This is a genomic window from Paenibacillus swuensis, assembly GCF_001644605.1.
Lineage (GTDB): Bacteria > Bacillota > Bacilli > Paenibacillales > DY6 > Paenibacillus_N > Paenibacillus_N swuensis.
In genome coordinates, this window is record NZ_CP011388.1 from 4,230,032 (window position 1) to 4,287,702 (window position 57,671).

58 protein-coding genes and 1 pseudogene (2 of these 59 running past the window's edge) are annotated in these 57,671 nt (G+C 48.9%); 11 read left to right on the plus strand and 48 right to left on the minus strand.

Annotation, left to right across the window (positions count from 1 at the left end; genetic code table 11):
- Together SY83_RS19035 and lpdA are read right to left on the minus strand one after the other, a co-directional pair.
- Window positions 1-1,033 carry the 5' portion of a thiamine pyrophosphate-dependent dehydrogenase E1 component subunit alpha gene (locus tag SY83_RS19035; protein ID WP_082882623.1) on the minus strand. 23 nt of this gene lie to the left of the window's left edge, so only the first 1,033 of its 1,056 coding nucleotides appear in the window; its start codon is at window positions 1,031-1,033; the stop codon falls past the left edge of the window.
- A 136-nt stretch (window positions 1,034-1,169) separates the two neighbouring features.
- Window positions 1,170-2,591 carry a dihydrolipoyl dehydrogenase gene (gene lpdA / locus SY83_RS19040; protein WP_068609400.1) on the minus strand — a complete coding sequence of 474 codons (1,422 nt, stop codon included), beginning with the start codon at window positions 2,589-2,591 and terminating at the stop codon, window positions 1,170-1,172.
- 175 nt (window positions 2,592-2,766) lie between these two features.
- Between lpdA and SY83_RS19045 the strand changes: the two genes are divergently transcribed.
- Entirely contained in the window at window positions 2,767-3,048 is a 282-nt protein-coding gene (locus tag SY83_RS19045) for a DUF2627 domain-containing protein (RefSeq protein ID WP_068611212.1), read from the plus strand.
- A gap of 285 nt (window positions 3,049-3,333) precedes the next feature.
- Here SY83_RS19045 and helD read toward each other — a convergent pair whose 3' ends face one another.
- The 4 genes from helD to steA all read right to left on the minus strand — a co-directional run bounded on the left by helD (window position 3,334) and on the right by steA (window position 8,593).
- Window positions 3,334-5,748, minus strand: coding sequence for an RNA polymerase recycling motor HelD (helD, locus tag SY83_RS19050; RefSeq protein WP_068609401.1), 2,415 nt, complete (start codon window positions 5,746-5,748; stop codon window positions 3,334-3,336).
- Between the two features lie 163 nt (window positions 5,749-5,911).
- Window positions 5,912-6,580 (minus strand): MraY family glycosyltransferase, encoded by a 669-nt coding sequence (locus tag SY83_RS19055; protein ID WP_197479896.1) that lies wholly within the window; start codon window positions 6,578-6,580, stop codon window positions 5,912-5,914.
- A gap of 131 nt (window positions 6,581-6,711) precedes the next feature.
- Entirely contained in the window at window positions 6,712-7,419 is a 708-nt protein-coding gene (locus tag SY83_RS19060) for a glycosyltransferase family 2 protein (protein WP_068609406.1), read from the minus strand.
- Window positions 7,379-8,593 (minus strand): putative cytokinetic ring protein SteA, encoded by a 1,215-nt coding sequence (gene steA / locus SY83_RS19065; RefSeq protein ID WP_197479897.1) that lies wholly within the window; start codon window positions 8,591-8,593, stop codon window positions 7,379-7,381. Before steA ends, SY83_RS19060 begins: the two co-directional genes overlap by 41 nt.
- Before the next feature lie 232 nt (window positions 8,594-8,825).
- Between steA and SY83_RS19070 the strand changes: the two genes are divergently transcribed.
- Window positions 8,826-9,230: a YhjD family protein gene (locus SY83_RS19070; RefSeq protein WP_068609408.1), complete on the plus strand. Its 405-nt coding sequence runs from the start codon at window positions 8,826-8,828 to the stop codon at window positions 9,228-9,230.
- Between the two features lie 5 nt (window positions 9,231-9,235).
- On the opposite strand, the gene SY83_RS19075 is transcribed toward SY83_RS19070, so the two are convergent.
- Window positions 9,236-10,141 carry an ATP-dependent DNA ligase gene (locus SY83_RS19075; protein WP_068609414.1) on the minus strand — a complete coding sequence of 302 codons (906 nt, stop codon included), beginning with the start codon at window positions 10,139-10,141 and terminating at the stop codon, window positions 9,236-9,238.
- A gap of 140 nt (window positions 10,142-10,281) precedes the next feature.
- On the opposite strand from SY83_RS19075, the gene SY83_RS19080 reads away from it, so the two are divergent.
- Window positions 10,282-11,775 carry a copper amine oxidase N-terminal domain-containing protein gene (locus SY83_RS19080; RefSeq protein WP_068609415.1) on the plus strand — a complete coding sequence of 498 codons (1,494 nt, stop codon included), beginning with the start codon at window positions 10,282-10,284 and terminating at the stop codon, window positions 11,773-11,775.
- 74 nt (window positions 11,776-11,849) lie between these two features.
- Here SY83_RS19080 and SY83_RS23150 read toward each other — a convergent pair whose 3' ends face one another.
- A complete protein-coding gene (locus SY83_RS23150) occupies window positions 11,850-13,421 on the minus strand; it encodes a putative sodium/potassium/calcium exchanger (protein ID WP_068609417.1) in 1,572 nt (523 codons plus the stop codon).
- Between the two features lie 167 nt (window positions 13,422-13,588).
- Between SY83_RS23150 and SY83_RS19090 the strand changes: the two genes are divergently transcribed.
- The gene (locus tag SY83_RS19090) at window positions 13,589-14,863 is read left to right on the plus strand and encodes an ATP-binding protein (RefSeq protein ID WP_231891469.1); all 1,275 of its coding nucleotides are present in this window, start codon (window positions 13,589-13,591) and stop codon (window positions 14,861-14,863) included.
- A 45-nt stretch (window positions 14,864-14,908) separates the two neighbouring features.
- Here SY83_RS19090 and SY83_RS19095 read toward each other — a convergent pair whose 3' ends face one another.
- From SY83_RS19095 to SY83_RS19110, 4 genes are all read right to left on the minus strand, one after another.
- Window positions 14,909-15,649, minus strand: a complete 741-nt coding sequence (locus SY83_RS19095; RefSeq protein ID WP_068609422.1) for a class D sortase — start codon at window positions 15,647-15,649, stop codon at window positions 14,909-14,911.
- Between the two features lie 62 nt (window positions 15,650-15,711).
- Complete coding sequence (locus SY83_RS19100) at window positions 15,712-17,364, minus strand: LPXTG cell wall anchor domain-containing protein (RefSeq protein WP_068609430.1); 1,653 nt, start codon at window positions 17,362-17,364, stop codon at window positions 15,712-15,714.
- A 180-nt stretch (window positions 17,365-17,544) separates the two neighbouring features.
- Entirely contained in the window at window positions 17,545-18,918 is a 1,374-nt protein-coding gene (locus SY83_RS19105) for a glycoside hydrolase family protein (RefSeq protein WP_068609431.1), read from the minus strand.
- A 25-nt stretch (window positions 18,919-18,943) separates the two neighbouring features.
- Window positions 18,944-20,881: a DUF2264 domain-containing protein gene (locus SY83_RS19110; RefSeq protein ID WP_068609432.1), complete on the minus strand. Its 1,938-nt coding sequence runs from the start codon at window positions 20,879-20,881 to the stop codon at window positions 18,944-18,946.
- A gap of 166 nt (window positions 20,882-21,047) precedes the next feature.
- Here SY83_RS19110 and SY83_RS19115 point away from each other — a divergent pair, with 166 nt between their 5' ends.
- The gene (locus tag SY83_RS19115) at window positions 21,048-21,911 is read left to right on the plus strand and encodes an AraC family transcriptional regulator (protein ID WP_068609437.1); all 864 of its coding nucleotides are present in this window, start codon (window positions 21,048-21,050) and stop codon (window positions 21,909-21,911) included.
- A gap of 179 nt (window positions 21,912-22,090) precedes the next feature.
- Here SY83_RS19115 and spo0A read toward each other — a convergent pair whose 3' ends face one another.
- The 27 genes from spo0A to SY83_RS19250 form a co-directional block, all read right to left on the minus strand.
- Entirely contained in the window at window positions 22,091-22,909 is an 819-nt protein-coding gene (spo0A, locus tag SY83_RS19120; RefSeq protein ID WP_068609439.1) for a sporulation transcription factor Spo0A, read from the minus strand.
- Between the two features lie 242 nt (window positions 22,910-23,151).
- The gene (gene spoIVB, locus SY83_RS19125) at window positions 23,152-24,477 is read right to left on the minus strand and encodes a SpoIVB peptidase (protein WP_068609441.1); all 1,326 of its coding nucleotides are present in this window, start codon (window positions 24,475-24,477) and stop codon (window positions 23,152-23,154) included.
- Between the two features lie 120 nt (window positions 24,478-24,597).
- Complete coding sequence (gene recN / locus SY83_RS19130; protein WP_068609442.1) at window positions 24,598-26,328, minus strand: DNA repair protein RecN; 1,731 nt, start codon at window positions 26,326-26,328, stop codon at window positions 24,598-24,600.
- Window positions 26,329-26,365: 37 nt separating this feature from the next.
- On the minus strand, window positions 26,366-26,815 hold the full coding sequence (gene ahrC / locus SY83_RS19135) for a transcriptional regulator AhrC/ArgR (protein WP_068609444.1): 450 nt from the start codon (window positions 26,813-26,815) through the stop codon (window positions 26,366-26,368).
- Window positions 26,816-26,830: 15 nt separating this feature from the next.
- Window positions 26,831-27,286 (minus strand): hypothetical protein, encoded by a 456-nt coding sequence (locus SY83_RS19140; protein WP_068609446.1) that lies wholly within the window; start codon window positions 27,284-27,286, stop codon window positions 26,831-26,833.
- 100 nt (window positions 27,287-27,386) lie between these two features.
- Complete coding sequence (locus SY83_RS19145) at window positions 27,387-28,250, minus strand: TlyA family RNA methyltransferase (protein WP_068609448.1); 864 nt, start codon at window positions 28,248-28,250, stop codon at window positions 27,387-27,389.
- Window positions 28,251-28,307: 57 nt separating this feature from the next.
- A complete protein-coding gene (dxs, locus tag SY83_RS19150) occupies window positions 28,308-30,200 on the minus strand; it encodes a 1-deoxy-D-xylulose-5-phosphate synthase (RefSeq protein WP_068609450.1) in 1,893 nt (630 codons plus the stop codon).
- A complete protein-coding gene (locus SY83_RS19155; RefSeq protein WP_068609452.1) occupies window positions 30,181-30,810 on the minus strand; it encodes a hypothetical protein in 630 nt (209 codons plus the stop codon). Before SY83_RS19155 ends, dxs begins: the two co-directional genes overlap by 20 nt.
- 769 nt (window positions 30,811-31,579) lie before the next feature.
- Window positions 31,580-32,497 carry a polyprenyl synthetase family protein gene (locus tag SY83_RS19160; RefSeq protein ID WP_407944600.1) on the minus strand — a complete coding sequence of 306 codons (918 nt, stop codon included), beginning with the start codon at window positions 32,495-32,497 and terminating at the stop codon, window positions 31,580-31,582.
- Window positions 32,494-32,763, minus strand: coding sequence for an exodeoxyribonuclease VII small subunit (gene xseB / locus SY83_RS19165; protein WP_068609454.1), 270 nt, complete (start codon window positions 32,761-32,763; stop codon window positions 32,494-32,496). The genes SY83_RS19160 and xseB overlap by 4 nt, the downstream gene beginning before the upstream one ends.
- Entirely contained in the window at window positions 32,744-34,144 is a 1,401-nt protein-coding gene (gene xseA / locus SY83_RS19170) for an exodeoxyribonuclease VII large subunit (protein WP_068611214.1), read from the minus strand. The genes xseB and xseA overlap by 20 nt, the downstream gene beginning before the upstream one ends.
- 27 nt (window positions 34,145-34,171) lie before the next feature.
- Window positions 34,172-35,029 (minus strand): bifunctional methylenetetrahydrofolate dehydrogenase/methenyltetrahydrofolate cyclohydrolase FolD, encoded by an 858-nt coding sequence (gene folD / locus SY83_RS19175; protein WP_068611216.1) that lies wholly within the window; start codon window positions 35,027-35,029, stop codon window positions 34,172-34,174.
- A 43-nt stretch (window positions 35,030-35,072) separates the two neighbouring features.
- Window positions 35,073-35,525, minus strand: coding sequence for a transcription antitermination factor NusB (nusB, locus tag SY83_RS19180; protein WP_068609456.1), 453 nt, complete (start codon window positions 35,523-35,525; stop codon window positions 35,073-35,075).
- A 145-nt stretch (window positions 35,526-35,670) separates the two neighbouring features.
- Window positions 35,671-35,898, minus strand: a complete 228-nt coding sequence (locus tag SY83_RS19185; protein ID WP_068609458.1) for a DUF2273 domain-containing protein — start codon at window positions 35,896-35,898, stop codon at window positions 35,671-35,673.
- Between the two features lie 14 nt (window positions 35,899-35,912).
- Window positions 35,913-36,476 carry an alkaline shock response membrane anchor protein AmaP gene (gene amaP / locus SY83_RS19190; RefSeq protein WP_068609460.1) on the minus strand — a complete coding sequence of 188 codons (564 nt, stop codon included), beginning with the start codon at window positions 36,474-36,476 and terminating at the stop codon, window positions 35,913-35,915.
- A 90-nt stretch (window positions 36,477-36,566) separates the two neighbouring features.
- Window positions 36,567-36,974, minus strand: a complete 408-nt coding sequence (locus SY83_RS19195) for an Asp23/Gls24 family envelope stress response protein (protein ID WP_197479899.1) — start codon at window positions 36,972-36,974, stop codon at window positions 36,567-36,569.
- Window positions 36,975-37,074: 100 nt separating this feature from the next.
- Window positions 37,075-38,427 (minus strand): acetyl-CoA carboxylase biotin carboxylase subunit, encoded by a 1,353-nt coding sequence (gene accC / locus SY83_RS19200; protein ID WP_068609464.1) that lies wholly within the window; start codon window positions 38,425-38,427, stop codon window positions 37,075-37,077.
- Between the two features lie 16 nt (window positions 38,428-38,443).
- Window positions 38,444-38,953 carry an acetyl-CoA carboxylase biotin carboxyl carrier protein gene (gene accB / locus SY83_RS19205; RefSeq protein ID WP_068609467.1) on the minus strand — a complete coding sequence of 170 codons (510 nt, stop codon included), beginning with the start codon at window positions 38,951-38,953 and terminating at the stop codon, window positions 38,444-38,446.
- A gap of 138 nt (window positions 38,954-39,091) precedes the next feature.
- On the minus strand, window positions 39,092-39,829 hold the full coding sequence (locus SY83_RS19210) for a SpoIIIAH-like family protein (protein ID WP_068609477.1): 738 nt from the start codon (window positions 39,827-39,829) through the stop codon (window positions 39,092-39,094).
- 61 nt (window positions 39,830-39,890) lie between these two features.
- Window positions 39,891-40,523 carry a stage III sporulation protein AG gene (gene spoIIIAG / locus SY83_RS19215; protein ID WP_068609479.1) on the minus strand — a complete coding sequence of 211 codons (633 nt, stop codon included), beginning with the start codon at window positions 40,521-40,523 and terminating at the stop codon, window positions 39,891-39,893.
- A gap of 18 nt (window positions 40,524-40,541) precedes the next feature.
- On the minus strand, window positions 40,542-41,318 hold the full coding sequence (gene spoIIIAF / locus SY83_RS19220; protein ID WP_068609482.1) for a stage III sporulation protein AF: 777 nt from the start codon (window positions 41,316-41,318) through the stop codon (window positions 40,542-40,544).
- A 28-nt stretch (window positions 41,319-41,346) separates the two neighbouring features.
- Window positions 41,347-42,489: a stage III sporulation protein AE gene (gene spoIIIAE, locus SY83_RS19225; protein ID WP_231891470.1), complete on the minus strand. Its 1,143-nt coding sequence runs from the start codon at window positions 42,487-42,489 to the stop codon at window positions 41,347-41,349.
- Between the two features lie 76 nt (window positions 42,490-42,565).
- Window positions 42,566-42,955, minus strand: a complete 390-nt coding sequence (gene spoIIIAD, locus SY83_RS19230; RefSeq protein WP_068609486.1) for a stage III sporulation protein AD — start codon at window positions 42,953-42,955, stop codon at window positions 42,566-42,568.
- Between the two features lie 9 nt (window positions 42,956-42,964).
- Window positions 42,965-43,168: a stage III sporulation protein AC gene (gene spoIIIAC / locus SY83_RS19235; protein WP_068609488.1), complete on the minus strand. Its 204-nt coding sequence runs from the start codon at window positions 43,166-43,168 to the stop codon at window positions 42,965-42,967.
- A gap of 12 nt (window positions 43,169-43,180) precedes the next feature.
- Window positions 43,181-43,696 (minus strand): stage III sporulation protein SpoIIIAB, encoded by a 516-nt coding sequence (gene spoIIIAB / locus SY83_RS19240; RefSeq protein WP_068609490.1) that lies wholly within the window; start codon window positions 43,694-43,696, stop codon window positions 43,181-43,183.
- Window positions 43,693-44,697, minus strand: coding sequence for a stage III sporulation protein AA (gene spoIIIAA / locus SY83_RS19245; protein WP_068609491.1), 1,005 nt, complete (start codon window positions 44,695-44,697; stop codon window positions 43,693-43,695). Before spoIIIAA ends, spoIIIAB begins: the two co-directional genes overlap by 4 nt.
- A gap of 96 nt (window positions 44,698-44,793) precedes the next feature.
- Window positions 44,794-45,060 carry a YqhV family protein gene (locus SY83_RS19250; protein ID WP_068609492.1) on the minus strand — a complete coding sequence of 89 codons (267 nt, stop codon included), beginning with the start codon at window positions 45,058-45,060 and terminating at the stop codon, window positions 44,794-44,796.
- A gap of 170 nt (window positions 45,061-45,230) precedes the next feature.
- Between SY83_RS19250 and comA the strand changes: the two genes are divergently transcribed.
- The 3 genes from comA to SY83_RS19265 all read left to right on the plus strand — a co-directional run bounded on the left by comA (window position 45,231) and on the right by SY83_RS19265 (window position 47,410).
- A complete protein-coding gene (gene comA, locus SY83_RS19255) occupies window positions 45,231-46,046 on the plus strand; it encodes a phosphosulfolactate synthase (protein WP_068609495.1) in 816 nt (271 codons plus the stop codon).
- A 56-nt stretch (window positions 46,047-46,102) separates the two neighbouring features.
- Window positions 46,103-46,858 carry a 2-phosphosulfolactate phosphatase gene (locus SY83_RS19260; protein ID WP_068609497.1) on the plus strand — a complete coding sequence of 252 codons (756 nt, stop codon included), beginning with the start codon at window positions 46,103-46,105 and terminating at the stop codon, window positions 46,856-46,858.
- A gap of 87 nt (window positions 46,859-46,945) precedes the next feature.
- On the plus strand, window positions 46,946-47,410 hold the full coding sequence (locus SY83_RS19265) for a DUF441 domain-containing protein (RefSeq protein WP_068609499.1): 465 nt from the start codon (window positions 46,946-46,948) through the stop codon (window positions 47,408-47,410).
- A gap of 69 nt (window positions 47,411-47,479) precedes the next feature.
- Here the strand turns inward: SY83_RS19265 and SY83_RS19270 are convergent, their stop codons facing one another.
- From SY83_RS19270 to aroQ, 4 genes are all read right to left on the minus strand, one after another.
- Window positions 47,480-48,733, minus strand: a complete 1,254-nt coding sequence (locus SY83_RS19270) for an aspartate kinase (protein ID WP_068609500.1) — start codon at window positions 48,731-48,733, stop codon at window positions 47,480-47,482.
- Between the two features lie 189 nt (window positions 48,734-48,922).
- The gene (gene efp / locus SY83_RS19275) at window positions 48,923-49,480 is read right to left on the minus strand and encodes an elongation factor P (RefSeq protein ID WP_068609502.1); all 558 of its coding nucleotides are present in this window, start codon (window positions 49,478-49,480) and stop codon (window positions 48,923-48,925) included.
- A 40-nt stretch (window positions 49,481-49,520) separates the two neighbouring features.
- Window positions 49,521-50,591 carry a M24 family metallopeptidase gene (locus SY83_RS19280; RefSeq protein ID WP_068609504.1) on the minus strand — a complete coding sequence of 357 codons (1,071 nt, stop codon included), beginning with the start codon at window positions 50,589-50,591 and terminating at the stop codon, window positions 49,521-49,523.
- On the minus strand, window positions 50,572-51,039 hold the full coding sequence (gene aroQ / locus SY83_RS19285; RefSeq protein ID WP_068609505.1) for a type II 3-dehydroquinate dehydratase: 468 nt from the start codon (window positions 51,037-51,039) through the stop codon (window positions 50,572-50,574). Before aroQ ends, SY83_RS19280 begins: the two co-directional genes overlap by 20 nt.
- Window positions 51,040-51,233: 194 nt before the next feature.
- Here aroQ and SY83_RS19290 point away from each other — a divergent pair, with 194 nt between their 5' ends.
- Window positions 51,234-52,217, plus strand: a complete 984-nt coding sequence (locus tag SY83_RS19290) for a DUF1385 domain-containing protein (RefSeq protein ID WP_068609508.1) — start codon at window positions 51,234-51,236, stop codon at window positions 52,215-52,217.
- Between the two features lie 24 nt (window positions 52,218-52,241).
- Window positions 52,242-52,535 (plus strand): hypothetical protein, encoded by a 294-nt coding sequence (locus SY83_RS19295; RefSeq protein WP_068609510.1) that lies wholly within the window; start codon window positions 52,242-52,244, stop codon window positions 52,533-52,535.
- A 57-nt stretch (window positions 52,536-52,592) separates the two neighbouring features.
- Here the strand turns inward: SY83_RS19295 and SY83_RS19300 are convergent, their stop codons facing one another.
- Together SY83_RS19300 and mntR are read right to left on the minus strand one after the other, a co-directional pair.
- Entirely contained in the window at window positions 52,593-53,579 is a 987-nt protein-coding gene (locus SY83_RS19300; RefSeq protein ID WP_068609512.1) for a patatin-like phospholipase family protein, read from the minus strand.
- Window positions 53,580-53,724: 145 nt separating this feature from the next.
- Entirely contained in the window at window positions 53,725-54,147 is a 423-nt protein-coding gene (gene mntR / locus SY83_RS19305; RefSeq protein WP_068609514.1) for a transcriptional regulator MntR, read from the minus strand.
- 209 nt (window positions 54,148-54,356) lie between these two features.
- Here mntR and splB point away from each other — a divergent pair, with 209 nt between their 5' ends.
- The gene (gene splB, locus SY83_RS19310; RefSeq protein ID WP_231891471.1) at window positions 54,357-55,427 is read left to right on the plus strand and encodes a spore photoproduct lyase; all 1,071 of its coding nucleotides are present in this window, start codon (window positions 54,357-54,359) and stop codon (window positions 55,425-55,427) included.
- 63 nt (window positions 55,428-55,490) lie between these two features.
- On the opposite strand, the gene SY83_RS19315 is transcribed toward splB, so the two are convergent.
- From SY83_RS19315 to SY83_RS19325, 3 genes and pseudogenes are all read right to left on the minus strand, one after another.
- The gene (locus SY83_RS19315; RefSeq protein WP_068609516.1) at window positions 55,491-56,210 is read right to left on the minus strand and encodes a cytochrome c biogenesis CcdA family protein; all 720 of its coding nucleotides are present in this window, start codon (window positions 56,208-56,210) and stop codon (window positions 55,491-55,493) included.
- 21 nt (window positions 56,211-56,231) lie between these two features.
- Window positions 56,232-57,035 (minus strand): metal ABC transporter permease, encoded by an 804-nt coding sequence (locus SY83_RS19320; RefSeq protein ID WP_068611218.1) that lies wholly within the window; start codon window positions 57,033-57,035, stop codon window positions 56,232-56,234.
- Window positions 57,036-57,078: 43 nt separating this feature from the next.
- Window positions 57,079-57,671: pseudogene (locus SY83_RS19325) on the minus strand (metal ABC transporter ATP-binding protein); its annotated part runs 82 nt beyond the window's last position; the annotation flags it as partial.

Below are 57,671 nucleotides of genomic sequence, written 5' to 3' on the forward strand. Positions count from 1 at the left end.
CGTAAACATGCAGCAACGTGTCTTCCGGCTTCGGAAACGGCGCGTGATCTCCGAATTCCGTCGCTTCCTTCACTTCTTGTATCAGACGCGCGCTAAGCTCCGCATCCTGCTCTTCCGACCAGATTCCCGCTTCAATCAGATATTGTCTGTACCGCGGCAGACCATCCTTCTGCCGGTTCTCATCCACTTCTTCTTTCGTTCTGTACATCAAATCATTATCCGATGTGGAATGCGGAGACAAACGGTACATCATTGCTTCGATGAGCGTGGCTCCTTCGCCCCGGGCCGCGCGCTCACGGGCCTCCTTGACGACACGGTATACTTCCAGCGGATCATTGCCGTCGACCTGGATGCCGGGTATACCGTATCCCAATCCGCGGTCGGCTACCTTGCCGCCGAGCTGTTTATGTACAGGTACCGAGATGGCATACTGGTTATTTTCACACATGAAGATCACCGGCAACTTATGCACACCCGCGAAATTCAAGCCTTCATGAAAATCGCCCTGGTTGCTGGAGCCTTCGCCGAAGGTGACGAAACTGGCAAAGCCTTCGCCCTTCATCTTCGAAGCCAGCGCAAAGCCTACTGCATGGGGAACCTGAGTCGTTACGGGACTGGAGCCTGTAACAATACGGTGTTTCTTATGTGAAAAGTGGCCCGGCATTTGACGGCCGCCGCTGGCAGGATCATCCGCTTTGGCGAAGACCGACAGCATCAGATCTTGGACCGTCATGCCGACGGATAGAACGAAAGCGTAATCGCGGTAATACGGCAAGTAATAATCACGCTCGCGATCCAGCGCGAATGCCGCCCCTACCTGAGCTGCTTCCTGTCCGATGCCGGACACATGAAAATTAATTTTACCCGCGCGTTGAAGCAACAGACATCTCTCGTCGTATTTACGGGCGAGCAGCATCTTCTCATACATGGCAACGGCCTGTTCGTCCGTTAAGCCCAACGTTTCATGCTTCGCCTCTCGGCTTGCCGAATAGGTATGTTGATTCAGGGAGAAAACCTCCTTAAAAGTTCGCATAATACCCTATAATTACGGGATTAAACCTTAAATTATAACCAGGTCCTAAGACTTGACGCTATATCCATTATAATCGTTTTGATTCAAAAGGGAAATGCTTCTTCTCTGCCCGTACCAAGCTCTGTACAAGCTGGAATTACATCCCGATCGCCTTCCCGTCCACCGCCAACATCGCCTCGCCGATAATTTCAGATAAGGTCGGATGAGGGTGAATCGTGTTGCCGACCTCCCAAGGCGTGGCATCCAGCAGTTGAGCAAGGGCCGCTTCCGCAATATAATCCGTCACATGCGGTCCGATCATATGTACGCCAAGAATATCATTCGTTTCACTGTCCGCGATGACTTTCACGAAACCGTCCGTTTCCCCGTAAACCAACGCTTTGCCGATCGCGGAAAAAGGAAACTTCCCGACCTTGACGGCATGACCCTGTTCTTTGGCTTGCGCTTCGGTCCAGCCTACGGACGCGATTTCCGGTCGCGTATATATGCATCGCGGCACAAGATGAGAACTCATCGGATGCGTCTTATGGCCTGCGGCATGCTCTGCCGCCACCATACCCTCATGAGAAGCCGCATGCGCCAATTGAAGGCCCCCGATCACATCGCCGATCGCATAAATATGCGGCTCTGTAGTCTGCATCGAATCATTCACTTTAATCACACCGTTCACTGTCTTGATGTCCGTGTTCTCAATGCCTATGTTCTCAATGTTCGCTTGCCGTCCGACGGAAACAAGGAGTTTCTCCGCCTTCAACAATTTGGTTTCTCCGGCATGCTCAACGCTCACCGAAACGCCTGTATCGCCTTTAACCGTTTGGGATGCATCTAGAATAGCGCCTGTTAATACGGTAATCCCCCGCTTCTTCAACAACCGTTCCAACTCGCCGGAGATGTCCTCATCCTCCTGAGGGATTAAACGTCCGGACGCTTCCACAACAGTAACCTCAACGCCGAAATCGTTCAGCATGGAAGCCCACTCCACGCCGATTACACCGCCGCCGACGATGATCATGGATTGCGGGAGCTCGGTCATTTCCAACGCTTCTTCACTCGTAAGGATATAGCGTCCATCCGGCTCCAAACCCGGCAACGTTCGGGGTCGGGAACCCGTGGCAATGATGAGATGCGTCGGAACAATCGTTTCCATCTCGTCCTCTTCAAGTTCAACCGCAACCGCCCCGCTCTTCGGCGAGAAGATAGAAGGTCCGATGACACGGCCTTTGCCGCGGATGATGTCGATTTTATTTTTGCTCATCAAATATTGAACGCCTTTATGTAATTGATTTACGATCCCTTCCTTACGCTCCTGCACTCTGGCAAAATCAAGCTCCGCCCCGGTCACTTTCACCCCGTACTCATTCCCTTTACGGACTGTGGCATACACTTCGGCGCTTCGGAGTAAAGCCTTGCTGGGAATACAACCCCTATGTAAACACGTCCCGCCCAGCTTGTCCTTTTCAACAATGGCAACCGTCTTTCCCAATTGAGCCGCGCGAATCGCCGCAACATAGCCCCCTGTACCGCCGCCCAAAATAACGAGATCATACGTCTTAGTCATGATTCTACCTCCGGTTTTCTTCTTTATGCGTCTATTGTACTCCTTTTGCATGCGAGGAATAAAGTCTCTTCATGCAAATAGACAGTGCCAGGGGTAACGAGGTATGATGAAAGGACAACTCTGCTTCATTCCCAAAAAGTCCGAAGGATGCCGGCACGAAAGGATCATGTACCCGATGAAATTAAAGATTGCTCGATTTATTGCTATTCTCATTCTTGTCATTCCGGGCGTTCTTGCTACGTTTGGCTTTCTTCATATGAAAGATGCCGTATTTCTGTTCTTCTCCCAATTCGGTGAGAGCGGTGCAGAGCCCTCCTTCCGTTGGGGAAAATTTATGCTCGGTTTCGTTGAGTTTGCCGCAGGTGTCGGCTTTATCGGCGGCTGGATCTTCTTCCGCGATCGCAAGCGCAACTATGTAGCGCCTCGCTTCAAGGTGAAGAAAAAGCGCCCCCAATAACACAACAAAATCCCCCTCCGCTACGTCCGTAGAGAGGGGGATTTTGTTGTGCGCTTGGGCACATTCGTGTACCTAGGCTCACTATTTATCCGATTGTCTGCCACCCGTGTTCGATTAATGCTCCTGGGCTCACTATTCATCCGATTTCCCGCCACACGTGCACATTTAATGCTCCCAGGCTCACTATTCATCCGATTTCCCGCCACACGTGCACATTTAATGCTCCCAGGCTCACTATTCATCCGATTTCCCGCTACCCGTGCACATTTAATGCTCCTGGGCTCACTATTCTCCCTCCCGAACGCGATGACCGGCCGGCTGCTCCTCTTGCACGCCGTTCAACGCGTACAGCCCAGGATCCAATGCCGCCACGAACGGAGACAGTTCGCCCGGCGCGTACAGCTCCAGCACGTGCATCGCCCGCGTGCAGGCGGTGTAGAACAGCTTGCGCTCGCTTTCGCGGCGGTAAGCTGCGGGGGACGCGTCGTAAATCACGACGGCGTCAAACTCCACGCCCTTGGCGAGGTACGCGGGGATGACCACCGCGCCCGGGGGCAGCGCTTGCGTGCGCTTCGTTACGAGAGCGACCTCCGTCGCCCCCGCTTGCGCGATCGCCGCATGCGCGGCCAAGCTTTCGGCAGCCGTCTTACAGATGACGGCTACCGAAGCAAAGCCCTCGCCCCGCAGCGCGTGAATCCGCGCCGCTGCGTGCCGAGCGCCTGCGGCCGCGTCTGCCCCCGCGGCCGCCAGCGTAACCCGCGGCTTATCGCCGCCGCGGTTAAACGGCTCGATACGCTCGCCGCCCGGGACAAGCGCTCGCGTGAACTCGACGATCTCGCGTGTCGACCGATAGCTTCGCGTTAAATGCAGCCGCTCCGTATCGGCTTCGCCGTAGAGGTTCGCCACCGCTTCCTCATCGCGGAACGCCGCTTCATGCGTGAAGATCGCCTGGTTGAAATCGCCGACGGCCGTCATGCGCGCGCGGGGAAACAGACGCTTCAGAAACTCGAACTGAAACACGGAATAATCCTGTGCTTCATCAATCAACACATGCCTGACCGTGTTATTCATTCGGAAGCCCTGCACAAGCTCGCTTAAATAAAGATAAGGCGCGGCATCCTCGTAGGAAAGGAGCGATACATCCATATTTTGTAACGTATACTGACCAATCTCTTCCCATTGCTCCGGTAATTCGCCGTCATTTAACTCCGTTAACAGCGTCCCGCCGACAAACAACTGACGATATAACGCCGGAATATGAACAAACCGCTGACGCCGCACCCGTGCGCGTAATTTCTTGTAATGCTCATCCACGACCATTCGGCGCAGCAACGCCTCTTCCTCATCCGCCTCATGAAGATCGCTGTTTCCTAACCCTTTGCGCTTGCGCAGCCTCATATACGCTTTATGATATTTCTCATTATCCAAATAATTAAGTTCTTCCTGCACCCAATCCTTGCGGACTTCTTCATCAGCCAAGACGGCAAGCCGTTCCATCAGCCATTCTTGCATCAATTCCACACGGTTCGCCAAACGGACCGAAGACGGGTAACTGTAAAACTTGGCATTCATTTCCTCTGCCGAAACCACGGCATGCCCGCGGAATTTTAACGCTCTGAACCGCATGCCGGTACGCTCCAAATGCTCCTTATATCGTGATAAGACCTGCAGAAACAACGCCGAAGATTTAAAGCGAATACCCGCAAGCCTGGCATTATATCCCGGTTGATGCGTGGCCGTCAACTCGTACTCCATCTGATCGTAGGGATCTTCCACCTGAAACTCCGGCTCTAACCGGCTGCCCAGATAATCCTGAAAAGTTGTTTGACGGATATTCTCTTCACCCAGCTCGGGCAATACAGCGGATACATAACTGTTGAACAAAGGATTCGGCGAAAAAAGCACCATTTGATCGGCCCGTAACGTGGTTCTGTGTTTGTACAGAAGGTAAGCGACACGTTGCATGACAGCCGACGTTTTCCCGCTTCCCGCCGCTCCTTCGACGATCAGCAACCGGCTGCGGTCATTTCGTATGACGGCATTCTGCTCCTTCTGAATCGTAGCGACAATGCTCTTCATCTGAGGGTCGGCTCCCATGCCCAGCACCTGCTGAAGCACTTCGTCCCCGATCGTCAGCGCCGTGTCAAACAGATAACGGATACGTCCCTCCCGGATGATGAACTGACGCTTTAATTGCATCGTTCCCGTAACGGTACCGCCGGGAGTATCATAGGCTGCCGGCCCCGGAGCGTAGTCGTAATACAAGCTCGCGATCGGGGTTCTCCAGTCGTAGACCAGAAAGGTCTCTCCGTCTGTATCGATAAAGGATGACATACCTATGTAAATTTGCTCTGAGGTGTGCCCCTCCTCTGTTTCCGCTTCCACAAAATCTATTCTGGCAAAATATGGAGCCGGTAACAATCTGTTCATCTTTTGCAGCATTAGAAAGGTGTGTCGATGGCTGCGTTCCCGTTCGGACAACAGCTCCGACTGCTGTTTCAGGCTGGCCATGGTCTCATTGACGTCATCCGTATGACTCATATTCACGGTCACTTCATCCCATAAATCCTTACGAATTTCAACAACTTGCTCTCTGAGATCCTGTACGTCCGGCGACATATGGGCAATCCGAGTCTGAAGCTTCTCCCGGACTTCATTTACACGAATCTGTTCTATCTCCTGTTCTCGGTCCAAGATGATTCCTCCTCATCAAACAAACTTTATACCGTATGCGCATAAGTGCAAAAAAAATCCTGCTAAAACGACAGAATGCATCTGCTGGTTTTAAAAGGATTTGTGTGGTTGGTGTTCATGGATTTCTGTCTACACTATATCAGATGGTTCAAAATACAACAATAGTGCGCTACGGGGTTCTTCCTAACCGGTCCAGCCAACGCAATAAAGGCAGTCGTTCAATCCAGACCGTAATTGAGCTGCGTTCCGCGGTCCACTGTAAACTTACCAATATAACTGCGGCAACGCAAAGCAACCAAGCGGGCGCATAGAAGGCGTACGCGGTTCCGAGAGCAAATCCGAAAGCGTTCGCCCCCGTATCCCCCAGCATCAGGCGTCCTTGAACATCCTCACGGTACAGCAACACGGCGCTGATCAGCGTCGGAATCCAGATCTCTGCGGCTTGAGGCGTGTATATATTTCCGAATATAAATAACACCAGCCACAGCCCGAAGCTGCACTTTAGTGCCCGACCCGGACGCAAGTCCAACAGATTAATTACATTGGTACAGAGCACAATGACGAACCAACATAGAACGCTATATACCCAGGTGTGTTGCATCCCCAGTGTTAATATCAACGCCACAATGGATGTACCCGCGGCTTTCATCATCCCGGTTGTCCAGACGCCCTGCTTCACAAGCTTTCGCCAGTGTCCGTGAAAACCTTTGGTCGTCCGGTCCCCCACGGTATCGTCGAGCCACCCTAACACCGTAATCACGCACAGTGACAAGGTGAATAACGACAGGGTTCTGATGCCTACAATCCAGTAAATGAGGATAAGCACACCAAATAACATGCCGGCTCCAGTAGGAATAAGCTCCCCATTGTAGTTTAGTCTTGTGACCCCATGTGTTTTAAGAAAAAAAACAAGTTTCGGCAACAACCATATGCCGGTACCGGCGCACACAGCCGCTTCCGCCAACAGGGTTAGGAGGAGCTTTGGGTTTTGAACATCCATTTGAGTAACAAAGTCCTTCCTACAGACACAAATTGCCTGCCGCGATGCACAAAACCGCTCCAGTCACGCCCTGTTTCACGGTGTTTAAACGGAACGTCCACCTCGCATATGCGGTATCCTGCCCGGGCGGCGTCAATCGTCAGTCCTACTTCGATGCCGAACCGGTTTGCAAGACGGGATCCGTTGCCGATGACCTCGCGGCGCAGGGCTCTTTGTCCGGATAAGGGCGCCGCTGCCTGAAAGCCGCATAACGTCCGGATGCCGAAGGCGGCCAGACCTTTAACCAGGCCGAATCCGCCACGGAGCGACGGTGACGGCAGCTTCGCTACGGCCATGTCGGCTTCCCCGGACAACACCGGGGCTAACAGCAACGGCAAATGCGCCGCGCTTTCTTCCAGATCGGCATCCAGAAATACAATAATATCCCCGGAAGCATGCGCGACACCCATTTGCAAAGCGGAGCCTTTGCCCAGGTTGACCGTGCTGACCAATACGTGATTGGCCCAAGGCAGCGCTTGACGGAACGTTTCATCCTCACTGCCGTCGTCCACCACGATCAGCTCATGCCAAACCCGGGCTGCGCCGGGCTCGTGAAGCCGATGAAGCGCCCGGAGTGTGGCGGAAATACGTTCGGATTCATTCCACGCCGGAATGATGACGGATACGATAGGTGACATGCCAAATCTCCTTTTGGTCTGTTGAATGGGTGTGTCCCGTTGCCGGTGCTGAAACCGGCGCATGTTGTTCCGATTCCCTGTGATGAGACGGCGCCTGAGCGTAAAGCGGACTCCAGCAAGCTGCTACCGCGATTAACATGCCCGCAGCCAACCCCGCGGATGCCAATGTCCTAAGCCAAGCTTTAGCCACTTCAGAACGGCGTTTATGGGAACGAGCGGTATACAAGAGCGCGAAGCCTTTGGCATCGATTAGTTTGGAACCTATCTTCATACGGACCAGTAACGTGCTGGCCATGCCTTTGCGTCCTTTTTCCAGAAAATCGATCATCGAGGTATGGCTTCCCACGGCTATGATCCGCTCCGCACCCAGCTCGTACGCGGTCAATAACGCCACATCCTCGCTGGTTCCGTGCGCGGGAATAATCTGCACCGGCAGTCCCAGCTCATGTACACGCTTAAGCCCCGGAGCCCTCCCGTCCGGATAGGCATGCACCACTAGTTCGCAACCGCAGCACAAAGCCCCGTCCGATACACTGTCCATGTCTCCCACAATCAGGTCCGGCATGTAACCTGCTTCCAGCAAGGCATCCGCGCCTCCGTCCACACCAATGAGCGCAGGTTCATATTCGTTAATGAAGGCTTGTAACGCGCTCAAATCTTCCTTATATCCGCTGCCCCGAACAACAATAAGAGCATACCTTCCCGACAACGAGCGAAGCGCGGGCAAGGACATAGGTTCAAGCCATTGAACACTTTCGTTGCTTGCATGAACCAGCGTATTCGTGATAAAAGCATTTAAAGTGTCAGGCAGCTTGGCTTGTCCCTCCATATAAAGTTCATGCCAATCTCGCTCCGTAAACAAGGACACCTTTGCAGTATGTTCTCCGCAATGCAGTACACCTTCGCAAATCCGGATCTCTACACCCTGTTTACCTTGAACTGCCTGCTCCGCTTCCTGTTTGGCCAAGGTTACGAATAAATCCTGATCACCTTGATAGATCGGAATTCCCGCATGGATTAACATCCTGGGACCTTCAGCCGGATAATGACCGTTCATGGTCACCCCGCAATTCACTACGGCTTTCACACCGGCATGAATAAGTCCGGAAGCTGAAAGTTCATCTAAATTATTATGAAGTAACAGAGCGATGTCTCCTGGTTTGAGTTTCTCCAACAGACGCTTTGTGCTTAAGCCGGCCTTTGCCGTTCCCTTTATATCTGCCCGCCCCGTACGCCAATTCCTCGACTGCCCCATTGCCCGGACAACTCCCCGAAAGTAATAGAGGTTAGTATGGGCAACTTTTGTGAAAATATTCCACGCCTTCATCCCTGAAGATTTCTTGCATATTTCTATAAATGTAGCGTAATATAAGAACATATATTCGTATTTTGGTGGTGTATAAGCAATGTCCCAGAACAAAGCTCCTTTATGGCCTACAGATGAGGAACAGGGCATGATTAAGGAATTTCTGCTATTGCCGCTCGTACTCACCGTCTTCGAGAGAGATACGGAAGTCATTGGCAATAACGTAAAGACGAAAGCCCCGTATGTGGAGGCCATCGCATTAGCCATGGATCGGGTTACGCTGAATCTTGCCGGATTGAAGAAAGAATTTCGTTTACGGGGCATCAAAGTGTTTGATGGTGTGCGTACGGAGCACGGCATTCGTTGCAGCTACCTTTGCAGGGGATATGAGAACCAGTTCGATCTGATGTGGACCTATGTGAAAGCGGAGGTGGAGCTCCGGATGAAACATTATCTGGGTACGCATCTGGAGGTGTACCTGTCACACAAGACGAAGCTGAAATAAGGCTGTTATGGAATCCAGTTGCAGTTGTCGGGTTGGACCGCAGGCAACATTTGTTGAAACACCGTGTCACCCAGTTGATGCATTACCGTGCGTTCCTTATAGGTAATACGGCAACACAAGACAGGAGTAACAAGACGCGTCGCTCCCTCTTGTCCGATGATTAGCGGTTCCAACTGGTGGAGCAATTCCCTGCGCAGGGTTTCTGTGAATCCGTCCGTTACCGTTGCCACAGGCTTATAAGGTACCGTGCGGAAGTGAACGCCCACGCTTATAGCGAAGTCAGGCTCAAGACGATATCCTAGAATAATCACGTCAAGCACTCTCGCATGATGCTTCCTTAACCAGAATGGGGATCGGATTCCCGGAACATATACAGAGTCCTTGCGCTTTCCAATAACCCCCTCCCACTGATGGATTCTTGTGTGTTCCCACAAGTTGTGTCCGCTCCCTGTTTGATGGGGACTTAAAGCCATATTTTCACGCGAAACTACAACTTCGTTCAACTTCATTTTGCGCTTTATGAGCGTTTGCCCCATGAAAGAAAGTCCGTCTTGATAAAGTACATCGAATAGGATCAGGGTCAAAGGATGTGTATGCAGCGCTTGTCTGATCCGCTCCGATCTGCTGATTCGCAACCGATATAAGGCATCGTCCGCTACTGGACGGCCGTTTCGAATACAGACCGCTTCACCGTCCAGTATGACGGATTCGGCTTGAATTCCCTCCCGCCATCCGCTTAGCTCAGGTATTTTCTCTGTTACATCCTTGCCGTTTCCTGTGAAAGCAACCATGTCCCCTTTGTTTATATGCAGCTGGATTCGCCAACCGTCCCACTTGGGTTCATACAGAATGTCGGCGTCGTCCATGGGAAGCTGTCCCCTGCCCGCTTTCATCGGCCGGATAAATTTCATAGTCTCACCCTTTCTACCCTTTCTACGTATGTATAGGCTTATGGTTAAATGTGCCCTGGCTGCTAAAGAAAAGTATTGAAAGTCCTCACAAGTGTATATATACTGAGTTAGCATCATTTAACAATTAGGAGGAAAGATTCATGAAATTAGGTTCAAAGAAGCTTTACATTACATTTGTCCTTATTATTCTAGTTCTTATGACTGCCTGTCAGGCCATCGGCGGCATTGATCTGAATAAAGCTTTATTGGATAACTCAACCGTTACTTCGGGTGAAGGCAAGCAAAGTATAAGTTGGGAGCTTGAACTTGATCCTTCCGCCGAATTGGATGCCGCTCAGCAAGAACAGCTTAACAGGTTTAAGAGCGGATCTATCGTACTGGATCATTACAAAGTGCAGGACCAAGCTACCGCTTCGGTGAAAGGTGCTGTCACATTGGCAGGAAAGTCCATTCCCTTTGAACTGTACACGGATAAAGAACAGCTGTCCTTGAAAGTCGATGGCTCACGGAAATTACTGACGATGCCTCTAGGCGAGTCCGGTGAATTAGGTCTTGGCGGATTAGAGCAAGACAAGGCCTTCAGGGATGAGGTTGTTACCACTCTTATCCGTAACTTACCCAATCCGAAAAACACATCATTCCAACTAGGCCACAAAGCCGTAATACAAGGTGAAGAAGTAGAATTGACGCGCATTTCCACTGAAATTAAAGGAACAGATTTGCACGAGGTGCTGTTTGAGACTGCGGGTAACCTGTTGAATGATGAAGCCAACATTCAGCAACTCTTGGAGAAGATGTTAATTTCCGCGGAGGAAGAAGCCCTGTCGGCCGAAGAAGCAGCAGAAGAAGCCGCATCCATGATGCAAGAATTCCACTCCTTTATGACAGAATTTAAAGCGGATTTGGAGAACGATGATCAACTGGTTTACAAGATGCTTAACAATCGCAATAATCTGTTCAAGCTTCAACTAGGCATCGACTCGTCATTACGCATTCGGGAAGCCAAAGCGGAGCTGTACTATCGTATTCCCAAAATACCGGGTGAAGTGAACCTGCCCGTACGCGCGGTTCGCATGATAATGAGTTCCGAAATGTCCCAGCAGAATATGCCTGTTACGGCGGATGTGCCAAGCGATGCTCAACCGACAATGGATTTGGACAGCCTGGACAAACCGCGAACATTTATTGCTTCGCTTGATACCAAATCGGCTTTATATGATGTACTAAAAAATGATTTAAATCTTATGGATCGCAAAAGTGAATTTTACATAACCGATACGGATTTATCCCGCCCTTCCCATACTTACAATGCTTTCGGTCAACCTTATGTGAAGATGAATTCGGCTCAGATCGGAGCTCGTAACCTGGCTTCGCAAATGGATTACACCATGGTGTGGGACGCGACTCGCCATAAACTGACCATCAAGGATAACGGACGGTATATCCAATTAAAACTGGGCTCCAAGACCGCGACAGCTAACGGTAAAGCCATTGTTCTCCCTTATCCGCCGCATGTCATTAATAACCTTATTTATATTCCCGTAAAACCGGTGACTCAAGCATTGAATACCGATTTATATTTAGAAAACAATCAAGAATACGGAACCGTCATTCAATTGTCCATTACAGAATAAACAACAACACACCAAAGACTGGCGCCGAATGATGCGCCAGTTTTTTTTGGTGTAGGAATACTGTTCACTCTGAGTTAATTCAAGTTCCAGCTGTCTACCGTAGCATAAGCGGTATTGTAATCATAACCAAGCCCCATCAAGTAAGAGATCGCAGCCACTTCAGACAGCGTATGATCGTAGCCTCTGCCTTCCGCTTCATTCAATCCGTAAGCAATGGCTGGACGCAAGTCCTCAATAACGCTGTAACGGTCGGCTTGCGGGTATGGCATATACGGCATCGTTGTCGGCGCCATCGGTGCATAGGGCATGACCGTAGGCATCGGTTGCACGGGTTGCATCGGCGAGCCCATATATGGACTCATTCCGTAAGGACTATATGCTTCATAAGGAACAGGTTGAGGCATCATCACATTCGGTCCATACGGGGATACATTGCCCGCATAGGCAGGAGCTACATTGCCTTTGTACGCAGGCGATACGTTGCCTTTATACGCTGGATATACGTCGCCGCCTTTGTACGCCGGGGACACGTTCCCCTTCGTCGCCGGAGATACGTTGCCGATGTTTGCAGGCGATACGTTGCCTTTATACGCTGGCGATACATCGCCGCCTTTGTACGCCGGAGACACGTTCCCCTTCGTCGCCGGAGATACGTTGCCGATGTTTGCAGGCGATACGTTGCCTTTATACGCTGGCGATACGTCGCCGCCTTTGTACGCCGGAGACACGTTCCCCTTCGTCGCCGGAGATACGTTGCCGATGTTTGCAGGCGATACGTTGCCTTTATACGCTGGCGATACGTCGCCGCCTTTGTATGCCGGAGACACGTTCCCCTTCGTCGCCGGAGACACATTGCCGATGTTTGCAGGCGATACGTTGCCTTTATACGCTGGCGATACGTCGCCGCCTTTGTACGCCGGAGACACGTTCCCCTTCGTCGCCGGTGACACATTGCCGATGTTTGCAGGCGATACGTTGCCTTTATACGCTGGCGATACGTCGCCGCCTTTGTACGCCGGAGACACCATTCCCTTTGTCGCAGGTGACACATTACCCAAAGAGTATGGAGAAATGTTTCCTTTCGATACCGGGGAAACATTACCGATCGAAGCAGGAGCAATGTTTCCCTTAGCCCCAATCGGAGCAATATTGCCGGTAGCAGCGGGCATTGTCATTATGTTCGCCTGAACTGGCATGACACCTGTGTTGGCCAATGGCAGCACAGGATTAGCCGCAAGAGGCTTAACTGGGTTCGGCTTCATTCCAATCGGGGAAACCGGGTTCGAGGAAATAGGCATCGTCATTGCAGGCTTAACCGGATTTGGCTTCATCGGGTTTGGCTTCATGGTTACGGGCGAAATCGTAGGAGGCATGATTGGATTGGGCATCGGCATGGTGACGGGCGGCAATGAAATGGGTTGAATCGCAGCAGGCGCTTCCGTATTTTGCGAATTTACCGAGGCAACTTCAGGCTTCGGTTGTTCCACATTCGGCTTCTTCACCGGATCAACCGCTTTAACCGGTTTAGTTACCGCGGCCGGTTTTACCGGATTGGGCTTAGGGACTGGCTTAGGCGCCGGTTTTGCCGTTTCCGGTTTAATGCTTGTGGAGGGCTTAACCACCGGTTTAACTGGCTTTTTTTCCATTCAGAAATCTCTCCTTATACAATAGGCTAATATATCGTATGCATTCGCCCAGAAAAAGGAGCTTGGACTTCAAATTTATCATTTTTTTATTTTGCAGATGGAGAGTTTATGAGATAATAGAGAGGCTTGCCAAATTGGAAGTGATGATGGGAAAGGGTTGTTTGAAAGTGTTTAAATATGTTGTTGTGCATGAGCTTCACGGATTGTTATATTTTATGAGCGCCGCCTTGCTCTACTTGGTGATAACCCCTACCCGTTTATATACAGGCAATCGGCGCAAAATGCTGTTCGTAGCGATCCTAACGGTTTTAAGTTACTTTTACTTATTTTATGAACATATCGATCCCGACATTTACATCCTTCATTTAATTCCCGTTAGTCTGGGCTTTGCTGTTCTGTTTGAAGGAGCGATTCCCGGCATATGTACATGGTTCGCTTTTAACATAGGCAGCTATTTCTTCTTACATAACGAGATTGCTCCGGTGGTGGCCGCCTCTTCTTGCATGTTGCTTCTGGGATTATATGCTCACAAGCGGTTTTTGGAGGGAACTCTGACTCGTAAAATTGCTATATCCATGGTACTTCTGTTTGCCTATATGTTCGTGTTATTGTCGATGAAACCCAGCTTAATGCAACATTCACTCTTTATTATAACGTGCTTAATCGGCTCCATTTTCTCCACCTGGCTCACGCATTACTTGTACTTTAACGTGAAAAGGCAGGAGATTGTGAAAGAGAAATTAATTAACGCCGAGAAATACCAGTTGATTGGACAGCTTGCCGCCTCTATGTCACATGAAATCAGAAATCCGCTTACAATCTCAAGAGGTTTCTTGCAAATTATGCGTAAGCCTTCATTAACATCCGAGGATTTGGAAAAGTACATTCATTTCGCGATTGACGGCATTGATCAATCCAATGCGATTATTACGGATTATTTGAACTTCGCCAAACCTCATGTAGGGAAAATTGAGCCTATTGACATTAATGAAGAAATTAAAGCCGTGATGCCTTTTATTACTTCCTTAGCCCTGCTCTCCAATGTAGACATTCAAATTCTTCCATCCGATGAAAATCCGTTAATCATTATGGGAGAGTCCAAGAAAATGCGTCAATGCCTTTTGAATCTGACCAAAAACGGGATCGAAGCGATGCCGGACGGGGGTTCGCTGACCATCCAAACACTTCGGAGTCAGGTAGGCGTAGAGATTATTATTAAAGACACGGGTGTGGGCATGCGTAAAGAACAGCTGCGATCCGCAGGGTTGCCTTTCTATACAACCAAAGAAAAAGGCACCGGCTTGGGACTGATGGTAGTCAATTCCTTACTGAAGTCCATGAACGGGCGTATTTATTTTGAAAGTAAACCGAATAAAGGCACCCGCTGTCAGATCGTTTTTAAAGATAACGGTAAATCAATGAAAGTTAGCGGCACCGTGTAGAAGAAACGAAAAGGTATGCCGTCAACGGCATACCTTTTCGTCTGATTAAGCTGATTCCGCATGCACAATCAGTCGCTGTGTGCCTACGCGAATGGGATGGCAGGTGATCAATGTGAGCGTTCGTTTGGACCTATTTTGCTTTAAAACACCGGTTTCTTCCGGTTGAACGATCTCTGTTGAGGTCACTTTGTAGGTAAACGTACCTTTGTGAGTTTTCACTTGTATGTCGTCTCCGCTACTCAGCTCATTTAGTCGGTTAAACATCCGTCCGAACTTGTAGCTCCGGTGGGCGGCAATGACGGTATTTCCTCTGGAACCGGGTAAGGCGGTACCTTCGAAATAGGCTGCGCCGAGTTTCAGATTCGCTGTGGATACTCCGTTTAGCACGGGAAGCCGAGCTTTAATTTTAGGAATTTCAATAATACCGATTGCCCGGGCACTAGACAATTTTGAAGTATTTAGACGTTCCTCCCCGATTGAATTATCACCATGACTTTGGACAGTTCGTACTTCAACGGAAGATTTACCATGCGGCTTCGTGGATTGATTCACTTTTAACTCATGTACATCATCCAGAGATGTGTCTTTATAAACAGTACCTTTGGCCTCACTTTGCAATTCTGCTTCAAATGCTGTTTCAACTTCTTGAATGTCTTCCATCATTTCAATATCGTCTAATGAACTCAACAATTGTTGTTGCTGATGATCCTCGTAAGCTTGTTGAAAGGGTGGATAAACAATTAACAACAACCCGGCGAGCACAACCCCGATTCCTATATACTTCATAATATTGTCCTCCTGAAGCACCCTCATTGATATGAAAAAAGAGGGAACGCGTCCCTCTCACACTAGCGGTTTAACCGAACTCTGTATGTCATGAACAATCCTGCCGCGACAAGCAATACACCCATAATATAGAATGTCCACGGGATCTGTTCTCCGGTCTGCGGCAATTCGTTATAACCTAGAGGAATGGTTTCATCCTCAAGAACAATGGTTTCGTTAGATACTGGTGTACTTACTGCGGTGTTGCCGACTATTGGTTGCTCTTCGGCAGGCAATGCTACCGTTCCGGCAGGAACCGCTTCATTTACAACGACTACGTTTTCAGGGATGACAGTGGTTTCTGTTGGATCAGCAGTCTCCGTAACTGTAATGCCAGATGAGTGAACAATCCCGATGCCTGCAAAGTTAGGTACGGAATCCGCAGAATTTGCTGCAACAGTTTCGTTAGTTATTACTACTGGAGCTGGCGCTACTACAATCGTTGTTGTTGATTCCGTTGTACCGCCAGTGGATGTCGGTTCTGCCGGCGATGTCGTCGGCGGTGATGTCGGTTCTACCGGCGGTGTTGTCGGCGGTGGTGTCGGTTCTACCGGCGGTGTCGTCGGCGGTGGTGTCGGTTCTGCCGGCGGTGTCGTCGGCGGTGTCGGTTCTGCCGGTGGTGTCGTCGGCGGTGGTGTCGGTTCTGCCGGTGGTGTCGTCGGCGGTGTTGTAGGTGTTGTCGGTGTTGTCGGTGTTGTCGGTGTTGTCGGTGTTGTCGGTGTTTCATCTTTACAATTCATGTTTTCTGTATTCGTAGCCCAGATGATGATCTTGTCATGCGGATGACCATTCGAGCCCAAATTCTTGATTTCAGCTCCAGCATACAAATCTAACTGCCAGTAGCCGCAAGGTAATTCAACTTTCACCGTATGGTTTCCGGGACCGTAAGACCCCGTTATATTCTTAAATAAAACCTGTTGCAAGAAATACATTTCTTGTGCCGTCGGCTTCAAACCGTCTGGGAAAGAATAGCTGGAGAATGAAAGTTCTACAGCACATTTCCCTTCAGGTACCGTAAAGGAAACTTCGCCTGTTGTTTCATTAAGAGTGATCTTCAGGTTCTGAAGAGCGCTTCTCCATTCATTCGTGTTATCCGCATCAATCGGCTCACAAGCAGGTGCCGGTGGCTTACAATTCGTTTCCGTGTGATTCACTTTCCAATTTAATATCTTATCATGCGGGTGCCCGTAATCTGGGTTCAGTTGTTCAATAACACCTCCGAAATAAAGGTCCAACTGATAGTAGCCGCAAGGAAGATCGATTTCAACAACTTTTGATGAATTGGAAAGTCCGTGAACGAAAGTCTCGTTATCGAATAATACTTGAGTATCATATGGCTTGCCGCTCGCATCCGGCTTTACACCGTCTGGATATGTATAGCTGCTGAGGGAAAATTCGGTTTCACATGCCTCTTCAGGCAGGGTTACCGTAACGGAAGCTTTGGTTCCTTCATCATTTGTTGTAATTTTAATATTTTCCTTATTAGTACCCATCCAATTTGCAATGTTCTTTAGGGGCGTACAATGGTTTGGTCCGTATACATTGCTTGCCACACTTATCTCAGCACTTCCTGCTTCCGTCCCGGTATTACCAGATCCATGTCCCAGTACCGCATACGGCATGGCCACCAACATTATCATAACGATTAATAACAAGACTCCCAAATTCTTTCTCACAGTAAAACCACGGCTCCTTCAACTGTTCATATGGTGTGATAGCCAACCGGGTGCACCTTGCGGCTCGTCATGTTAATTGGTAAACGGAATACTGAGACTTTAAACACATATTTTGACAAAAAAAATAATTGATTCAGGGACTAAAGTCCGGGGGAAATAGTTAGATTGGATTATAATTATTTACAAGAAAAAATTCAAATCCGAGTCAACCTCCACACTCCCTGGACCCGATTTCAACATCGCGATAAAGCTCTCGTCCACTTCGACGCTAGCAGTTGTTTTTAGATGAACCACTTTATGTTTAACATTATTTTCAACTAAGTACATGAAACCTTTATGCTTAAATACACAGCCCATCATATTAATTGTAGTCTTTAGATAATCTGTCATTGCTCTGTTTCCATTAAATTCGATACTGTTATGTCTAATGCTGGAATTTACGATAGTTATCACATCCACAGGTGTACTAATTGAAATTAATGGTTTCTTGTGATCATGTAACACACGGATATCATCAAATAAAAGTTGCTCCTGACCTGGCACTTGAGCTCCTGGATAATAAGAACGACTGAACCTGTCGTTATCAAAATGGATTGAAAAGCCAACTCTTGCCTTACTCAATCGTATATGTCTGAACGTAACATTTCGAACACCGGCCGTATAGGTGACATCCTTTTGAACCAATGTCCAATTTATCCCGTCTATGATCTTTGAACCACTCGAATGAACTGGCTGCGTGTTCGATACATATACCTTCGAATCAGGATCCGCCTTAACACGATAAAGTCGACCATCCGAAACGACCGTATCCGATTTCTGAACCTCCATGCCAGCTTCCCAATCCTTCCAAGCTCCTGCCAAAATGCGGCAAAAAAAGCCATCCGAATCATTATTCTCTTGCGTTCGAGCTAGATCATGACAGTTTTCTACCAGGCCGTCCTCAATCCAACCCAACTCCGGATTTCCAACATCATAATCATGCGCATTAAGTGCAATCGCGTCGTCATATGTTTCAAAAACACCATGACTAATATGGAAGCGCTTTCCTCTACCCAAATGAATTCCATCCTTATCACCTTTAATGATGACATCGTGGATGATGATGTCTTCAAACGTGCAAATATGAATGCCATATTGTGCTTTCCCCAAATCCATGCAGCGGAAACGCGCAATTCGTAAATCTTGTACATAGAAAAAAGCAAGCTGACCATGCAAACCGAAAACCTCATACTTTCGTACATCCATCCCATTTACAAGGATATGAAGGTTTTCAATACTGATGTGCTGGTCATAGGTTTTGGTAAGCGCCCCTTTATTTAAAATTACATGTGAGAATGAACCCTCTTCGTCTTCCTTCTGGACACGCGTATCATTGCCAAAAATTAATGTTGTATAGCTTCCCATGTAGACTGTCCGAGCTAATTTGTAAGTCCCCGGTTTACTAACGATAATCGTTCCGCCTATATCCAAAGCTTGTTGAAGGGCGCTTGCATTAGCGATCCCCGTTGATTCAGGCAAAAATCCATAATCCGCTGCGTTTACAAAACCATTCATATCCTCGTCTTCCTCCTCGTGTCCTTCACCTCATTGTCCTCGAAATTGGAGCTGATTTCAGCGGTATCCTTGCGATCGGTTGTACACTGTCACTAGATATTACAACTATATATTCTTCTTCTATAAAAAGAGTGGGCTTACAATGCCAAGTGGTTACTTCCCCTGAGCCATGTAGTACGGTCCCATCTGCCCCTTCACCGAGCACAGCAGTAGCCAGCCAATGTTCACCCCTTTCCAAATCGCCGGTCAACGTAGGCAGAACCGTGTGAGGATGGAGCAAGTTCGTATTCGGCTCCGGCAGTACGAGCTTGCCCGAGCGCTTTCCTAACAGATTAACTACTCCACTGACTCCCCACGGATAGGCGGCCGCAGCCCTGGAGCTAAGCGGCGATGTGGAAGAGGCTTCATCTGCCTCCAACTCCTCTGACCACAGCAGCTCCATCCCGAATCTATCTCTCTCCCGCCTTATAGCAAAACCACCCTCCGCTGTTGTTAACATACGAGCCGTTCGAATATGATGCACACGCACATGCCAGGATCCAGCGGGTACAAGCCATGTTTGCACTTCAACATCCTGCCATGGCTTCCATAGCGAATAGAGTATATGGCCTTCCAAAGCTATCTTTTCACAGCGCCGCCTTACTCGGTATAACCCGTCATCGTTCTCACACAGAGCAAGCATGGAATCGTAGGCGCCTTGAATCAAGCCATAACTCCCGCGAGGCGTGCTGAATCCAAACAAAGTGGAATAAGCAAACTTGCCATACTTCGCATCATTGTGCGTCGGCTCGAAATTGGCGTATTGCCCGGCAGTTAAAGCTACCACATGATGACCTAAGTCAAAACGCTGCAAAATCATATGTGGGTGCTGCTGCACGGACACCTCCAATAGCTCCGGCAACCTTTCCTCCTCCGCCTGCCAGAACGGGTGCGATTCGTCCATCGCCAGTGGCAGGAACGCCTTAAACGCCCAGTAAGGGGAGCCGTATGCATTATAAAACTCCGACATGTTTAGATTAGGATAGGTGTAACCAACACTCAGCACGCCGTCAGCGTGAAAGATGGGCTGTGCAAACCACCACCTAAGATGCCGCAATATAAGCCCTTTCATCACACCCCAAGAAAATACTTCAACGCCAGCAAAAACACACGCCGACCAGAAAGACACTTGTGCGAATCGATATGCCAAGCTTCTACCGAAGGGGAGCGCTGATCCATCCGATGAAAACCAATGGATAAAATCTTTGGCAAAAATCGCCGCCCGCTCCCGATACACCGCAGCACGCTTCGGATCTTCCTCTTTCATAACCTGCGCATAAATCAATCCATAATAATGCATTGCAAAAGGAATATAATAATCCAGCTGCTCCGTCGCCCCATCGGAATACCAACCATTACCCAAATAAAAGTCATCGATGCGGTTTAAATCACGCTCTAACAGCTCTGCGCTATAAGTTAGACCTGCCTTCTTCAGACTTATATTGACAAGCACACGAAAGAACAACCAATTGTTATCTGGGAGCTGTCTATCATTGATTTGATACAACCATTTGGAAAGTCCCTCCAACTCATCATCTGACAACTCTTCCTGAAGACGGTCACGCAACAATAACATAGCCATAGAAAGTGCAGCCATTTCCACATTACGCTGCTCAAAATCACCAGACTCCCCCCAGTACTCAGGATGTGCGGGGTTACTGCCATTGCGGAATCCTTGCACATATAAGGACCAGAGATGCGTTTCTCCGCCTCCTGCAAGCAGTGGGGCAAGCCCCCACAGGGGTCTCGAGAAAGCTTCAAAAGCCGCAGCTCGCGGTTCATACCAAGCTTGGGTACACTCTTCTCCAAAAGTAAGTAGAGCACCACCTGTACTGAAATAGCGTTGAAGGGGCTCTATAAGCTGCCTCACAGCTTCCTGAACATCGGATCTTGTCTTTAACGGATTCTGGCTGACTTGATTCATTACAGAACAGCTCCTTTCTACCCTTCAGTTTGGCGAGCGACTCTGCATAGACAAGAATCCACACACAATCTACTTATATTTTAGTCGAGAATCTCCCCCATTTCTGTAAGTAGGTTGTGTTAAAATGTCGTTATATTGATCTCTATAATGAAAGAAGATGATCTCTTTGAATCGGAAGCTTCCATTCGACTTTACCACCCAGCCTCTATCCCTTAATATCCGTGCCTTAGACGATAAGCCGATTGACGGATTCTATCACTATCACCAAGGAATGGAATGGTTATATATTCATGAAGGCCGCGGCACAGTGATCGTCAAGGAACAACTTTACGAAATGAAGCCTGGGCAGTTGTTTATGTTCACCCCCTATCAATTGCATAAAGTGTTTGCACAAATAGACGCAGAACATCCTTACTGCCGCACAGTCATCAAATTTGAGCCTGTTGCTTTTCTTCCTTATTTGCAGCCATTTCCCCACTTACTGCGATTCTATGAGAAGCTTTGGGAGGGACATATAGAAGCCAATTGTATAACATCCGAATTTATTCAATTACTTTTACCTTCGCTCATTGAATCTCTGCAGGGTTCCATAGAGATTATGAATACACAAGAACAAATGTCATTTTTTGCCGTGCGAATGTTACCTTTATTGGATTTCCTCCGTATGCTAACCGATTCCTCCCAATCAATCCATGTCCGGAGTGTTGTCCAGGAGCGCTATTCCCAGCAGATCATGACCTGGCTGGAAGATCACCTGCAGGAAGAGTTTCAGTTAGACGCGCTAGCAGACTTCCTTCACCTTTCCAAGCACCATGTTTCTCGCATGTTCAGAGCGGAAACCGGCAGCTCCATTCAGGAATACCTTACAGCAAGACGCATACGACAAGCTTGTTTGTTACTTCACACTACCAAGTTATCTATCGAGCATGTAGGTCTTTCTGTTGGGATTGGCAGTCCCTCGTATTTCATTCAATTGTTCAAGAGTCAGTTGGGGTGTACACCACTGCAATACAGGAACAAGCGGTCTTAGCAATCGACTTTAATGGAAAGCGAAACAGGACGTTTCCTAAGAAACATCCTGTTTCGTGTGACGCTAAGGATTGTTTGTAAAAAGTCCGCACTGTCAAGTTTTATTGTTCCATCCACTTTGGAGCTTGAAAAGGATTGTCTGTCTCATAACTTTTTTATCACACAAAGATTCTAACCCTCTCAAGAAACCTTATGCTCAATCCGCAGCTTGTCCGCCACCATGGCGATGAACTCGCTATTGGTCGGCTTGGACTTGCTAATGTTGATCGTGTAGCCGAACAGGTGGGAAATGCTGTCGATGTTGCCCCGTGTCCAAGCCACTTCAATCGCGTGCCGGATTGCTCTTTCAACACGGGAGGGCGTGGTCTTGAATTTCTCGGCAATCGCCGGGTACAATGTTTTCGTGATGGCACCAAGAATTTCAATGTTGTTGTACACCATCGTGATGGCTTCGCGCAAATACTGATATCCTTTAATATGCGCAGGTACACCGATTTCATGTATGATGCTGGTGATATTCGCGTCTAAATTTTTTCCTTTGCCTAACGGAACCACATTGGATTTCATGCCTGTAATCAACGAGGCAGCCGAATTATTGGCGGCCATGGACACCGCTTGTCCCTGAACCAACTGGCGGATGCGATTCGTCAGAATCTCCATATCGAACGGCTTCAATATGTAATAAGAAGCTCCGAGCTGCACTGCCTTTTGCGTAATATTCTCTTGCCCGAAAGCGGTAAGCATAATAATCTTCGGTTGCGGAGTTAAATTTAATTCGCGTAACTTCTCAAGTACGCCCAAACCGTCTAAATGAGGCATGATAATATCTAAAATCAGAACATCCGGAGCTTTTCTAGTCTGCTTCATGTAGCGCAGTACTTCTTCACCGTTGTAAGCTACGCCTGCTACTTCCATGTCTTCCTGCTCCGCAATATATTCGGACAGAAGATTCGTAAATTCCCGATTATCGTCAGCTAGCAATACCTGAATCTTTTGCAATGTCTAGAGCCTCCCTAAGTGAAGTTCGAAAATGACTTGTCTTGCCCATCATTTTTCCGTTACTTAGGATTTCGACAAGACCATAGAAATTCCTTCTGTCGAAAATTATTTTTCTTTATTTTTTCGCAAGATTCATTTATAATTAATAATTTATTTCATGATACTACATTATCCTTCATCCTTCGGGAATGTTCGACACAAAACAACTTCTGGAGGACATGATCCAAAAAAAAATCTCAAGGCTAACTCGCCTCAAGATTAATTGTTGGTTTTACCATAACGCCTGCATCTTGAAGCATCCACTCAATGAAGCAACCGTATCCTGATGTCGGATCGTTTACGAAAACATGAGTCACCGCGCCCACGAGCTTTCCTTGCTGTATAATCGGACTTCCGCTCATCCCCTGCACAATGCCTCCGGTTTTATCGATCAGACGCTTATCCGTAATACGGATGACCATCCCCTTCGTAGCTGCATATCTTTGTTTGGCAACATGGACAATTTCAATACTGTACTTCTCTACGTCTTGTCCGTTTACAACCGTCAAAATTTCGGCAGGTCCTTCTTTCACATCTTCTGCAAAAGCGACCGGCAACGCCTTGTTCAACATGCCGTGCTCCGGAAACTCGTTCATTTTTCCAAAAATGCCAAAGTGCGTATTTTTTTCGATGTTGCCTAACACCTTGCCGTCCCGGAATAAAGTCGCTTTTTTCTCTCCGGGTTCTCCGTTAAAGCTTTTGGATATTGAAGTAACTGTGGAATGAACTACTTGCCCGTCACCCACTTCGATTGCGGTCTGCGTATCCATATCCGTAATTACATGCCCCAGAGCGCCGTAGACGCCTTGGTCCGGTGCATAAAATGTTAATGTCCCAACCCCCGCAGCCGAGTCTCTAATGTACAGACCTAACCTGTATGCTTGATCCTCGGTGTCTAATGCGGGCTGAATTTCCGTTTCGATCATTTGACCGTTACGCTTAATGGTAAGCTTCAATTTCTTGCCTTCGGCTCCGGCGCGGTCCACAACCTCCGCCACTTTGGACACATCATTAATGTAAATACCGTCAATGGCTGTAATCAGATCACCCAGCAATACATTCGCTGTTTCCCCTGGCGATGTTTTTACATCCCCCGTACTTTTAACCAGATGATGCCCGACCACCAAAATACCGGCTGATTTAATTTTTACGCCGATCGTTTGGCCGCCGGGTATCACTTTCAAATCAGGAACGACATTAACTTCGACCGTCTTGAGAGGAATTTTACCGAATAATTTCAATTGCATGTGAGCATGTCCCGCTTTGTGCGTCTGTAAATTTAACGGCCGGTTCAAATTTACACGTGAGAATGAACCCTTGACGCCGTTAACAGCGAGAATTTCGGGATGATCTACGGTTACCATTGCGTTCACCGGCATGGAGAGCCTCAGGCTCTTGTGTTCACCGGTAAACAGCCGAAGCTTCTCCGGGAAGCTCGCGAAGCTCTGGAAAGGAGGGGATGTGGAAATCAGGCAAACGAGGAAGACGAGCAGCAGGCCTAACAACTGTTTGCGCTTGATAGAAATCAACTTGAGGTCACGCTCCCTTATCTTCTCTTCGCTTGACGAGAACAGAGGTCGCCAATTGCGTACCTATAAGTTAACCCCCCACCAACCCTTTTATTACTGTTAAAGACTTTCTTAAGTTCCTTATAAACCGCTCGTTTTCTTTAAATTTGCCATGGAAATCATCTCATCCGCATGATGGAGCGTTGTATCCGTGACTTCAACCCCGCCCAGCATCCGCGCTAATTCTTCAACACGTCCTGTATGGTCCAAATGCTCAACTTGTGTGGAGGTTCGACCTCCATCCACTTCTTTGCGAATTTCATAATGCTGATCAGCCATACATGCGACCTGCGGTAAATGGGTGATCGAGAATACTTGGCAGCTAGCGGATAAAGCGGACATTTTCTCCGCGATCGCTTGAGCGGCGCGCCCGCTGACACCCGTATCCACTTCATCAAACACAAGCACAGGGATGCGGTCCACCTTGGCAAAAATGGATTTCATCGCAAGCATAATCCTGGACATTTCGCCGCCTGAGGCGATTTTGCTGAGTGATTTCAAGGGTTCGCCCGGATTCGGAGAAATCATGAATTCAGCGGTATCCAAGCCCTCGCGCGTAAACCGGAGCCGTTGACCTCCGACCTCCCAACCTTTGGGATCCGGTATGCGTTGAAGCTGCACCCTTAAGACGGTTTTTCCCATCTGAAGGTCCTTAAGTTCCGCTTCAATTTTCGCGGCAAGTTCATCCGCGGCTTGTTTCCGCAGCGTGGAAAGGGCTTCGGCTAATGCGATAACTTCTTTCAACTGACGCTCCGCAACGGCTTCAAGCTGTTGGATTCGCTCATCTTTATTTTCAACGAGTTCGATCTCTTCCGATATTTTCGTGTGATAAGCTAAAATTTCTTCCACATTATCACCGTATTTGCGTCGGAAAGACGCTAATAAATCCAATCGTTGTTCGATTTCATCTATGCGGGCAGGATTAAATTCCACTTCATCCGAGTAATCCCTCAGTTGATAAGAAGCATCTTCCAATTGGAAATAAGCCGATTGAATCTGCTCCAACAATGGCTGTAAAGCCTTTGGATCATAGGAGGTAATCTCTTCAAGCTTACTTATCGCTTTACGAACGGAATCCAAACCGCGGTTGGCTCCATTGAGAAGATCGTAGCTGTCTGTTACCGATTGCGCCATTTTCTCGGCATTTGCTAGTTTTCGCTTTTCTTCCGCTAACCATTCATCTTCCCCGGCTTTTAGCTCCGCAGCGGCGATCTCCTCCATTTGAAATCGATAAAGATCCATCATTTGCAGCGCTTGTTTACTTGTTTCCTGTAGATGATGCAACTCTTTAAGCGTACCGGAATATTGGATATACGCGGTTTGATACTTATGCTTGGCTGCAGCAATGCTCTCTTCACCGTACAAATCCAGCCACTGCAGATGCTGCTCGGCTTTAAGCAGCGACTGATGCTCATGTTGGCCGTGGATATTGACGAGCTCTTCACCAATCAGTCGAAGCATCGTCAGGTTCACAAGTTGTCCGTTCACCCGGCTCGTACTTTTGCCCTGCGAGGTAACTTCCCTGCGAATAATCAGATGCTCGCTTGCATCCGCTTCAATGCCTTGAGCCTGCAACGTTTCCCAAACCGGGTGCTCCCCGCTGAGTTCAAACATGGCTTCAATCTCCGCCTTATCGCAACCATAGCGCACTAAATCAGAGGATCCTCTGCCGCCTACAATTAAACTCAAAGCATCGATAATAATGGATTTACCCGCGCCGGTTTCCCCTGTCAGCACATGAAATCCACGATGAAATGTAACTCTTACGCTTTCTATAACCGCTAAATTTTTAATAGATATTTCAATTAACATGCCGCACGCTCCTCTTCACCCATGACCGAGAAATGGTTTACGATATCATGTCCAGAATTTGTTTAACCGCGCCTTGACACTGCTCCCTCGTTTTGCAAATAATAAGGATCGTATCATCGCCGCAGATGGTGCCCATAATGCCGGGCCATTCAAGATTATCAATCTGCGCCCCGATCGCGTTGGCCGTACCGGGTAAGCTTTTCATGACAATCATATTTTCAGTATCATCAATGGACAAAAAATTGTCGGTCAGCGCCCTCTTTAATTTCTGTACCGGATTGTACTTCTGCTCGGCGGGAACCGAATACTTATATCTCCCGTCAGCCATCGGCACTTTAATTAAATGCATTTCTTTAATATCGCGCGAAATCGTCGCCTGTGTCACATTCAAGCCTGCCTTGCTCAGCTCAGAGGCCAGTTCATCCTGTGTATCTATATCGCCGTTCATGATGATTTCTCTGATTTTCATATGTCTTTGCGCCTTCATGCCATTCCTCCTTATTTAATCCGTATCCATCTCAAACTTGATTTTGCGGAGCGTGCCTGCATCGGGATCAATGTACAGTACGCCATCCACATCTTCATACAGCAGCTGATAAATCAGCAAACCGTCTCTCAAACCGGAACCCGTCAGTTCCACGGGCGAGCGGTTTTTAGCCACTTTAACAGCGAACACTTCTCCCTCTTTACGGGCAAAATAATCTATAAACAACCGGCTTTCCAGCGTTTGGACGTCCAAATGAACACGAAGCGGTATCCGCTTTTTGCCATGAATAATCTCATAACCCGTATCCTGTAAAATCGACACAGCTTCCCCTTCCGGTTCAAAGCTCTCTACATCCATAGGAACGCCCGGCTTAGGCGGGGTTTCCAGCCATTGATTCACACGTGTGAAAAGCCAATACAAGACAAGAAGCGCCAACAGCACCAAGACGAACATTTCGCCGTCGATCCGCATAAGATCACCTCGACTACGTATTCGTGAATGTTGCCCGAAATCCTTTTAAATGCTGGAAGAAGCCCATCCTTCAATATAGGATGAGCTTCGCTCCGTGATCTCAAACGTGTTCCGGCGGTCCTGATGATTTCACTTTAAATGTTCCGTTCGCTTTCTCGACCGTATCACCAATTAACGGTTCAAACGGGGATTGAAATGCGCCGCCTTCACTACCATCACCCAAACGGAAGTGGGCCAGAAATTCAATATTCCCCTCCCCGCCGGTAATCGGGGAAAAGGTGAGTCCGTGCAGCTTGAATCCAATCTCCTCCGCAAAAGTTAAGACGGTTCGCAGCACTTCTTCATGCACCTTGGCTTCCCGGACGACGCCGTGCTTGCCCACTTTCTCGCGACCAGCTTCGAATTGCGGTTTGATTAAAGCGGCTACATGGGATGATGAAGAGGGAGACAATAGTTGTTTGAGCGCGGGTAAAATTAATTTAAGGGAAATAAACGATACATCGATCGAAGCCATATTGGGCTGTGGACCCTCTAACGCTTCGGGCTGCAGATATCGGAAGTTTGTCTTCTCCATCACATGAACACGCTCATGACTGCGTAAAGACCAATCCAGTTGATTGGACCCCACATCAATGGCATACACATAGGCGGCGCCGTGCTGTAACGCGCAATCCGTAAATCCACCCGTGGATGAACCAATATCGAGCATCACGGCGTCTTGCATCGGAAGGCCGAACGCTTGAATGGCTTTCTCTAATTTCAGACCGCCGCGGCTCACGTAGGGATGCAAGGCGCCCTTTACACGGATTGGTAGATCCCTCGATACTTTCATGCCCGCTTTCTCCATACGCTCGTCCGATACGAAAACAAGGCCGGCCATAATGGCGGCCTTCGCTTTCTCCCGGCTTTCATAATATCCCTGCTCTACTAGCAATACGTCCAACCGTTCTTTTCCTGCTGACATTCCGTTACTCCTAATAGTTACTAATTGCTGAAATAATGTATGAATATGGACAGTGCTTTACGCGCGCTGTCTTTTCTTAGGTAATAAATTTTTAACTTCAGTGACAATACGTTCCGCTGCGAGTCCGACTTCCGCCCGCTGCTCATTCAGGCTGCCGTGCTCCACGAAGTAATCCGGCACACCGATATTCTTTACTCTCATGTCGTAAATATTCCTGTCCGCATAGAACTCCAGCACACTGCTTCCGAAACCGCCCTTAACCGATGCTTCCTCAATCGTCACCAGGTTTAAACCTTCCTTGGCTAATTGCAACAGCATGGTTTCATCCAATGGCTTGATAAAGCGGGCATTGATTACCCTGACATGAATTCCTTCACGCTTCAGGGTTTCCGCTGCTTCCTCAGCCAGTTGAACCATCGGCCCGATGGCCAATATGGCCGCCGTCGGAGAAGGAGCATCCGCTACAACTTCCCATGTGCCGATCGGCAACGCCGTCATGGTTTCATCGATTGTAACACCGCGTGTATTCACCCGAGGGTACCGTATGGCGATAGGTCCGCCATCGTAATGGACGGCTGTATACATCATATTGCGAAGTTCATTCTCATCCTTCGGCATCATGATTGTAATGTTCGGGATATGCCTTAAGAAGGCGATATCATATACGCCGTGATGCGTTTCACCATCCCCACCGACAAATCCGGCACGGTCAATGGCAAAGATAACGTTTAAATTCATACGGCAAATATCATGTAGAGTTTGGTCATAGGCGCGTTGCAAGAACGTAGAATACACCGCAAACACCGGCTTAAGCCCTTCTCCCGCAACGGCTGCGCACATGGTGGCCGCATGCTCTTCCGCAATTCCGACATCGATCATCCGGTTTGGAAAGGCTTTGGCGAATTTCAATAATCCTGAGCCGCCGGGCATAGCGGGGGTCACAGCTATAATTCGCGTATCTTTCTCGGCAAGCTCGATCAATGCATTGCCGAAAATTTCGGTGTACATCGGATTCCCCACAGCTTTCGCCATCTGACCCGATTCAATCTTGTAGGATGAGGCTCCGTGCCATGTGTGAGAATCCTCTTCCGCGGGAAGATAGCCTTTCCCCTTACGAGTAATCACATGAACCAACACAGGCCCCTTAACCTTATCAGCCTGCTTAAACGTCTCCAACAACAAGGGTAAGTTATGACCGTCAACGGGACCGATATAGTTAAAGCCCAACTCCTCGAACAAAACACCGGAGACGACCATATATTTAAGACTGTCCTTGACTTTCTCCGCTGTCTTAGCCAGTGTGCCGCCAATTGAAGGGATTTTCTTCAACAGGCTTTCCAGTTCGCCCTTAGCCTTCTTGTAATTCTTATCGGAACGAATGCGGCTCAAATAATTGTGAATCGCCCCGACGTTTGGAGCAATCGACATTTCATTATCATTCAGCACGACCATCAGGTCTTTCTTCTCATGCCCAATATGGTTCATCGCTTCCAAAGCCATGCCGCCGGTCATTGCGCCGTCGCCAATAATGGCAATTACTTTATTAGACTCTCCTTTAAAATCCCGCGCCAAAGCCATCCCCATCGCGGCGGATAAGGAAGTACTGCTGTGGCCGGCTTCCCAAACATCGTGAACACTTTCATTCCTTTTTATAAACCCTGACATGCCTTTATATTTTTTCAAAGTATCGAAACGGTCTTTACGTCCCGTTAAAATTTTATGTACATACGATTGATGTCCCACGTCAAAGAGGAACTTATCAACCGGACTGTTATACAGATAATGCAACGCTATCGTTAATTCCACAATACCCAGATTCGAGGACAGGTGGCCGCCGGTTACCGAAAGCTTTTCAATGAGAAACGTACGGATTTCCTGTGCTAACAGCTCCAGTTCTTCCACTGAATAATGCTTGATATCGCCGGGCTCATTAATTCGATCGAGCAGCACGCTTGTTTCCCCGCTTTCCGTTTTTCGATGACTTGTTTTTCTTAGCGTTAAAAATTCGAATACCTAAATGGTGCTCTATAAGATAAAAGAATTTGCCAATCGTGAGTACAATCTCAGTTGAGTAGTGAATAGCGAAGGATTTCCCCATCGCTTTCCCGCCAACCGTCAAAGCAGACACGATGCCGGCAAAAACTACGCTGACAACGGTAGTTAAAACAGAGTTTTCCGCATTCATGGATACGAGAAGCTTCAGCACTACCAAGGCGCCTGCCGCTCCGCTGATAACTCCGCAAATATCACCGATCACATCGTTACAGAAATTACTGAACCGGTCCGCGTTGCGCACAATGCCAATCGCTTGGCGCGCGCCGTGAACCTTCTCGGATGCCATGGCATGAAAAGGGGTTTCATTCGCAGCAGCAGCGGATAATCCCATCACATCGAAAAATATGCCTACAAGAATCAGCATAAAGACAACGCACATCCCGATCCCCCAGCTGACACCGCCCAACAAAGTGGTCGAGGTTACGGAGAAAATACAGGCCAGAATAAAGGATACGCCCGCGATAAAAATGCTCCATTTAACGGAATCTCGAACAGAAAATTTCATGATACAGGCATGACTCCAGTCAAATATAATTCATTAAAATACAAAATCGAGTGGTGGCTTCCTGAGTAAACGCTGTGGCTTAGGTCCAGTAGGTTTTCCCAACAGAGACACCCCTTCGTCGCCGAACAGGCGGTTTCCCTTTATGCTCCGCTTGACGCAGTCACCCAACGTCAGACTGGATTACCACTCAGTCCACACTATAATCCCCAGGAAGCCTTGCCTTGCGGCAAACAGTCTAGGAGATTTCCTCTGCAGCCCTGAAACTCATCCCTTAGCCTCTTTTGCAAAACAGATTTCAAATAGCATCCGGCGAACGTCTCTTTGGCCTAAGAAACGAGCTCCTACCATCTATAATCCCCTCTGGCTCACTCAAGGCAGGCTACGCTGCAAACAAGTCGTTTTAGACTCCAGCTCTTCGCTAAGTACGAATAATGGGCAGGTGAGACTCGCAATGCAGGTTCATACCCCAAGCCGTAGCCGAGCGCACGGTGGCGCAAAAGCCACGCACTTGGGCCTCCGCGGAAGCGGGGTCAACGCCCACATGCCATTGTGGATCGCCCCACAACCTTAACTCCCAGCATCAGCCCCCGACTGGGCGTCAGAAGCCAACACCAGGAACTTCATCGATGTGCCCTTTAGCGAATTTTTAGGCCCGCCTTCAGAGATGGTAGACTGACTAGAATACTGCACCACCCTCGAATGTAATACACATTATACCATACCCGCAGGTCAAAACCCAATGGTACATCATATCCTTGTGAGGGTTAATTTAGTAGTCCCTGCGCATCAAATAATCGGCAAACTGGAGGAGACGGTCCGGATTGGCCAGCTCTCCCGCCAGCAAAGCCGCTTTGGCATCATCCGTCAATTGAACCACTTTCGCCTTACAGGCGTCTAAGCCGAGTAAATATGGATAGGTTACTTTCTGGAGTTTCTCATCGCTGCGCAACGGTTTGCCGATCTTCTGTTCATCCCCCGTCAGGTCGAGGATATCATCTTGGATTTGAAAGGCCAGTCCCAACAGCAGCCCAAACCGTTCCAAAGCTTCAAGCTGGTTGGACGTGGCCCCGCCTACACGTCCGCCCGCTTTCAGGGAAAATACAATGAGATCACTGGTCTTGTGCGTATGTATATATTCGAGTTGACCGATATCCGTGATACCTTGCTCACCCAGAATATCCGCGGCTTGCCCGCCGACCATCCCTCTTGCGCCGGCATAATAGGATAAATCCTCCACGATGGCTAGGGCGCGGTCCGCCGGCAAGCCTCCATGTTTGGCCGCCTGTGTAATACTGAAGAATGCGTGCGTCAACAGGGCGTCTCCCGCAAGAATCGCCATGGCTTCGCCGTAAACGCGGTGATTGGTCGGCTTACCGCGGCGAAAGTCATCATTATCCATAGCGGGCAAATCGTCATGTATAAGAGAATAGGTATGGATCATTTCGATAGCGCAAGCTATGGGCATAGCGCCTCGGGAAGTATCTGCGTCATCCGCAGCAACGGCCTCAGCCGCCGCTAATACGAGAAGAGGCCGCAGGCGTTTGCCTCCGGCCATGAGAGAATACTGCACAGCTTCAGACAACGCCCCGGGCACTTCCCAATCGATCGGCAAGGCTTGGCGCAGCTGTGTTTCTACCCTATCCACTTGTTCTTCCATGTAGGCTTTAAACGGCAACGTAGAACTCACAGTGTCTCCCCTTTCTCCGAGTCAGCGCCCGGGAGAAAAGGTTTCTTTGTGAGGCTACCGTTCTCTTCCATCAAGGTCTCAATCTTGCGCTCCACCTGCTCCAGCTTACTACCGCATACCTGCGAGAGCTTCATCCCTTCCTGAAACAATTCAATCGCCTGCTCCAAGGGGACGTCCCCGCTCTCCAGCCGGGATACGATGTCCTCCAGTTTCTCCATCGCTTCCTCGAAACCAATAGCTTCTTCTTTATTCGTTGTCGTTTCCATCTTCGACTCGATCCCCTTCCATCGATTCCATAGACCACACTTGACATTGCAGTCGTCCGTCCTCCAGACGGACATTAATCAGATCGCCCAGCTGCACGTCTCCGACTTTCTTCACCAGGCGGCTTCCTTGCTCATCGTAGACCAGGCTGTAGCCCCTCTGCATAACCTTCAGAGGGCTCAACGCATCCAGATGCCGTATCTGGCTCAGCAACGCTTGCCTGCGCTGCTTGTGCAAGCCGAGCATCGTCTGCGTCAGCCGCTGCTCGGCTTGCTCTGTGCGCCGCTTGGCGAATCGCACCTGCTCGCGCGGGTTAAAGCCGGCGAGTACGCGCTGCGACTTCGCCAAGCGTTCGCCCGCCTTGCCGAGCCGGCGCGACGCGCGATAGTGCAACTGATCGCGCAGCCGATCGAGCCGCTCGGCGTGCTGCAGCAGATGCTTCCGCGGATGCAGGAAGAACGGCGACCGCTGCATGCGGCCGAGCCGTTCCCGCTTCCGCGTCAACTGCTGCAGCAGCCCGCCGCGCATACGTTGCCGCAGGTTCGCGAGCTGATTCGTCAGCTCGGCGATGTGCGGCACGGCAAGCTCGGCGGCGGCCGTCGGCGTGGCTGCGCGCAGATCGGCGACGAAGTCGGCGATGGTGAAGTCGGTTTCGTGGCCGACGGCCGAGATGATCGGGATGGCGGAGCGATAGATGCTCCGCGCCACGATCTCCTCGTTGAACGCCCACAGCTCCTCCAGGGAGCCGCCGCCGCGCCCGACAATCAGCACGTCCACTTCACCGTGGCGGTTCATGGCGTCAATCGCCTTCGCGATCGACGCCCCCGCCTGTTTGCCTTGGACGAGCACCGGAAACAGCAGAATCGGCACCGAGGGATGCCTGCGCTGCAGCGTAATCATGATGTCGCGTACAGCCGCGCCTGTCGGTGAAGTAATCACACCGATCGCCTTCGGATACTTCGGCAACGGCTTCTTCTTATGCGCGGCAAAGAGACCTTCGTCTTCCAGCTTCTTCTTCAGCTGTTCGTAAGCAAGATATAAACTGCCCACACCGTCCGGTTGCATCTGGGTTACATAGAATTGATAGTTTCCATCCCGTTCGTAGACCGACACATTCCCCCGGGCAAGCACCATCGTGCCTTCCTTGGGGATGAACGGCAACCTTTGATTATAAGAAGAAAACATGATGCTCTTAATACGGCTGTCCTTATCCTTAAGCGTGAAATACATATGTCCGCTGGAATGATGAGTGAAATTGGAAATTTCCCCGCGAATCCATACATCCTGCAGAACGGGATCCGATTCCAGTTTCATCTTAATATAGCGATTTAATTCTTTAATAGATAATATACGGTCGGAGCTTTGGTTCGGATTCATCTTCATTCCCATCCGTCTCGTGTCCTCCCGTTGTTATGACATTGGATTTAGTGCTTTAGCCGCTTTCAGCGTGTTCTTCATCAGCATGGTAATGGTCATCGGACCTACACCGCCGGGAACCGGTGTGATATAACCCGCGGTATCCACCACATCGTTGTAATCCACATCGCCAGCCAGCTTTCCTGTGTCTAACCGATTGATTCCGACATCGATAACGATTGCGCCCGGTTTCACATAATCTCTTGTAATCATGTTGGCCCGCCCTGTGGCTACGACCAGAATATCAGCCTGACGGGTAATCTCTTGCATATTCTTTGTACGGGAATGACATACGGTAACGGTTGCGTCTTCTCTGAGCAGCAGCATCGCTACCGGTTTTCCTACAATATTACTCCGGCCCACGACCACCGCGTGCTTACCCCGAATTTCGTGACCGGTTCGTTTAATGAGCTCAATAACGCCGGCCGGTGTACACGGCAAAAGTGAATCATCGCCAATTACCAGATTGCCGACACTCTCCGGATGAAATCCGTCCACATCCTTAGCAGGCGATATGGCGTCAATAACCGATTTCTCATCCATATGTTTAGGCAAAGGAAGCTGTACAAGAATCCCGTGAATTCGAGCATCCTTATTTAGCCGGTCAATCATGCTTAACAAATCGGCTTGCGATGTATCTTTAGGCATCCTATGAACTTCTGAATAATAACCCAGTTGCTCACAGGCTTTGGCCTTGCTGCCCACATACACTTTAGACGCCGGGTCCTCACCTACCAGAACGACTGCCAGACCCGGTTGTATACCGCGCGCAGCCAATTCGGCAACTTCGTTCTTCAGCCCTTCCCGAATATCTTCCGAAACCTGTTTTCCATCAATGCGTTGTCCTGTCATCATCCATCTCTCCCCTGATTGGCATGGCAGCGATCGAATATTTCTATTCGCTCTTCGCTTTAATTTGTTCCAGTTCCTTGATCATTTTCCCCAATACACCGTTGACGAATTTACCGGATTCCTCGGTGCCAAAATGCTTGGATAATTCAATAGCTTCGTTAACGACAACCTTCGGCGGTACATCTTCTTTAAACACCATCTCGAATGTCGCCAAACGCAGAATCTGACGATCTACTCTGGACAACCGGTCCATCTGCCAGTTCTTCAAATACACCGCGAGCACATCGTCTACTTGTTGTTTCTGGGCTGTAATTTGGGTAACCATATCACGGACATAAGCAACCAATACAGGCACGTCATTCAATTCAACGTTGGCTTCGTTATCCTGGCTCGCTTCCTCTATTAACATGGCCACGGCCGTTTCCGCGGACACTTCATTCATCTCCACATGGTACAAGCACTGTACCGTTATTTCCCTCGCTAACCTACGTTTCACCTTATGTTCCTCCTGAACGAAAATATCGATTACTATCTAGTATGACTTGCAGCCGTTGTTTCCAAACAAAAAAAACCTGAACACTCCCTTAGAAAAGACATGATGACCCACGGCCATCCGCAGTCCCAAGGGTGCGAAACAGGATTCATTTCAACTTTCTTTTCCTGTCAAAGAGCCGTTCATAAATACGTTCATAAGGAATCGGCGTTTCTCCGCGATCTACTTTATGGCCTATATAAAATCCCAGGCCGACAATGGCGGTAAATACAAGCATATGCCAAAAACCGAAAAATAAATAAATAAAGCCAAAGAAAACCCCGGCGGCGACACCGGAAAGCTTACCGCTATGAGTTTCCCACAATCTGTTCCACATGCGGGCAGCCTCCTCTATTCCACTCTGCTTTTAAACGTCTGTGCCTGAGGTTGCGTAACATTGGCTACATAAACGGAAACCAGCGCCACAGGAATTCCGGTTACATCTTCCACATGCGTCTTCACCGCGCGTTGTACTTCTTCGGACAGATTCGGAATTGACGATTCCCCGTCAACAAATGAGCGAATCACAATCTCCAGTCCGGCGTCCGTCACGCGAATTCTGGACTTCAAATCTTTCACCCCGCGAATCCGTGAAGCCGCCTTTAGGGAAAGGTTCTCCACCGTATCCACAGAGATGCGGATATCGCCGAATTCCGTACGTTGATTAATGGATGGAGATTGGGTTGAACCTCTGCGAACAGAGATATAGAGCATTCTCAATCCCATTAACAGCACAATCATAGCTACGGAAACAATGGCAACACTCAACCAAGTGGATGTATAAACGGTCTCAATAAATTCGGTAACATCATTCTTGCCGAAAACCCTTAACCCGACCATGCCCGCAATACAGGATGCAAGGACCACGGCTAAGGAGAATATAAATAAAAGGAGCCTGTCCAACACTTTAACCACGACTGCTTGTCCCCTTCCGACACTATAGCAAACCCCCTGATCGCAGGGGGTTGCCTCGTTTCACATTCTATTGCCGCTTGATTCTTGCGACTATTTCACTCTAAGGGTAATGTCTTCTTCTTCAACCTTCTCCGTACCCTTGAAGTGGACATCATGGATATGTACATTAACCTCAACGACATGCAAGCCTGTCATGGACTCAATCGCGCGTTTCACATTGCGCTGCACCTCGCCGGCAAGCTCAGGAATCCGCACACCGAACTCAATAATTACGGATACGTCCACAGAAGCTTCACGTTGTCCCACATTGACTTTCACACCCTTGGACAAGTTCTTGCGCCCGAGAAGCTCTGCAATGCCGCCCACGAAACCGGCGCTCATTCCTGCAACACCTTGAATTTCAACGGCTGCCAGTCCGGCAATAATCTCAATGACTTCGGGAGCAATCTGAATGTTGCCGATGTCGGTTTTCTCATAATCGGTAGTTACTGTATTCATCATTCACACCTCCTGGAGCCGTCAAACGAACTAACGTTCGCGTGAGCAAGCTTTCTTACTCTAATAATATAACATTTCGGGACATTTATGACAAATATCGCTAGCCTTGATTCACATCGTAATCTTCCAGAAATTTAATGTCAAAATCGCCGGCAATGAATTTAGGATGATTCAGAAGCTTCATATGAAACGGAATGGTCGTATGAATTCCGTCAATCGCGAATTCCCCTAACGCGCGTTTCATGCGTTCCGTAGCTTCTTCCCTCGTCTTGCCCCAAACGATCAGCTTGGCAATCATGGAATCATAATGCGGAGATATCGTATATCCCGGATAACAAGCGCTGTCCACACGCACGCCTAAACCGCCGGGGGGCAGATAGAAGTTAATTTTGCCTGGCGCGGGCATGAAATTACGGTTCGGATCTTCCGCATTAATACGACATTCAATCGACCAACCGTCAATGACGATGTCCTCTTGTTTGAAAGATAAGGGATGACCTTCCGCTACAGAGATCATTTCCTTAATGAGATCCACACCCGTAATCATTTCGGTCACCGGGTGTTCCACTTGGATCCGGGTATTCATCTCCATGAAATAAAATTGCTCATCCGGTCCAAGAAGGAATTCCAACGTTCCTGCGCCTGAATAGTGAACAGCCTGTGCCGCTCGAACCGCCGCAGCTCCCATCGCTTCCCTTGTTTTCTCCGTCAGCACGGGGCAAGGGGCTTCTTCAAGAAGCTTCTGACGACGGCGCTGAATGGAACAATCACGTTCACCTAGATGAACAACATTACCGTGTTTGTCGGCAATGATCTGGATCTCGACATGTTTCATGCCGGTCAGGAATTTCTCCAGGTACACGCCTGCGTTGCCGAAGGCTTTCTGCGCTTCTTGCTGAGCCATATTAATCTGTTGAACCAGGGATTCCTCATCGTCCGCAATGCGGATCCCTTTGCCGCCGCCGCCTGCCGTCGCTTTTATAATGACCGGATAACCGATTTCGCGTCCCAGACGAATGGCGTCTTCAATATCTTCGATGAGCCCGTCCGAACCTGGAATGACCGGCACTTTCGCGTCTTTCATCGTCTGTTTGGCGACAGCCTTGTCGCCCATACGATTTATAGCGTCGGGGGACGGACCGATGAACGTGATGTTGCAGGTTTCGCAAATCTCGGCAAAGTCGGCATTCTCCGCGAGAAAGCCATATCCCGGGTGAATCGCGTCGCATTCGGTCAACGTGGCAACGCTCATTATGTTGGTAAAGTTAAGATAGCTGTCCTTGGAAAGTGTGGGTCCGATACAGTAAGCTTCGTCCGCCAGTCGCACATGTAAGGAATCGCGATCCGCTTCCGAGTATACGGCTACGGTCTGAATCCCCATCTCTCGGCAGGCGCGAATAATCCGCACGGCAATCTCTCCGCGGTTTGCAATGAGAACCTTATGAAATTTCATGTCTGTCTCTCCATTCTTATTCCGGTTTCACCAGGAACAACGGTTGGCCAAACTCGACAAGTTGTCCGTTCTCCACCAATACTTCTACGATCTCCCCATGAACTTCAGCTTCGATTTCGTTCATCAGCTTCATGGCTTCCACAATACATACAACAGTCTTGTCTTTCACCTTGTCTCCGGTCTGTACATAGGAAGAAGAACCGGGTCCGGGGGAAGCGTAGAAAGTTCCAACCATCGGTGAAACGATTTTATGTAAATTAGGTAATTCTGTCTCTTCAGTGCTTTGTACTTGTACAGTCGCGGAATCGGCTGAAGCCGGCACGGTTGCTTGCACTTGCGGGGCGTTCATCTGAAGCGGGGCTTGACTGTAATATCCCGGCGCAGCTGAAGTCTGTAACACATAGGATTCGGCCGGATTCGGCTTCTTGATTAAAATCCGTGTTCCTTCATTCTCGATTTCGAACTCCTGAATGGAGGTCTGGTCAATAAGCTTGATCAGGTCTTTAATTTCACTAAGCTTGAACAAATACGTTCACTCCTTATTTAACCACTCAATAACTTTAGTTATTATATCACAAAAGGCAGAAATAGAAAGAGCCCAGTTTCACCGGACTCTTCCTCTGTTTAAAGCGGTAATTCTATTGAATTTCGCTGCCTGACGGCATTATTTCATATACTGCACAGACACTTTGTCCGGAGCGATATCCAGCTCCGTAATCACTCTTTCCAAGATGCTGACGGCTTCACCGGCGGCCAGTTTCTCGGATTGCACGACAACCGTCCACTTGTCAGCGTCATTCAGTACAACCGCATTCTCGTATTCCTTCATAAATTCCGTTTCCAGCTCCGTAAGTTTGTCTTCTTTCACCTCGAGCTGTTGTATTTCATTCTGCGCTTTACTAACTTCATCCGGCGTCTTCTTCATATCCACTGTAACTGCGTTCAGGCGTTCAAACTCGCTTGCAAGCTTCTCGTTGCGTTCCATCACTTTAGTGTCGAAGAAACCCGTGCCGGACTCCGCTTCCGTCTCAATCATGTTCAGTACGGCTTCCTCGTCTTGAAACAATTCTTCCAATTTAAGATCCTCTTCCGGAGCAACCGCTGTTTCTTTTTCTCCGGCTTGATTTTTAGATGTTTCCGTTACTTCTTTAGTGCCTGTGGCGGGTTCTTCTTTGCCCGTTTCCACTACCTCAACCGCCGAATCTGTTTCGGTCTTTGTGATCGTCTCAGTCTTAGTTACCGTCTCGGTGCCGTCAAGCAGGTTGACTTCCTTCACCGTCGTGTTGTTCGTAGCCGTCAAATCTGTTGTTCCAGGTGTATCAGTGAACAGGTAATATGCGGACAACACAACCATTAAACTCAACATGGACACCAACCACACGGTTTGTCTTTTTGTATTCACTTTCAATTCCTCCTCATGGATATAACTCATTTTTTTGGGATTTCAGGGCGCGATTCTATATTCACTGTTTTCTTGGCACAACCGAGATACGATGCGCCGGAACACTCAAGCCTCTTTCTACCGCCTCTTTGATCAGGCGCTTAACAGCCGCGTTCTCCGCGCCCCTGGCGACAATTAACACCCCTCGTACCTGAGGTTTCATCTTCTTCACCACGATGGGAACCTGGTCGCCGGATTTCTCATGCAGTACCACGTCGCTGCTCTGATCCACATCCGTCACATGCCTGCGCCCGCCGTTCTGATCATTCTCATCTGTCACCTGCTGTGTGCTCTTTGTGTTCTGTTTGATCACCAATTCTTCCGTAGAATCAATCGTAACCAGAACATCCACAGCGCCGACCCCAATCATTTTATCCAGAATTTCCCTGATCTTGGTTTCGTACTTACGCTCATACTCGTCAAACTCCGTATCCTCTTTGGCGGCGCCGAATGCCGGTTCAGCGTTCTGCTCCGGTGAACCTCTGCTGTCGCTCAGCGGATCGGCAATTTCTTTGACGGACACGAAAGAATTAATGATCATCAACGCCGCGCCGGTGAGTCCCAGCAGTACGATCCAGCGGATCGTCTGGGTTCGTTTACCGCCGCCCGGACCGCCGCCGGTCCATTTCTCCAGCAGCTCCGTAAATTTCCCCATATGTTCACCTCGCTTTCTTTATTCGCCGTTCCTGGAACCGTCTGAATAAATAACGGTTATTTGTTGTTCATGAATGCCCCATTTGTTGCGAAGTTGTTCTCCGTACCTCACCTTAGCAGATTCAGCCTTCGCCTCGGCCCGTTCTTGCTCAGTAGGTTGCGGCGGCCCAGGCGGTTGTTGCGATCTATTATGAACGGTTCCTTCAAATGAAGTCTCCCGATTATTTTCAAGTTCAATGTTTACATTTACGGGCATTACAGGCTGGATCTCCTCGATGGAAGGTTCCCGAGCCCCATGGCCTTCTCCGTCCGGAACTTTAGGCTGGGAAGATAAATGCAGCTCCACTTGCTTAATTCCCAATTCCCCATTGTCCAATTGTTGGGTCGTTACCTTCACATTCCGGAGCATATCGCCATCCGCGGTATGCAGATCATCCGCAATCATCTGGGCAATTCGACTCTCCACCTCAGGCACCGTTTGTGTAAGTTGCTCATCTTTCAGCTTAAGACCCTGTGCCAGAATTTCTTGAAGTTGAGGTTGGCTGCCCACTGCCAATCCTCTGCCTGCCCCGACTGCTTCAGGCAACTCTTCAATCGCGGCCGTCATCTTGGCGCTGTTCCAGTCCGATTTCAGCAGATGCACCAAGGGCGTAAGGATCGCGAGCAGAATGAAGAGCGACACCACTAATTTCACGTAGCGGGTCAGCGCGCGATTGGGAAGCATCAGGTCTACGAAGGTGGCCAGCAGAATAATGACGATAATATCCCGGAGCCAACCGCTTAACCATGTCAGCATATCCTGCTCCTTTCCGGTAGGCGTTTCTTCATCGCATCATGACTGTTACATTTCCCGCTGTAAGAATAATGGTGATGGACAAGAAAAACATCAATCCTACGGTTGCCAGTGCCGCGAACACGTAAATCATGCTTTTACCGATGGTTTGCAAGCATCCTATAATTGGGTTGTCTCCAAGCGGCTGCATTACGGCTGCCGCTACGTTGTAGATGAGCGCCAGGGTCAGAATCTTGATCGCGGGAAACGCGCACAGGAAGATGATGATGACCACACCCGCCAGCCCAATGCCGTTCTTCACCAGCAAGGACGCGCTGATCACGGTGTCCGCCGCATCCGAAAACACCCGGCCGACAACCGGCACGAAATTACCGGTGACGTATTTGGCGGTTCTTAGCGTCACCCCGTCCGTTACGGCTCCCGTGGCTCCTTGTACGGAGATCACCCCGAGAAAGACGGTAAGGAAAACTCCCAGCAAGCCTACACTGATGGTACGAAGCAAGTTCGCAAGTTGAGTTACTTTGTACTTATCTGATAAGAAGGAGACGATGTGCAGCACTGCCGAGAAGAATAATAGCGGAAACACAATCGCATAAATCAAAGTACCGATTGTATGAATCATGAACACAATGAGCGGGTGCATAAGTGTGACTGTTGTGACATTGCCCATGGAAGTCAATAAAGTGAGAAGTAAAGGAACCATCGCCATCATGAAATGGATCATGCTCTCAATGGCGTTCTTTGCGTATCCGATCGCTACGTTAAACGAATTGATAGCCAGTATAATGATGACCATGTAAGTAATGGAGTAGGCGATTTTACTCACCGCGCTGCGTTCGAAGGCTGACTGCAGCGTTTCGAGTATCATGCTGAATACGGTCAGGATCACGATGGAAACCAACAGTTTTCCGTTGTAGAGAATTTCATGAAAGAAGTATTTCAGAATTCCCTGGAACATGTCTTTCAAACTGAACCCGTCACCGCCAGGAATCAATAACTCCATGAAAGTCGGCACTTTACTGTCCGGCAGATAGCCCCCGTATTCGTGAACCAGCTGATCCCAGAATTGCTCCACCTGATCGGTCGGCAGGTTATCGGCCTGTCTCTCGATTAAGGCGTCTGCCGGAGATGCGGCGAAGCTGGTTGTTCCCATATAGATAAAAGCCGCAAACATCAAGGTGAGAATGAGTTTCCACGGTTCTGCGTTCGCTGTTCTCATGGCGCAGCATTCAACTCCTAAGGTCTGTTGGTCAGGTCGGCAACAGCTTCAATACCGTTTCCACGATAACCGTAATAATGGGAATGGCCATGACCATAATCAGAATTTTACCGGCCAGCTCGATTTTGCCTGCGATTGCTTCCTGCCCGGCATCCCTTACAACCTGCGCCCCAAACTCCGCGATATAAGCAATGCCGATGATTTTCAGGATTGTTTTGAGGAAGATCATGTTGATTTCCGTTTTCAGCGCCATATGCTCCAAGACGCGTATGATCGAAGATATTTTGCCAATCAGGAAGAGAAAGATCATGACGCCCACGAAGATGGACAACAGAAACGCGAAGACCGGCTTCTGCTCCCGTATGATAAGCACCAGCACCGTCGTGATGATACCAAGCCCTACAATCTGTATAATTTCCATGGCGACCGCCTATTGAAACAAGAAGATGGTTTTGATTTCCCTGAACAGATCGTCCAGCATTCGGATGACCATGAAGAGCACGACGACGAACCCGATCAACGTCACCCAGTGGGCGTAATCTTCCTTGCCCATTTGTTTGAGAACAGTATGAAGCATGGCTACGATAATGCCGACGCCGGCGATCTGGAATACACTCGACACGTCGATGTTCATTTGGCACCCCTCTTAATACATCAATATGGCGACCAGCGCACCGCCTAAAGCACCGAGGCTCTTCCACATCGACTCGTAACGTCTCTGTTGTTCCCTCGCTAGTTCTTCTTCGCTTTGCAGCTGATTCATGGCCAGCCGGAGATGCTTGATCTGGTTGTCCCGATCGCTGACGCCGAGCGTATGTCCCAGTTGCCGCATCACCTGTTGCTCCGCTTTGCCCATGGAGGTCGCTCCCCAGTGGACCTTCACCGCTTCATGCATCGCTTCCGCCGCCGTCATTCCTTGCCGCTTCAGCTGCTCGGAAGCGGTTCTAAACAAGGAGGAAAGCGGCTCGGTTGCTTGCTCCGAGAGCGCGGTCAACGCTTCAGGCAACGGTGTGAACCCATAGTGAATCTCCGTCTCCAGCCGTTGCAGCGCCTGAATCAACTCGCGAATTTCCTTCGGGCGATTCGCGTACTTCGCGGATTGAATGAAGCCGAACAGCGTGCCCGCGGCGATAATGATGACGGCGCCCAGCAGCTTCATCATGAGTTCAAGCCTCCGCCGGCCATGGTGCTTCTCGCGGCTCGCGAAGGTTGCCCCGGCTGAATTCGGCGACCCTGTCCGTCATAGACGGCCTGGGTCCTCTGCTCGCCCTGCGTGCCCAGCACGACATAGCGGCCGAAGAAGCCGTCCTCCGCCATTCCCGACAGAATCGGTCGGCGGCGGATGTCGTCAAGCCCCCGGCCGTGCGCGGTGGCGATGACGATAATGCCTGCGTGCAGCGCTTCCTGAATGGCTTCGGCATCCTCACGCCGGCCGATCTCGTCGACGATGAGGATTTCCGGCGACATCGACCGGATCATCATCATCATGCCCTCGGCCTTCGGACAGGCATCCAGCACATCCGTGCGGGAGCCGACGTTGAACGTGGGCACGCCTTTCACACAAGCCGCGAGCTCCGAACGCTCGTCGACGATTCCGACTTTCCGGGCTTTCACATGTAAGCCCGGGACACCCGAACCGGCGATGCGCGCCAGGTCGCGCAGCAAGGTGGTCTTGCCCTGCTGCGGCGGCGAGATCAGCAGCGTGTGATGCGGCGCATGCCGCGCCGGGTCCAGGAGCAGCGGGAACAGAGCATCCGCGGCGCCGACGATTTCCTTCGCGAGCCGGATGTTAAATCCGGCAATATCGCGAAGCTGTTTGACTTGGCCGCGGTCCAGCACGGCGCGGCCGGCCAAGCCGATCCGGTGGCCGCCGCGAACCGTGATGTACCCTCGGCGCAGCTCCTCTTCCAACGTGTACAAGGAATGGTTGGAGATGAGGTCCAGCAGCTTCAGACATTCCTCACGCGGAGGAAGGTAGGCGCCCTCCGGTTGTTCGGAAAGCATCCCTTGAGGCGTCACGAACCGGTAATGCCCCTCATACACAATCTCAAGCGGCCGATTCTCGCGAATGCGGATTTCTTCCAACCGGGCTTGTACCTTGTCCGGAAGTGAAGCGATGATATGCTGCAAACTTAACGGCAATAGTGCGATGGCGCTGTTCATCTTCCTTTCACCTCCGGGGACAAGTCCGATCGTATACCCCTAACTTATGCTTGCTCACCGAAAATATGACTAGCATTTCCCGATTTAATAGAAAGCTTATTTCTTGATAATTCCGATGAACAAACAGCATACACCGGCGGCTACCCAGAGAAATTTACTTGGCGACAGCTTATCGGCAATGCCGACCAAGCCTACGGTTGTTGTGGCAATTAGAACAAGCGGACCAACCAACGCAAGACCTGAATTCACCATGATCGCCTTCTCAATCTGGTTGAATCTAAGCATCAGCATGGCGGCAATAATCTCGATCGAGCCCGATCCGAGCCTCAGTAACGCCATCGTTAATACAATTTTGTTCAACATGTCATTCTCTCCCTTCTTTTATTTCTCTATTTCTATGCGGGCTTGTCTCTTTTTAGCATAGGGGCACCTCCCCAGTTCGCCCTGCATATATTGCTCAAATACAACAGGAGAACTTCGCGTTACCCGCGATAAATTTTCCTAATTTACGGATAGAGCGAGGAGAAACGTAAATGGAAGCAATTTCTCTGCCGATATGGCATCCACTGCTTCTCGACCCAAGCGGTCAACGGGAAGCTAAACCGCGCGACAAGGGACTCACCATGGTTATTGATAAAGGACTCGGAATCCGCGCCTTTGCTGATTTAATGGGCACCTCCTCCGCGCATATAGATTTAATTAAGCTTGGGTTTGGCACATCCGCGTTGTATCCTGTAGAAATTTTGAAACAAAAAATTGAAATCGCCAAAGCCCATAACGTGCTGATTTTACCAGGCGGCACCTTTCTTGAAGTCGCTGTAACCAAGGGACAAACCGATGCTTATTTTGAGACCATCCAAGGGCTTGGCTTCAACGCTGTGGAAGTTTCGGACGGCACGATTGAAATGGATCGCAAAACTAGAATCGGGCTGATTTTGGAAGGAAAAAGAAGGCAGTTGGAAGTGTTCACGGAATACGGGAAAAAATGCTGGGGCTCCTCCATTGAGATCGAAGAACTGATTCAAACGGTGGAATGCGATCTGGAATTCGGCGCGAAGCTTGTTACCATTGAAGGCAGGGAATCGGGTATGGGCGTGGGGATCTTTGATGAAAAAGGGCAGTGTAAAGAAGATGACTTTGCGTTAATTGTTAAACGATTGCCTCATCTGAACCGAATCATGTGGGAGACACCGCTCAAATCCCAGCAATCTCAGCTATTAAATATGTTAGGCTCCCAGATTCACCTGGGTAACATTGCTCCTGAGGATGTGTTCTCATTGGAGGCTTTACGGCGCGGCTTGCGGTCGGATACGTTTCAATTCGGGGAGCAGCTTCATTACTATATCTAGATACGGGGAACAACGATGCGTCTTCATAGAGGCATGAATCGGGAGGTATATTAACAATGCAAGTGGACGTTATCTCCAGTGTAAACGAAGCCCGAACCGACGAATTGCTTCATAAAACCGTTATCGTCATTGATGTTCTTCGGGCAACCAGTACCGTAGTCAGCGCCTTGGATAACGGCGGCGCGTGTATAATTCCTGTGGAAACCGTCAGCCAGGCCAAACAATGCCAATCTCTTGGCGATCTGCTGGGCGGAGAAAGGTATTGCAAGAAAATCGCAGGCTTCCACTTCGGCAATTCACCGTTGGAATATACAGAGCAGCATGTTAAAGACAGGAGAATTATATTAACCACCACCAACGGGACCCGCGCTGTGCAAAAGGCGCAACGAGCAGCCATTGTGCTCGCCGGGTGTCTTAGAAATGCGGCATCATGCGCCGAAACGGCCGTTTCCTTCGGCAAAGATATCGCTGTTCTATGTTCAGGAACCCGGGATGAATTTTCATTAGAGGATGGTTTATGCGCGGGTTTACTCGTGGAGCGAATTGTTCAGTTTGTCGGCAATCAATCGAGGGCAAGAGTATCCACCAATGATTTGGGAATGGCGCTTCGCTTTGCTTATTTGCATCAACAAGACGATATCACCTCGACGTTGCTGGAATCCAGCAACGGTAAGCGACTAGCCAGATTAGGGTATCGAGAAGATGTGGTGTATTGCTCCGAGGTCGATGTGACCACGATGGTGCCGATCCTGGATCAGGGCATGCTGGTTCCTTTCAGCTGCAGCGCTCAGGCGCGCACACTTCCGCGTTAATGGATTGTCCGTTCTATCCGTTCTAAAAAGCCCGTCCACTCATACACTCTAATAGAAATCTATTAGGACAGGGGTTCGGGCATCGCTATGAACGGAGACATCGTATTGGTTGTACTCATTATCATAGGGCTGATCGGCAGATCGCATATCATTACAACAGCCGCTTGTATACTTCTTGTTGTCAAGCTGGTGAATCTGGACCGTTTTCTGCCATCTATTGAGCGAAGAGGACTGGAGCTCGGTTTGCTGTTTCTTACCATGGGTGTCCTCGTACCTTTTGCGAGCGAAAAAATAACCTATAAAGATATTGCCTCGGCCTTTATGACATGGCCGGGCATTGTTGCATTGTTGGGCGGCGCGATCGCCACCTATATGAACGGCAAAGGTCTTGACTTGCTTAAGGTGGATCCTCAGATGATTGTCGGACTCGTCATCGGCTCCATCTTCGGGATCATCTTTTTACGGGGCATTCCGGTTGGCCCCCTCATGGCTGCGGGCATCACCGCAATGATTATGAAAGTGGTGCAATTGGTGATGAACCGTCTGCCATGACTTGCATTACCAAAGAGCCCCATAGAAAACAGCCTGCCGGCGGCAGGCTGTTTCAGGTTTAATCGTACACTAACGTCTGTCCGAAGGTCCGCCCACAAAAGCTTGCTCCGTTGTATCCAGACCATACGCCGTATGCAAATCCGCGATGATATCGTTCAGTTGCGTGTTCTCGATCACGCAGGACGTTTTGATTTCTGAGGTGCTCACAAGCTTGATGCTTACACCGCGTTTGGAAATCACGTTAAACATCTTGGCCGCGACTCCCGGGGTGCTGACCATACCCGCTCCGACGATCGAAACTTTGACCAGGTTATCTTCAAACGTGGCTTCACGGAATTTCACATCGGCTTGGATGCTGTTAATCGAACGTAAAGCTTTCTCGCCGTCCGAAAGCGAAACGGTAAATGAGAAATCGGCTTGCCCGTTCAACACTCCGCTCTGTACGATAATGTCAACATCGATACAATCGTCAGCGAGCGCTGTGAATACTTTCGCTAATTGTCCCGGTACGTCCGGCACTCCCAGTATACTGATTCTCGCCACATTCTTGTCGAACGCGATGCCGCGGACTACAACGCCTTGCTCCATCTCGGCTTCCTCCTTCACCAATGTTCCTTCTGAGTGTGTAAAGCTGGATCTTACCACAAGCGGCACTTGATATTGCTTGGCATACTCTACGGCTCTTGGATGAAGCACCGCCGCGCCCAGGTTAGCCAGTTCAAGCATCTCGTCGTAAGAGATTTCGTTTAACTTCCGGGCAACCTTCACGACCCGGGGGTCGGTTGAGTAAATGCCGTTCACATCCGTATAAATTTCGCACAGATCAGCTTGGATGGCTGCCGCTAAAGCAACCGCCGTTGTGTCCGAGCCGCCTCTGCCCAAGGTTGTGATTTCTCCGTCCTCGGTCATGCCTTGGAATCCGGCTACAATCACGATGTTTCCTTCATTCAGCGACTTCAGTATACGCGCCGGCTGAATATCGGTAATTCGCGCCTTACCGTGCGTAGCTTCCGTCCGCATGCCCGCTTGCCATCCGGTGTACGAAACAGCTTCGTGCCCTATGTGGTGGATTGCCATCGACAATAAGGCAACCGAAATTTGTTCGCCTGTCGTCAGGAGCATATCCATTTCACGCGCGGGTGGATTCGGATGAAGCAGATTCGCCTGGTCAATCAAATCGTCCGTCGTATCGCCCATAGCGGAAACAACGATTACACATTGATGACCCTCGTTCTTCTTCTCCGCGATCCGATTCGCAACCCGCTTCATCCGTTCCGCGTCTCCGACGGAGCTGCCTCCGAACTTCATAACTATCAGTGACAACGTGTTCACTCCCATCATGACTATTCAAACTATTCAAACATTATAGCATAGGTCAAACGCCCGGGCGTATAAAAATTCATTAACTCACCAATAGAAAACAGTGATTTACATATCGTGCAAAATTGTATAAAAGCACTCGTATCGGCAGTGCACAAAAAAAGACCTCCCGCAGGAGGTCCATCTATACGATTACGCGCGGGATACGTATTTACCTTCGCGTGTATCAATCAGCAATACATCGTCTTCGTTGATGAACAGAGGCACTTGAACGTTCAGGCCAGTCTCCATCTTAGCGCTTTTCGTTGCGCCTTGTGCCGTGTTGCCTTTAATACCCGGCTCGGTTTCAGCGACTTTCAACTCCACGCTGTTCGGCAAGTTAATACCCAGAATCTCGCCTTGGTAAGAGATGATGTTAACCGTCATGTTCTCTTTAAGGAAGTTTAGTTCCCATTCCAGCTGAGCGCTGTTTAATTCGAATTGATCATAAGTTTCGTTATCCATGAATGTGTGTTGATCCGCTGCTGCGTACAGATATTGAACTGCGCGGTTTTCCACGTGAGCGCGGCCGATGGATTCACCTGCACGGAATGTGCGCTCTACGGTATTGCCGTTACGCAGATTTTTAAGTTTGGAGCGTACGAACGCCGCGCCTTTACCGGGTTTAACGTGTTGGAAATCAATAACCGTAAATAAATCGCCTTCTACCTCTACGGTTAGTCCTGTCTTAAAATCATTAACTGAAATCACTGAGTGTCCCTCCTAAAATGGTACAATTCAACCCTATGAATTAAATTGTAGTAAACTGCTTCGTTGCATGGGTAAGTATTTGAATTCCGTTCTCCGTAATGACAATGTCATCTTCAATCCGGACGCCGCCGAATCCGGGCAAATAAATGCCGGGTTCCACCGTTACCGTCATGCCGGGTTTAAGGATCGTTTCGCTGCGAATCGATAACCTCGGCGCTTCATGAACTTCCATGCCGAGACCATGCCCGGTACCGTGACCGAAATACTCTCCATAACCATACCTTGTGATGATATCTCTCGTCAAGGCATCCGCCTCTTTCCCTGTCATACCCGGTTGAATCTTGTCCAGCGCGTGCATCTGGGCTTCCAATACAATGTCGTAAATCTCTCGGTGCTTCGGTTGATGCTGTCCCAAGACGACCGTTCTCGTTAAGTCTGAGCAGTAGTCCTGATAATACGCCCCGAAATCCAATTTAATAAATTCGTTGCCTTGAATGACACGGGGAGAAGCTACGCCGTGAGGCAAGGCAGAACGCTCTCCAGAAGCGACAATCGTATCAAACGAAGATGAAGTTGCCCCGTTGCGGCGCATGAAAATCTCCATCTCCAGAGCTACTTCCAATTCCGTTAAGCCCGGTTTAATGAACGTTAAGATATGTTCAAACGTACGGTCGGCTAAATCCGCGGCTTCCTGCATAATGCGTAACTCACCGGCGTCCTTGAACATGCGGAGTCCTTCAACCAGTCCGTCGGAGGGTACTAATTCGATGGATTGTAACTGTGCGGCATAAGTCGCATAATCCCCGTAAGCAACATCAGCCTGTTCAAATCCCAGTTTATCGATGCCGGATGCCTTCAAGACTTCTTTCACGGAGTCCATCACAACCGGCAAATGCTCCAGAACTTCCAAAGCCTTCGCCTGCTCCGGCGCCTGTGTCATGTAACGAAAATCCGTGAACAGAATCGCTCTATCCATGGTAATCAAAATGTAGCCTGAACTTCCGGTAAAACCGGATATGTACTTTCGGTTATGGGGATTCGTGATGAATAAAGCTTGAAGTCCCGCCTCTTCCATCGCTGTCCTAAGGTTGTTAATTCTTGATGTTGTCATGCTCCTCATCCCTTTCCTGCAAATGACGTACCAATGCGTTCAACCCAAGCTCGTAACCGTATGCGCCGAAACCCGCAATCTGACCGATCACGACCGGAGCAATAACCGATGTATGCCTAAACGTCTCCCGCTTATGGATGTTGGATAAGTGCACTTCCACAGCGGGCAGCTGAACCGCGGAAAGAGCATCGCGTAAAGCATAGCTATAATGAGTAAAAGCACCTGGATTTATAATAATTCCATCCATGTTGCCGTAGGCTTCATGAATCCGATCAATCAAGTACCCTTCCACATTCGACTGATAGCAAGTCAGCGCCACACCTTGTTGTTTGGCCAATTCCCCGAGCCTTTGTTCTATGGCGGTAAGCGTCTCTGAACCGTAGACGCCCGGTTCCCGAACACCCAACATATTTAAATTAGGACCGTTTAACAGCAATATTCGTTTCATCAGGAGCTCCTCGCTTGTTTTATGGCAAAATGTCACTGACATTTTACCACACCCTTCCCCGGTTTGAGAATCCTTTATTGCTATTATGCGCTGAGCGCAGATTCTGTAAACAGTGGTAAAACTTCCGCGATTCCTATAAAATGAAGGGTATACCTCGATTAGAGAAAATATGATACGAACAGGGAGTGACCTCGTTGTCGCAAAATCAAACACCAAGCATTTACGGAGGACAAGCCGTCATTGAGGGCGTGATGTTCGCAGGCAAGGCCGCCAACGTGACCGCTGTCCGCCGCAAAAATAACGAGATTTCGTTTTACGAGGTTCCGAGACAGGACAAGGCCTGGATTACCGCTTTGAAGAAGATTCCTCTGATCCGCGGAATCGTCGGCATTGTTGAAGCCAGCGCCAAAGGCTCAAAGCATCTAAACTTCTCGGCAGAAGCCTATGCGGAGGATGAAGTTGGTCCGGATGAGAAAGCTGAAGCGAAGATAGAGGAAGAAACGAAGAGTGGATTCAGTTTAACGATGATTCTTGGCGTTGCGGTGGTCGGCGTGCTATCTTTTGTATTCGGAAAGACTGTACTAACCGTGTTACCGATCCTGATTGAAGATTTTCTTTTTGGTGATGCATTTGAGAATCAAGTTGTTCATACTTTAATTGAAGGTATTATCAAGATTCTGTTCCTTCTGATTTACTTGTTTGCCATATCGCAAACCAAAATGATTAAGCGTCTGTTCCAATATCACGGAGCGGAACATAAAGTAATCAGCGCTTATGAAGCAGGTGTGGAATTAACGGTAAGCAACGTCCAGAAATTCAGTACTCTGCACTATCGCTGCGGTAGCTCCTTCATTATTTTTACGGTAATCGTCGGGGTATTCATTTATTCCATGGTTCCTTATGATTCCCTGTGGGAGCGCATATATGAGCGTATGCTTCTGTTGCCTTTGGTCATGGGTGTGTCTTATGAAGTGCTCAGATTTACGAACTCCTTGCGTGAAACGCCTGTCCTTCGTTATTTGGGATATCCTGGATTGTGGTTGCAGCTGCTTACGACAAAAGAACCTACAGATGATCAGGTGGAAGTATCCATTGCCTCCTTTAACCGGGTATTGGAACTTGACCGCGTACTTGCGGAGTCCGCTGTGAATGTACCTGTTCATGGTGTTAAAGCATAAGAATTGGATTAAGGGGGAATTTCTATGTATGGTAAACAACGAATCTGGTTTTATATCATTATCGGACTCATGGTCATTGGTGTATTAACCCAGATTGCTTCCCTGCTGCTCCCAATCATTATTATCGGCGGTGTATTGCTGCTTTATAAATTCCCACCTTCCTCCTTTAAGAATTCCAAGGGCGGCATTGGGGCAATATTCCGCAAGAATAAAGGCCCCATCCAAATGAATAAGGCCAAGACGAAACGAGCTAACCCCTTCTATGTCATTAAAGGGAATAAAAAGGATTCCGAAGACGATCCGCCAACATACCACTAACATACAAAATTATAAGAGGCAGCAATCCTTGAGGATGCTGCCTCTTATTTTATTACTTCAAGACATGACCCTGTCGCGATCTTTCAGACTTTCCCGTTCATATTGTCCGTATTTCTTTAAGTATTCATCCATCGACCAGTGATCCAGAAATCTGCGGCCTGCCGATAAGCCGGATTCAAACAACTCCATGCTTCTTTCCGTTGAAACAGAAAATTCGGTCAAACCTACGGCATCCGACGGAATTTTTATCGTACGATAATCGTTATGCTTCTCAATGTAACGTTCATCATGGGCGCTGAGCATTGTATCGAATAACGCCTGCAACATCGTAATGGGTCCCACGATTCGGTTAGGATGATTCTGATTTTTGCCTACCAGTTGAAAGCCAAGGGTGGGAATCCCTCGCCTGACCGCGCCGCTTTGGTCAAATAACCACAAAGGAAAGTTACTTAGCAAACCGCCGTCCACGATATAATAAAACTGTTTGTGAAACGCATCCAACGGTTTCTTGTCCCTGACGTTCTTGCGAATCAATACGGGTTCAAAGAAATAAGGAATAGAACAGCTCATCCGTACCGCTTTGGATATTTCGAAACGATCGGGATTGATGTCATATTGAATGATATCATCCGGAAGCACCAGTAATCGGCCTTGCGTAATATCTGAGGCAATAATACGCAATTGGCGAGGCTGCAGGTCGTTAAAGGTGCGAATCCCTTTATCCATCAGTTTGCGATGAACCCAACGCTCCAGCTGTTCTCCTGAATATAAACCTTTCTTAATCAGCAATCGCAAGGCGGGACCCGCATAACCCAACCGGAACAAGAAATCCTTTTGCACAAACTGGCTAAACGGGGTTTCCAGTATAAGTTTTTTCATTTCCTCCGCCGTATAACCGGCTGCAAGCAAGGCTGCAACGATGGAACCGGAAGAAGTACCGGCCATTTGATGAAAACCAACTTTGCGTTCTTCCATTGCCGCAATTGCGCCGACAAGCGCAATCCCTTTAACGCCCCCGCCTTGAAACACCGCGTTCACTTTCATACCCTGTCCCCCCGGGAATTCCGATACACTCACTCTTTTGTATGTATGTGAGCACAGGTTGTTTATATTCCGCGGAACTGACGTTTGGCTCGCCTCTAGTACATAGCGAAACCGCACCTCTGCAAATGAGAAGATGCGGTTTCAATTAATCGTTATCCATTTCGGCACGTACTTGTTGAAGATGCGCTATCCGTTCAGGATCACGGTTGAAGAATTCAACAAGCGTCTCTATACAGGTGATGGAATCCCAGCTTAAATGATGCTCAATACCCTCTACATCCTTGTATATGTTGTCGGCTTGAACACCGATAATATGTAAAAATTGCTCCAGAAGATGATGCCTGTCCACTAATCTCTTTCCCATCTTCTTTCCTTTGGATGTTAAGATCAATCCGCGGTACTTCTCATAAACCAAGTAATTATCTTTATCCAATTTCTGAATCATTTTGGTTACAGATGAGGGATGTACTTCAAGTCCTTCCGCAATATCGGAAACTCGCGCGTAGCCCTTCTCATCAATCAGTTTATAAATGCGTTCAAGATAATCCTCCATACTCGGGGTGGCCATACGCTCCCCTCCTTCACTCTTAGCTTGTCTGGAATCGTGTTAAATCCATGTTAACACACAATGCTCTTAATGATACACCGTGTCCGCTTTGTAAATCAAGCCCGTTCGCCTCCCTGCCTATAGTCCCTCATTTTTACAGGATTGTACCTTGAGTCAACGGCGCAAACTACAGACAGTGAGAGATAAAGGAGGCCTGAGTTGTGAGCACATTGGTACTGGAACCGACGGAAACTAAGAAAAAGACACCAAGAAGTACAGGTGAATTCGTACCGGAGCTCGCTTATTTTGAACCGGAAGCGTTGAATTATCCGAAAGGCGAGCGAATTTTTCAATGGATCAAGGACAAGGGTATCCCTTATCGTATGACCACCTCGCATAACCGTATTACCAACTTGCCGGGGGAAACGGAAGTGGAGCAGTACAAGATTGCTAAACGCACCCTAGTTGTCGGAGTAAGAAAGACGTTAAAGTTCGATACCTCCAAGCCGTCCGCGGAGTACGCCATTCCGGTTGCGACCGGTTGTATGGGACATTGTCATTATTGTTATTTGCAAACGACATTGGGTGCCAAGCCCTATGTCCGCGTTTACGTAAACACGGATGATATTCTGAAGCAAGCCAAGCAATACATCGAAGAACGCAAACCGGAAATTACACGCTTTGAGGCGGCCTGTACTTCAGACCCGGTCGGTCTGGAGCACATTTCGGGATCACTTAAGGAATACATTGAATTCATGGGGCAAGAGGAGTTTGGGCGTCTTCGATTCGTGACCAAGTATCACCACGTAGAACCGCTGCTGGATGCGAAGCATAACGGTCATACCCGTTTTCGGTTCAGTGTGAACGCGGCCTATGTCATCAAAAATTTCGAGCCCGCGACCTCCCGCTTCGAGGAACGGATTGAAGCCGCGGGTAAAGTCGCCAAAGCCGGATATCCACTCGGATTTATCGTAGCGCCCATCATATGGCATGACGGATGGGAAGAAGGGTATACGGAATTGTTCGAAAAGCTCGCGTCCACGTTGCCGGAAGAAGCTACAAGGGATTTAACCTTTGAGTTAATTCAGCATCGGTTTACAAAGACCGCCAAGACGGTCATTGAGAAGCGTTACCCCAAATCCAAGCTGGAGATGGATGAAGCCAAACGCCAATACAAATGGGGTCGTTGGGGTCAAGGGAAATATGTTTATCCGAAGGACCAGGCTGAAGCGTTACGTGAATTTATAACGGAGCGGATCTTCGAAAAATTTCCCCAAGCCAAACTGGAATATTTCACATAGGTTTTACGAAATACAGAACAAGCCGGGCATAAGCCCGGCTTGTTCTAACATATTTAATGAATACTAAAATTTTAACCATTCCGGCGTAATCGCATTCAATTCCCGCGTAATTACTGTCATTTGATCCGTATACAACAGAACACCGACAATCAACATCACAACACCGCCAACCTTCATCAAGGCATTGGAATAGCGCAAAATCCACTTGGTTGTACCGATAAAGAAAGCTAAGACGAAGAATGGTACCGCAAAGCCCAACGTATAAGCCGTAATCAACGGAAACCACGCGCCCGGCTCAGTCGCAGCCAAGGCCATAATGGAGCCCAGAATAGGACCGATACAAGGGGACCAACCGGCTGCAAAGCCGATGCCCAGCAAGAATGATCCAAAATAACCTGCTTTGCGAAAGCCCATCTGGACTTTGCGTTCTTTCATTAAAAATTCCGGCTTAAAAATACCTAATAAGAACAAGCCCATCAGAAAAATAAGAATGGCTGCGATCTTTTTGAACAAATCACGATATCCCGAATCCGCGAACACATCCGAAATCAGTCCCGCACCAAACCCCAAGCTATAAAAAATCATCGAAAATCCCAAAATAAAAAATAAGGTATGCGTCATCGTTCGAATGCGCACATCCCGTTTACGTCCTTCCGATGACTTTAAAGTAGTAACCGATATGCCTGTAATATAAGACAGGTAAGAAGGATATAAGGGCAGACAGCATGGCGAAATAAAGGAAGCCAAACCCGCCCAAAAAGCAATCCAGATATTTATATCCATGTCAAGTTCCTCAATCCAAGTTTATATTCTAAAACTCCGCTTCACACCCAGAGTAAGGACAAGCATCGCAATCAAAGACAGCACGATGGTCGCGCCGGGCGCGTAATTATATAATCCGGCAATTAATAAGCCCGCTACAACAGCGACTTCCGAATAAATGACCGCCAGAATCAGCGTATGCTTAAAGCCCTTGGAAACCACAAGACTTGACGCCACCGGAATTGTCAGTAAAGCCGATACCAGCAAAGCTCCGACAATCTTGATGCTCACAGATATTACCAATGCGGTGAGCACCGTTATTACCATGTTTAAGTAGCGTGTGGGCAAACCGCTGACTCCCGCCGCGTCTTCATCGAATGAAAGCAAGAAGAACTCCTTGAACAGAAAGAAGACCACGCCAACAACAAACAACGTAACAACCCCTACAATGTATACATCCAACTCATTCAGAGTATAAATGCTGCCAAACAAGTAGGACGTTACGTTCAGATTAAACCCTTTGCCTTGTGAAAACAAGAAGGTTGCCAAAGCCACGCCGCCTGACATAATAATAGCAATCGATAACTCCGCGTAGGTTTTATAGGCTTTCCGCAGCTTCTCGATTCCGAAGGCCGCAACGATGGAAAAAACCAAGCCCATAGCGAGCGGATAGATGTTCATAATAAATCCAAATGCAACACCGGCGATGGAAACATGGGCCAGCGTATCACCAATCATGGATAAACGGCGGAGCACCAGAAATATGCCCAAGAGCGGCGCGGCAAGACCGATTAGCAATCCTCCGATAATGGCCCGCTGAAAAAAATCGCTAAATAAAATATCCAAACTTTCCAAAACGGAAAAACTCCCTCTGAGCCGACTGCAGCGGCTACGTGTAAGAAATAGTAGATTGCAGTTTATTTCTAAGGTCCTTCAAACTATGGGTCAGGTCGGTTTCCCGACAATCCTCAATATCATGGGAATGCTTCACATAGAACTTGAGCTTGCCGCTTCGCTCAATCGGCTCTGTGCCTAGATACGTTTCAATCATGTCCATATCATGTGAAACCATGAGAAAAGTGATGTGATGATGCTGATGCATATGCTTGATCATATGGAAAAAGCCCTCTTGCGTTTCCGGGTCAATGCCCACCGTAGGCTCATCCAGGATTAACAAATCCGGGTTATTGATTAATGCCCGGGCAAGGAACACCCGTTGTTGCTGCCCTCCGGACAATTGCCCGATTCGTTTGTCGGCCAGATCCTCAATGCTCATGGCATGAAGAGCGTCTTCGCATTTCTGCAATTCCGATTTGGCGATACGGCGAAACAGTGATTTCTTCCCGTAAAGACCGGACATCACTACTTCCCTGACCGTCGCCGGAAATAAAGGGTTTAGTGAATTCTTCTGAGGCACATAACCGATGCGCTCCCATTGCTTAAATTGACTGATCGGTTCACCAAACAAGTGAATTTCCCCTT

Excerpts from the sequence above, each read along its gene's own strand:
- mntR (WP_068609514.1), bottom strand. The coding sequence starts at position 54,147 with ATGGCCACCCCGAGTATGGAGGATTATCTTGAACGCATTTATAAACTG.
- SY83_RS19280 (WP_068609504.1), bottom strand. The coding sequence starts at position 50,591 with ATGACAACATCAAGAATTAACAACCTTAGGACAGCGATGGAAGAGGCG.
- spoIIIAA (WP_068609491.1), bottom strand. The coding sequence starts at position 44,697 with ATGAACAGCGCCATCGCACTATTGCCGTTAAGTTTGCAGCATATCATC.
- SY83_RS19060 (WP_068609406.1), bottom strand. The coding sequence starts at position 7,419 with ATGTCACCTATCGTATCCGTCATCATTCCGGCGTGGAATGAATCCGAA.
- SY83_RS19300 (WP_068609512.1), bottom strand. The coding sequence starts at position 53,579 with ATGAAAGTGAACGCGGTGTTTCAAGGCGGGGGCGTTAAAGGGATTGCG.
- spoIIIAG (WP_068609479.1), bottom strand. The coding sequence starts at position 40,523 with ATGGGGAAATTTACGGAGCTGCTGGAGAAATGGACCGGCGGCGGTCCG.
- accC (WP_068609464.1), bottom strand. The coding sequence starts at position 38,427 with ATGAAATTTCATAAGGTTCTCATTGCAAACCGCGGAGAGATTGCCGTG.
- SY83_RS19195 (WP_197479899.1), bottom strand. The coding sequence starts at position 36,974 with ATGAATACAGTAACTACCGATTATGAGAAAACCGACATCGGCAACATT.
- xseB (WP_068609454.1), bottom strand. The coding sequence starts at position 32,763 with ATGGAAACGACAACGAATAAAGAAGAAGCTATTGGTTTCGAGGAAGCG.
- SY83_RS19250 (WP_068609492.1), bottom strand. The coding sequence starts at position 45,060 with ATGTTGAACAAAATTGTATTAACGATGGCGTTACTGAGGCTCGGATCG.
- SY83_RS19155 (WP_068609452.1), bottom strand. The coding sequence starts at position 30,810 with ATGAAATTTTCTGTTCGAGATTCCGTTAAATGGAGCATTTTTATCGCG.
- SY83_RS19265 (WP_068609499.1), top strand. The coding sequence starts at position 46,946 with ATGAACGGAGACATCGTATTGGTTGTACTCATTATCATAGGGCTGATC.
- aroQ (WP_068609505.1), bottom strand. The coding sequence starts at position 51,039 with ATGAAACGAATATTGCTGTTAAACGGTCCTAATTTAAATATGTTGGGT.
- ahrC (WP_068609444.1), bottom strand. The coding sequence starts at position 26,815 with ATGAAGGCGCAAAGACATATGAAAATCAGAGAAATCATCATGAACGGC.
- spoIIIAE (WP_231891470.1), bottom strand. The coding sequence starts at position 42,489 with ATGTTTGCGGCTTTTATCTATATGGGAACAACCAGCTTCGCCGCATCT.
- SY83_RS19080 (WP_068609415.1), top strand. The coding sequence starts at position 10,282 with ATGAAATTAGGTTCAAAGAAGCTTTACATTACATTTGTCCTTATTATT.
- SY83_RS19260 (WP_068609497.1), top strand. The coding sequence starts at position 46,103 with ATGCAAGTGGACGTTATCTCCAGTGTAAACGAAGCCCGAACCGACGAA.
- lpdA (WP_068609400.1), bottom strand. The coding sequence starts at position 2,591 with ATGACTAAGACGTATGATCTCGTTATTTTGGGCGGCGGTACAGGGGGC.
- SY83_RS19070 (WP_068609408.1), top strand. The coding sequence starts at position 8,826 with ATGTCCCAGAACAAAGCTCCTTTATGGCCTACAGATGAGGAACAGGGC.
- spoIIIAF (WP_068609482.1), bottom strand. The coding sequence starts at position 41,318 with ATGCTGACATGGTTAAGCGGTTGGCTCCGGGATATTATCGTCATTATT.
- SY83_RS19145 (WP_068609448.1), bottom strand. The coding sequence starts at position 28,250 with ATGTCAGCAGGAAAAGAACGGTTGGACGTATTGCTAGTAGAGCAGGGA.
- recN (WP_068609442.1), bottom strand. The coding sequence starts at position 26,328 with ATGTTAATTGAAATATCTATTAAAAATTTAGCGGTTATAGAAAGCGTA.
- SY83_RS19110 (WP_068609432.1), bottom strand. The coding sequence starts at position 20,881 with ATGAATCAAGTCAGCCAGAATCCGTTAAAGACAAGATCCGATGTTCAG.
- SY83_RS19095 (WP_068609422.1), bottom strand. The coding sequence starts at position 15,649 with ATGAAGTATATAGGAATCGGGGTTGTGCTCGCCGGGTTGTTGTTAATT.
- SY83_RS19075 (WP_068609414.1), bottom strand. The coding sequence starts at position 10,141 with ATGAAATTTATCCGGCCGATGAAAGCGGGCAGGGGACAGCTTCCCATG.
- SY83_RS19295 (WP_068609510.1), top strand. The coding sequence starts at position 52,242 with ATGTATGGTAAACAACGAATCTGGTTTTATATCATTATCGGACTCATG.
- SY83_RS23150 (WP_068609417.1), bottom strand. The coding sequence starts at position 13,421 with ATGGAAAAAAAGCCAGTTAAACCGGTGGTTAAGCCCTCCACAAGCATT.
- SY83_RS19315 (WP_068609516.1), bottom strand. The coding sequence starts at position 56,210 with ATGGATATAAATATCTGGATTGCTTTTTGGGCGGGTTTGGCTTCCTTT.
- SY83_RS19105 (WP_068609431.1), bottom strand. The coding sequence starts at position 18,918 with ATGAATGGTTTTGTAAACGCAGCGGATTATGGATTTTTGCCTGAATCA.
- SY83_RS19045 (WP_068611212.1), top strand. The coding sequence starts at position 2,767 with ATGAAATTAAAGATTGCTCGATTTATTGCTATTCTCATTCTTGTCATT.
- SY83_RS19185 (WP_068609458.1), bottom strand. The coding sequence starts at position 35,898 with ATGTGGAACAGATTGTGGGAAACTCATAGCGGTAAGCTTTCCGGTGTC.
- spoIIIAB (WP_068609490.1), bottom strand. The coding sequence starts at position 43,696 with ATGATGAAGCTGCTGGGCGCCGTCATCATTATCGCCGCGGGCACGCTG.
- SY83_RS19055 (WP_197479896.1), bottom strand. The coding sequence starts at position 6,580 with ATGTTATTTGGTGTGCTTATCCTCATTTACTGGATTGTAGGCATCAGA.
- xseA (WP_068611214.1), bottom strand. The coding sequence starts at position 34,144 with ATGAAGATGAATCCGAACCAAAGCTCCGACCGTATATTATCTATTAAA.
- folD (WP_068611216.1), bottom strand. The coding sequence starts at position 35,029 with ATGACAGGACAACGCATTGATGGAAAACAGGTTTCGGAAGATATTCGG.
- SY83_RS19140 (WP_068609446.1), bottom strand. The coding sequence starts at position 27,286 with ATGCGGATCGACGGCGAAATGTTCGTCTTGGTGCTGTTGGCGCTTCTT.
- spoIIIAC (WP_068609488.1), bottom strand. The coding sequence starts at position 43,168 with ATGAACATCGACGTGTCGAGTGTATTCCAGATCGCCGGCGTCGGCATT.
- spoIIIAD (WP_068609486.1), bottom strand. The coding sequence starts at position 42,955 with ATGGAAATTATACAGATTGTAGGGCTTGGTATCATCACGACGGTGCTG.
- comA (WP_068609495.1), top strand. The coding sequence starts at position 45,231 with ATGGAAGCAATTTCTCTGCCGATATGGCATCCACTGCTTCTCGACCCA.